This is a genomic window from Pseudomonas sp. o96-267, from assembly GCF_003935465.1.
GTDB classification, from domain to species: Bacteria; Pseudomonadota; Gammaproteobacteria; order Pseudomonadales; family Pseudomonadaceae; genus Aquipseudomonas; species Aquipseudomonas sediminis.
In genome coordinates, this window is the sequence record NZ_RHQP01000036.1 from 1 (window position 1) to 53105 (window position 53105).

General features: G+C 62.7%; 39 protein-coding genes. 23 read left to right on the forward strand and 16 right to left on the reverse strand.

Annotated features, from left to right (window positions below; genetic code table 11):
* Positions 1–269 precede the first annotated feature (269 nt).
* Together EGJ86_RS20680 and EGJ86_RS20685 are read right to left on the reverse strand one after the other, a co-directional pair.
* On the reverse strand, positions 270–1355 hold the full coding sequence (locus EGJ86_RS20680; RefSeq protein ID WP_177432896.1) for an AraC family transcriptional regulator: 1086 nt from the start codon (positions 1353–1355) through the stop codon (positions 270–272).
* Complete coding sequence (locus EGJ86_RS20685; protein WP_125836491.1) at positions 1352–2377, reverse strand: carbon-nitrogen hydrolase family protein; 1026 nt, start codon at positions 2375–2377, stop codon at positions 1352–1354. The genes EGJ86_RS20680 and EGJ86_RS20685 overlap by 4 nt, the downstream gene beginning before the upstream one ends.
* A 202-nt stretch (positions 2378–2579) precedes the next feature.
* Between EGJ86_RS20685 and EGJ86_RS20690 the strand changes: the two genes are divergently transcribed.
* Together EGJ86_RS20690 and EGJ86_RS20700 are read left to right on the forward strand one after the other, a co-directional pair.
* Positions 2580–4613: an NADPH-dependent 2,4-dienoyl-CoA reductase gene (locus EGJ86_RS20690; protein ID WP_125836457.1), complete on the forward strand. Its 2034-nt coding sequence runs from the start codon at positions 2580–2582 to the stop codon at positions 4611–4613.
* Positions 4614–4816: 203 nt separating this feature from the next.
* Positions 4817–5248 carry a nuclear transport factor 2 family protein gene (locus EGJ86_RS20700; RefSeq protein WP_125836458.1) on the forward strand — a complete coding sequence of 144 codons (432 nt, stop codon included), beginning with the start codon at positions 4817–4819 and terminating at the stop codon, positions 5246–5248.
* An 8-nt stretch (positions 5249–5256) separates the two neighbouring features.
* Here the strand turns inward: EGJ86_RS20700 and EGJ86_RS20705 are convergent, their stop codons facing one another.
* On the reverse strand, positions 5257–6213 hold the full coding sequence (locus tag EGJ86_RS20705; protein WP_125836459.1) for a TAXI family TRAP transporter solute-binding subunit: 957 nt from the start codon (positions 6211–6213) through the stop codon (positions 5257–5259).
* A gap of 584 nt (positions 6214–6797) precedes the next feature.
* Here EGJ86_RS20705 and EGJ86_RS20710 point away from each other — a divergent pair.
* The 3 genes from EGJ86_RS20710 to EGJ86_RS20720 are packed head-to-tail and all read left to right on the forward strand — an operon-like array spanning position 6798 to position 10241.
* Complete coding sequence (locus tag EGJ86_RS20710) at positions 6798–8165, forward strand: chromosome partitioning protein ParA (protein ID WP_125836460.1); 1368 nt, start codon at positions 6798–6800, stop codon at positions 8163–8165.
* 2 nt (positions 8166–8167) lie between these two features.
* On the forward strand, positions 8168–9109 hold the full coding sequence (locus tag EGJ86_RS20715; protein WP_125836461.1) for a 1-aminocyclopropane-1-carboxylate deaminase/D-cysteine desulfhydrase: 942 nt from the start codon (positions 8168–8170) through the stop codon (positions 9107–9109).
* Positions 9110–9131: 22 nt separating this feature from the next.
* A complete protein-coding gene (locus EGJ86_RS20720) occupies positions 9132–10241 on the forward strand; it encodes a cyclic nucleotide-binding domain-containing protein (protein WP_125836462.1) in 1110 nt (369 codons plus the stop codon).
* A gap of 81 nt (positions 10242–10322) precedes the next feature.
* Here the strand turns inward: EGJ86_RS20720 and EGJ86_RS20725 are convergent, their stop codons facing one another.
* The gene (locus tag EGJ86_RS20725; protein WP_125836463.1) at positions 10323–11255 is read right to left on the reverse strand and encodes a DUF1853 family protein; all 933 of its coding nucleotides are present in this window, start codon (positions 11253–11255) and stop codon (positions 10323–10325) included.
* Positions 11256–11352: 97 nt separating this feature from the next.
* On the opposite strand from EGJ86_RS20725, the gene EGJ86_RS20730 reads away from it, so the two are divergent.
* From EGJ86_RS20730 to EGJ86_RS20775, 10 genes are all read left to right on the forward strand, one after another.
* Positions 11353–12240: an NAD(+) kinase gene (locus tag EGJ86_RS20730; protein ID WP_099523283.1), complete on the forward strand. Its 888-nt coding sequence runs from the start codon at positions 11353–11355 to the stop codon at positions 12238–12240.
* Positions 12241–13215: a metallophosphoesterase gene (locus tag EGJ86_RS20735; protein ID WP_125836464.1), complete on the forward strand. Its 975-nt coding sequence runs from the start codon at positions 12241–12243 to the stop codon at positions 13213–13215. It abuts the gene before it with no gap.
* Entirely contained in the window at positions 13212–14066 is an 855-nt protein-coding gene (locus EGJ86_RS20740; protein WP_125836465.1) for a rhomboid family intramembrane serine protease, read from the forward strand. Before EGJ86_RS20735 ends, EGJ86_RS20740 begins: the two co-directional genes overlap by 4 nt.
* 63 nt (positions 14067–14129) lie before the next feature.
* Positions 14130–14393: a YeaC family protein gene (locus tag EGJ86_RS20745; protein ID WP_125836466.1), complete on the forward strand. Its 264-nt coding sequence runs from the start codon at positions 14130–14132 to the stop codon at positions 14391–14393.
* The gene (locus tag EGJ86_RS20750) at positions 14393–15229 is read left to right on the forward strand and encodes a DUF2797 domain-containing protein (RefSeq protein WP_125836467.1); all 837 of its coding nucleotides are present in this window, start codon (positions 14393–14395) and stop codon (positions 15227–15229) included. Before EGJ86_RS20745 ends, EGJ86_RS20750 begins: the two co-directional genes overlap by 1 nt.
* A gap of 51 nt (positions 15230–15280) precedes the next feature.
* Positions 15281–17938, forward strand: coding sequence for an aminopeptidase N (gene pepN / locus EGJ86_RS20755; protein WP_125836468.1), 2658 nt, complete (start codon positions 15281–15283; stop codon positions 17936–17938).
* A 485-nt stretch (positions 17939–18423) separates the two neighbouring features.
* Positions 18424–20457, forward strand: coding sequence for a DUF1302 domain-containing protein (locus tag EGJ86_RS20760; protein ID WP_125836469.1), 2034 nt, complete (start codon positions 18424–18426; stop codon positions 20455–20457).
* Between the two features lie 67 nt (positions 20458–20524).
* Positions 20525–21895 carry a DUF1329 domain-containing protein gene (locus EGJ86_RS20765; protein ID WP_125836470.1) on the forward strand — a complete coding sequence of 457 codons (1371 nt, stop codon included), beginning with the start codon at positions 20525–20527 and terminating at the stop codon, positions 21893–21895.
* Between the two features lie 339 nt (positions 21896–22234).
* Positions 22235–23329 (forward strand): WD40/YVTN/BNR-like repeat-containing protein, encoded by a 1095-nt coding sequence (locus EGJ86_RS20770; RefSeq protein WP_372237983.1) that lies wholly within the window; start codon positions 22235–22237, stop codon positions 23327–23329.
* A gap of 18 nt (positions 23330–23347) precedes the next feature.
* Positions 23348–25702, forward strand: a complete 2355-nt coding sequence (locus EGJ86_RS20775) for an RND family transporter (protein ID WP_125836471.1) — start codon at positions 23348–23350, stop codon at positions 25700–25702.
* Positions 25703–25954: 252 nt separating this feature from the next.
* On the opposite strand, the gene EGJ86_RS20780 is transcribed toward EGJ86_RS20775, so the two are convergent.
* The 9 genes from EGJ86_RS20780 to EGJ86_RS20820 form a co-directional block, all read right to left on the reverse strand.
* Entirely contained in the window at positions 25955–27595 is a 1641-nt protein-coding gene (locus EGJ86_RS20780) for a BatD family protein (protein WP_125836472.1), read from the reverse strand.
* A complete protein-coding gene (locus EGJ86_RS20785; RefSeq protein ID WP_125836473.1) occupies positions 27592–29355 on the reverse strand; it encodes a VWA domain-containing protein in 1764 nt (587 codons plus the stop codon). Before EGJ86_RS20785 ends, EGJ86_RS20780 begins: the two co-directional genes overlap by 4 nt.
* Positions 29352–30356: a VWA domain-containing protein gene (locus EGJ86_RS20790; protein WP_125836474.1), complete on the reverse strand. Its 1005-nt coding sequence runs from the start codon at positions 30354–30356 to the stop codon at positions 29352–29354. Before EGJ86_RS20790 ends, EGJ86_RS20785 begins: the two co-directional genes overlap by 4 nt.
* Positions 30349–30843: a DUF4381 domain-containing protein gene (locus EGJ86_RS20795; protein WP_125836475.1), complete on the reverse strand. Its 495-nt coding sequence runs from the start codon at positions 30841–30843 to the stop codon at positions 30349–30351. Before EGJ86_RS20795 ends, EGJ86_RS20790 begins: the two co-directional genes overlap by 8 nt.
* Positions 30840–31787, reverse strand: coding sequence for a DUF58 domain-containing protein (locus EGJ86_RS20800; protein WP_125836476.1), 948 nt, complete (start codon positions 31785–31787; stop codon positions 30840–30842). Before EGJ86_RS20800 ends, EGJ86_RS20795 begins: the two co-directional genes overlap by 4 nt.
* Positions 31788–31926: 139 nt before the next feature.
* Entirely contained in the window at positions 31927–32886 is a 960-nt protein-coding gene (locus tag EGJ86_RS20805; RefSeq protein ID WP_125836477.1) for a MoxR family ATPase, read from the reverse strand.
* Between the two features lie 190 nt (positions 32887–33076).
* Positions 33077–34006 (reverse strand): biotin-dependent carboxyltransferase family protein, encoded by a 930-nt coding sequence (locus EGJ86_RS20810; protein ID WP_125836478.1) that lies wholly within the window; start codon positions 34004–34006, stop codon positions 33077–33079.
* A complete protein-coding gene (locus EGJ86_RS20815) occupies positions 34003–34716 on the reverse strand; it encodes an allophanate hydrolase subunit 1 (RefSeq protein ID WP_125836479.1) in 714 nt (237 codons plus the stop codon). Before EGJ86_RS20815 ends, EGJ86_RS20810 begins: the two co-directional genes overlap by 4 nt.
* Positions 34713–35465 carry a 5-oxoprolinase subunit PxpA gene (locus EGJ86_RS20820; RefSeq protein WP_125836480.1) on the reverse strand — a complete coding sequence of 251 codons (753 nt, stop codon included), beginning with the start codon at positions 35463–35465 and terminating at the stop codon, positions 34713–34715. The genes EGJ86_RS20815 and EGJ86_RS20820 overlap by 4 nt, the downstream gene beginning before the upstream one ends.
* Before the next feature lie 427 nt (positions 35466–35892).
* Between EGJ86_RS20820 and EGJ86_RS20825 the strand changes: the two genes are divergently transcribed.
* Positions 35893–36798 (forward strand): TRAP transporter substrate-binding protein, encoded by a 906-nt coding sequence (locus EGJ86_RS20825; protein ID WP_125836481.1) that lies wholly within the window; start codon positions 35893–35895, stop codon positions 36796–36798.
* A 53-nt stretch (positions 36799–36851) separates the two neighbouring features.
* Here EGJ86_RS20825 and EGJ86_RS20830 read toward each other — a convergent pair whose 3' ends face one another.
* Entirely contained in the window at positions 36852–38735 is a 1884-nt protein-coding gene (locus EGJ86_RS20830; protein WP_125836482.1) for a methyl-accepting chemotaxis protein, read from the reverse strand.
* Positions 38736–38873: 138 nt separating this feature from the next.
* Positions 38874–40097, reverse strand: a complete 1224-nt coding sequence (locus EGJ86_RS20835; RefSeq protein ID WP_125836483.1) for an OprD family porin — start codon at positions 40095–40097, stop codon at positions 38874–38876.
* 271 nt (positions 40098–40368) lie between these two features.
* Between EGJ86_RS20835 and EGJ86_RS20840 the strand changes: the two genes are divergently transcribed.
* The 5 genes from EGJ86_RS20840 to EGJ86_RS20860 all read left to right on the forward strand — a co-directional run bounded on the left by EGJ86_RS20840 (position 40369) and on the right by EGJ86_RS20860 (position 49564).
* Positions 40369–41313: a LysR family transcriptional regulator gene (locus EGJ86_RS20840; RefSeq protein WP_099523243.1), complete on the forward strand. Its 945-nt coding sequence runs from the start codon at positions 40369–40371 to the stop codon at positions 41311–41313.
* Positions 41314–41524: 211 nt separating this feature from the next.
* Positions 41525–42502 carry a TRAP transporter substrate-binding protein gene (locus EGJ86_RS20845; RefSeq protein WP_125836484.1) on the forward strand — a complete coding sequence of 326 codons (978 nt, stop codon included), beginning with the start codon at positions 41525–41527 and terminating at the stop codon, positions 42500–42502.
* A 66-nt stretch (positions 42503–42568) separates the two neighbouring features.
* Positions 42569–43075 carry a TRAP transporter small permease gene (locus EGJ86_RS20850; protein WP_125836485.1) on the forward strand — a complete coding sequence of 169 codons (507 nt, stop codon included), beginning with the start codon at positions 42569–42571 and terminating at the stop codon, positions 43073–43075.
* A gap of 58 nt (positions 43076–43133) precedes the next feature.
* Positions 43134–44438: a TRAP transporter large permease gene (locus tag EGJ86_RS20855; protein ID WP_125836486.1), complete on the forward strand. Its 1305-nt coding sequence runs from the start codon at positions 43134–43136 to the stop codon at positions 44436–44438.
* 284 nt (positions 44439–44722) lie between these two features.
* Entirely contained in the window at positions 44723–49564 is a 4842-nt protein-coding gene (locus EGJ86_RS20860; protein WP_125836487.1) for an NAD-glutamate dehydrogenase, read from the forward strand.
* A gap of 222 nt (positions 49565–49786) precedes the next feature.
* Here EGJ86_RS20860 and EGJ86_RS20865 read toward each other — a convergent pair whose 3' ends face one another.
* Positions 49787–51220: a M48 family metalloprotease gene (locus tag EGJ86_RS20865; RefSeq protein ID WP_125836488.1), complete on the reverse strand. Its 1434-nt coding sequence runs from the start codon at positions 51218–51220 to the stop codon at positions 49787–49789.
* A gap of 108 nt (positions 51221–51328) precedes the next feature.
* Here EGJ86_RS20865 and EGJ86_RS20870 point away from each other — a divergent pair, with 108 nt between their 5' ends.
* Positions 51329–51568, forward strand: coding sequence for a sulfurtransferase TusA family protein (locus tag EGJ86_RS20870; protein WP_125836489.1), 240 nt, complete (start codon positions 51329–51331; stop codon positions 51566–51568).
* A gap of 114 nt (positions 51569–51682) precedes the next feature.
* The gene (locus EGJ86_RS20875; protein ID WP_125836490.1) at positions 51683–52747 is read left to right on the forward strand and encodes an AI-2E family transporter; all 1065 of its coding nucleotides are present in this window, start codon (positions 51683–51685) and stop codon (positions 52745–52747) included.
* The last annotated feature ends 358 nt before the right edge of the window (positions 52748–53105 follow it).

Here is a 53105-nt window from a genome sequence, read left to right on the forward strand (position 1 = left end):
CAGCGGTAGTTCAGTCGGTTAGAATACCGGCCTGTCACGCCGGGGGTCGCGGGTTCGAGTCCCGTCCGCTGCGCCATATACGAAACCCGTCGATCGCAAGATCGACGGGTTTTTTATTGCCTGTGATCCGGGGTAATCAATCGCCCTGCGGTTTTTCGTCATCTTGTCTTCACACTGGCAACGTAGCTTGCTAACGAAAGATGAAATGCCCTAGGAGAATGTCCGATGGATGACTATCAGGAAGAACTGCTCGAGCGCGACGTCCTCAGTCAGGACATGCCCGATGTGGACGACGACGCCACCGAACTCTGAGCTGCGCCGCTGGCCCTGCGCTGTGTGCGGCGGTAATCGCCTGGCGTCTGCCCGAGCCAGCGCTTGAACGCGCGCTGGAAGGCTTCGGCCGAGGCGAAGCCGAGCAGGTAGGCGATCTCGCCAAAGGCCAGCTCGGTATCACGGATATAGGCCGTGGCCAGGTCGCGGCGGGTGTCGTTGAGGATGGCGCGAAATTGCGTGCCTTCCTCGGCCAGCTTGCGCCGCAACGTCCAGCTCGGCAGGTGCAGGCTACGCGCCACTTCCTGCAGGTCCGGCTCATGGCCGTGCAGCAAGGGCCCCAGCAGCTGGATGACCTGTTCGCGCAGGCTGCGCGTGCGGGTCAGTTGATCGAGCTCTCGTTCACACAGCTCCAGCAGGTGCCGCCAGGTGCCCGGGCAATGCTGTGGATTGTGCAGGGCCAGGGTTTCGCTGCTCAGGCGCAGGCGGTTGGCGCCGCTGGCGAATTCCACCGGGCAGCCGAACAGGGGCTCGTAACGCTCGCTGTAGTCGGGTGGCGGAAATTCGATTTCCACCTTGTCTGAGATGATGGGGCGGTCGACCACCTGGCTCAGGTTGTTCTGCCAGCCGGCCAGCACCGAATCCACCACGAAGCGGTTGTAGGCGTTGTAGGGGCTGATCGAATAGAAATGCAGCCAGGCGCCGCGGGCATCCTCGCTGAAGCCCGAACGGCCGCGATAGTTGGCGGCATACAGCGGTTCGAAGCGGGTCAGGGTGCGTGCCGCTTCGCGCAGATCAGGCGCTTGCGCGGCGCAGATACCAGCCAGGCCAACCTGGCTCAGGCGGCTGTGACGGCCCATGTCCAGGCCCAGGGCGGGGTTGTTGCACAGGGCAATGGCGCTATGGCCAAGGCGCATGAAACGCGGGATCGACAGGCGCGCGCGCGGCTCGCCCAGGCGTGCTGAATCCAGACCGAACTGTTCGAGCAGCGGTTCGGGGCGCTGGCCCTGTTCGCGCAGTGCGTCGGCCAATGCCTGGGTGAAGCCGACGGAGAGATCGCCAAGGCGAACGCGTGATGCCTTCATAACCATAGATTGATCAGTTGCGCGCCACGCTCGCTGGCGCCTCGTTCGCTGCGTCCGGCATCGAAGGCGAGCGCCTGGGACTGACCGCTACGCTCCCACAATCGGCCGCGCAGATGGACTTTCAGCCCGGCGCGAATGCCATGGGTCTGCAGTTGTTCACCAAACTCGGCGTCGTCCGCCTGGCTGTCCAGATCGCTGGGCATTGCCAAGAGCTCGATGGTCTCGTCGCCAGCCGTCGTTGCCTGGCGCAACTGCTGCATGTCACCGCCGAGTAGCACGCCGAGGCGACCTGCCGGGGTCTCCAGCACCTGCACGGCGCCGTTTGTTTCGGTCGTCAGTGCGCCTGCACTGAAAGCGTGGCGTTGTGGCTGGCCGAGCGGGTTGCCGGCCCGGTCGAAGACCAGGCTGACGTTGTACAGCGGCCCGCGGCCGATCTCGAGACGCCCCTGTTCTATATGAGGCTCGGGCAGAACGATGGAACCCGCCACCAGGGTGATCTGGTAATCGCGAGCCAGAGCGCCAAACAGTTGCTGATAGTCACGCGCCATGCTCTTGGCCTTGGTTCGCAGCATGGCATCGTCCAGGCGCGCGTCGTCTGCGGCGCCCAGTAGCGCGCCGAGAAAATCCAGCGGGTTGGTTACCGCCAGCCAATGCATGGCCTGGCGGCGCTCGGTGGCGCGGTAGAGCTCTGCCTTCTCGCCAACGGCGAGCAGCCAGGTGCCGATATGTTCCGGCAGCACGACGACGGTGCGCGCGTTGAGCATGCCCCGCTCGCGGGCGTGATCGAGGTAGGCCGCCAGTTTCAGGCGCAGGCGGGCGAGGCTCTGGTAGTCCGCTGGGAACAGCTCCGGCTGGATGCCCAGCAGATTACCGCGCGGGCCGGGCTCGCCGATATCCAGCGCGACCTGGCTGCGCAGGTCGGACAGGTAGTGGCTGCTGGGACGCTGCTCGATCCACTGGGCGTAGCTGCCGAGGCCGGCCAGCAGGGCGAGTGAGAGCAGTAGGGTGATCAGTAGGCGCATTTCGGGATGTTCGGCTTCGTTGCGGTGCAGGTTAGGTCGGTCGAGCCGTGCTGCCAAGGTGAATTGCTACTTTTGATCATTATCTTGTTAGTTTTGATCATTGAGCATGGCTGGCAGCCTCTTTATCGTCTGGCTCCATAACCGACCGCGTGCCCATGAGACCGCGGCAATCCGTGAACTGCACCGCGATGTGGAGAATTCCATGACTGCTCGTTACCCGCACCTGCTGGCCCCGCTCGCCCTCGGCTTCACCACGCTGAGCAACCGCACGCTGATGGGCTCCATGCACACTGGTCTGGAAGAGAAGCCGGGCGGCTTCGAGCGCATGGCGGCCTATTTCGCCGAGCGTGCCCGTGGCGGCGTTGGCCTGATGGTCACCGGCGGCATCGGCCCGAACGAGGAGGGCGGCGTGTATTCCGGCGCAGCCAAGCTGAGCACAGTGGAAGAGGCCGAGAAGCACAAGGTCGTCACCCAGGCCGTGCATGAGGCTGGCGGCAAGATCTGCATGCAGATTCTGCATGCCGGGCGTTATGCCTACAGCCCCAAATCCGTGGCGCCGAGCGCCATCCAGGCACCGATCAACCCGTTCAAGCCGCGCGAACTGGACGAAGAGGGCATCGAGAAGCAGATCGCCGATTTCGTCAATTGCGCCGCGTTGGCCCGGCAGGCCGGTTATGACGGCGTCGAGGTGATGGGCTCGGAAGGTTATTTCATCAACCAGTTCCTGGTTGCCCACACCAACCACCGTACCGACCGCTGGGGCGGCAGCTACGAAAACCGCATGCGCCTGCCGGTGGAAATCGTCCGTCGCGTGCGCGAGGCGGTTGGGCCGAACTTCATAATCATCTATCGCCTGTCGATGCTCGATCTGGTCGAGGGCGGCAGCACCTGGGACGAGATCGTGCTGTTGGCCAAGGCCATCGAGCAGGCTGGTGCCACTATCATCAACACCGGTATCGGCTGGCACGAAGCGCGTATCCCGACCATCGCCACCAAGGTGCCGCGCGCGGCCTTCACCAAGGTCACCGCCAAGCTCAGGGGCGAGGTGTCGATCCCGCTGATCACCACCAACCGCATCAATACCCCGGAAGTGGCCGAGCAAGTGCTGGCCGAGGGCGATGCCGACATGGTGTCGATGGCGCGCCCGTTCCTCGCCGACCCGGACTTCGTCAACAAGGCCGCCGAAGGCCGCGCGGACGAGATCAACACCTGCATCGGCTGCAACCAGGCCTGCCTGGACCACACCTTTGGCGGCAAGCTGACCAGCTGCCTGGTCAACCCGCGTGCTTGCCATGAGACCGAACTGAACTACATCCCCACCACCATGGTGAAGAAGATCGCCGTGGTCGGTGCCGGCCCGGCTGGCCTGGCCGCTTCCACCGTCGCCGCCGAACGTGGCCACAGCGTGACTCTGTTCGATTCGGCCAGCGAGATCGGCGGCCAGTTCAACGTGGCCAAGCGCGTGCCGGGCAAGGAAGAGTTCTTCGAGACCCTGCGTTACTTCAAGCGCAAGCTGGAAACCACTGGCGTCGACGTGCGCCTGAATACCCGTGTGTCGGTGGACGACCTGGTGGCGGGCGGCTTCGACGAAATCATCCTGGCCACCGGCATTGCCCCGCGTACCCCGGAGATTCCAGGTATCGAGCATGCCAAGGTGATCAGCTACCTGGACGCGATTCTCGAGCGCAAGCCGGTCGGGCAGAAGGTCGCGGTGATCGGCGCCGGCGGTATCGGTTTCGACGTGTCCGAATTCATCACCCATCAGGGCAAGGCCACCAGCCTCGATCGCGTCGAGTTCTGGAAGGAATGGGGTATTGATACCGCGCTCGAAGCCCGTGGTGGCGTGGCGGGTGTCGAGGCGCATCCGCACCCGGCGGCGCGTCAGGTATTCCTGCTGCAGCGCAAGAAATCCAAGGTCGGCGACGGCCTGGGCAAGACTACCGGCTGGATTCATCGCACCGGCCTGAAGAACAAGAACGTGCAGATGCTCAACAGCGTCGAATACGTGCAGATCGACGATGCCGGTCTGCATATCCGCATCGCTGGTGGCGAGGAGCAGGTGTTGCCGGTCGATACCGTGATCGTCTGCGCCGGCCAGGACCCGCTGCGTGAGCTGCAGGAAGGTCTGGAGAGCGCTGGCCAGCGCGTGCACCTGGTCGGTGGCGCGGATGTTGCCGCCGAGCTCGACGCCAAGCGGGCGATCAACCAGGGCTCGCGTCTGGCTGCTGAGCTGTAATGATGACGCCCCGCCTACAGACCGTTTGAAAACGTAGCGAGCGAAGGTCAGGCAAGGCAAAAAATGGCGAGAAAGCGCAGTTTACGAGTTGTAAATGAGCATTTTGAGCCGTTTTTTAACGCAGCATGGCCGAGCGCAGTAGTTTTCATACGGTCTGCTGCGAGGTGTTGGCTGTCTGGCCTGACAACAACAAGGAGAAGCCGATGTCTCTCAATGCCCAGCTGCAACCTGCCGCTGCAGCCAGCCTCGAGCGCTGGCACCAATTCGTCGCCGCCAAGGATCTGAGCGCCTTGCCTGAGTTGCTGCACCCACAGGCGGTGTTCCGCTCACCCATGGCACACACCCCGTATCCGGGGGCGCAGGTGGTCAATATGATCCTCAATACTGTGCTCAAGGTATTCGAGGACTTCGCCTATCACCGTGAACTGGCCACCGCCGATGGCCTTAATGTGGTGCTGGAGTTTTCCGCGAAGGTTGGCGGGCGCGAGTTGAAAGGAATCGACATGATTCGTTTCGACGATTCGGGACGAATCGTCGAGTTCGAGGTGATGGTGCGTCCGATGAGTGGCTTGCAGGCGCTCGGTGCCGAGATGGCGCAGCGCCTGGCGCCTTTTCTCGCTGCAGCCAAAGGCTGAACGGCGCTCTACTTGAGAACGCCCACTTCTCGGTAAAAGCGCTCGGCGCCTGGGTGCAGCGGAATCGGCAGACCACTGGTGGCTCGCTCCAGTCTGATGTCCTTGGCTGCCGGATGCGCTTCGGCCAAGCGGTCGAGGTTCTCGAAGAGCAACTTGGTCATCTGATAGGCCACGGCGTCGGAAACGCTGGTCTGGCTCACCAGAACGTTGGTGATGGTCGCCGTCGTCACGTCGCTGCCCTGGCCTTTGTAGGTGCCGGCAGGAATGGTGCCCGACTGATAGGCGCTGCTGCCGATACGTGACACCACCTGCTCTGGAATGGCAACGAAGGTGATTGGCACGCGTTCGGCCAGGTCGCGAATCGCCGCCATGCCCAGGCCTGCCGACTGCAGGGTGGCGTCCAGTTGGCCTCTCTCGATCAGTTCGACCGATTCGGCGTAGGGTTTGAATTCGACATGACCCATGTCGCTGTAGCTGAGACCTGCGGCCTTGAAGATGGCTCTGGCGTTAAGCTCGGTACCCGAGCGCGGCGCCCCGACGGAGATACGCTTGCCGCGCAGGTCTTCCAAGCTGGTGATCCCCGATGCCTTGCTGGCGACGATCTGGATGTAGTTCGGGTAAATCCCGGCGATAGCGCGCAGACGATCACGCGGCGCTCTGAAGCCGGCTTCTTCGTCGCCTTTCCAGGCATCGGCCACCGAGTCACCTAGCGCGAAGGCCAACTGGCCGCGGGCGATCTGCAGCAGGTTGAGGTTCTCCACCGAGGCTTTGGTGGCCCGCACGCTGGTGGTCGAGTCTGCGATGCGCTCGCTATAAAGGTCGGACAGGCTCATGCCCAGCGGGTAATAAACGCCACTGGTGCCGCCGGTGAGGATATTGATCGAGGTTGGATTGGCGTGAGCGTTGGGGCTATTGGCCAAAATCGCGGCAGCGGCGAACAGGCCAAGGCGCTTGGCTAAGTGCATGGAAATTCTCCGTTATTGTTATTTTTAGCTAAGCACGCGGCAGTGCTGTGCAGGCAGCCTTCTGGCGCCGGGATAGACGCTCGCGAAGCGGATTGAACGATGAGGGGTTGGCAGTGAAGTGATAGCGGAACATCGCTGACCTCTTGTCTTTTTTATCAGTCCGGCCGCGCGACAGGCGCGCGGGCTTGTAGGTGCCAGAGCAGGTGACGTGCCAGGTTGTCGGACCACCGCTCTAGAGCGGATGAGCCTGATGGTACTGGCTGAAATAGGCGAAATTCCGCTTGTGAGGCAGGTGTGAAAAGCAAGAATCCGCCGATCGAGTTGTGTTGGGCAGGCTGAGACTCATCCCGGCGGACCGGGTCGCTGGCAGCTTTCGTACTTTCCGGTCTTGTCACATTTTTGCGCTAAGCGGTGGTCTATTCGGCCTGGCTCGCAGAGTGAGTGCCAACCCAGTCACATTGCTGTGGTCGGGTTTTCCCCTAGACTTGCCTCAGATATCAAGGACGATATCAGTGCCGGAGTATGCGCTGCTCCGGCACGCGACTATGCGCGCGCGCATTCCCGGTTGGTCCAGAGGGTCCTCAATGAGCATGCAGAACAAGCCGCAGATGGTGGAAGCCGTGATGTTCTTCAGTGAACGCGGTATCTGCAAACAGATGATGTTCCCTGAGTTCGAGGCTTTGCTCGACGGCGTGGTGAACATGCCCGAATTCGCCGACGAGCAGATGCGTGCGGTGTTCGTGGTGATCAATCCGCGCCTGCTGGTCAGGGCTGCGGTGTTCTTCTTTCTGGATTTCGACGAGGACGGTCGCCCCGACAAGGGCTGGAACATTCCTCTGCAACACCTGGCCGAGCGCGCCGGCCGTGGTCCGGATCTTGGCGCTGGGCCGATTCGCCTGGCCTGTCGCAGCCAGTGTCCGGTTTCCTGGCATCAGATGCACCTTTGGGACCCGAGTCTGGCACCTGCTCAAAATGACCTGGTGTTGCTGCGCGATGCAGTCAAACGCAATCAGCTTGGGTTGCTGATCGAGGACGACAGTGCTCAGGCGGTGGTTGCCGAGCGTTTGCAGGTGGCCTCCGAAGATAAATGGTATGCGCCCGATCCGGCCAAGGAAGTGGCCGAGCAATTGGCGCAGAAAATGGATCAGGAACATCGAGCCAAGACCGCGCAGCTGATTCAGCAGCAGCGTCTGCGCATCACCAGCCTGACCCAACAGCATGAAGACGAACTGGCCAAGTTCAAACTGGCCAGCGAGGAGCAGAGCAAGAATCTGCAGGGGCAGATTCATGGGCTGCATCAGGCGCTGCGCCAGCAGGAGGAGCTCAACGCTAACCTCAAGGCGCAACTGGCCGCCCAGGCTGAAAGTTTCCAGAGCAGCCGTGAAGACATGACTCAACAGCTGCGTGCCCTTGAGCGTCATGGTCGTACCGAGGGCGACATCCTGCGTGCGCAGTTCGACGGCGAAATGCGCGCCAAGGTGGTTGCGGCCGTGGCGGAGTACAAGGAGCAGATCGCTATTCGTGACGTTGAACTGGCCTATCGCAACGAGCTGGATGCCCAGTTGCAAGCGGAAATCGAGCGCCTCAAGCGTGAGCGCGATGCATTTGCCAGTCAGGGCGGTGACCAGGTGCTGGATCGTCTGGCCAAGCTTGGCGTGGTGTTCGTGGTGTACCACCCTGGCGCCGGACACCTGACCATTCCTCTACAGGACGTCGCCCGCTACCAGGACAACCCGATGGCCTACGCTGCGGGTAAATGCTTCGTTTCCGAAGAGCAGTATCGCCACTGGTTGGCGCATTATCAGCAGCCCAGCTGCGACGCAGCTTTGCCTAGTGGAGAGCGCTGCGCCATTCCCATCGACCGCGTTGATACGCCCAGCCGTTTCGCTCTGGGTGATTCGAACTGCTGTGCGCGGCACAAGGCGAGCAGTCGTCTGCGTACCGTCAGCTGATCTTGCCAGTACGGATTCCCACCTGGCGTCCGCGGGCGCCGCTACAACGTCTGCAACTGGACTGGCTCGAGGCTGCCGGCGTCGAGCTTGCCTGTCTGCGCCTGGATCTTGTCGACCCCCTGTTGTCCGGCAACAAGTGGTTCAAGCTCGCGCCCTATCTTGAGCGGGCTGCTGCGGACGGCGCTCAGGGCGTGATCAGTCTGGGGGGATCGCACTCCAATCATTTACATGCGCTGGCTGCAGCGGGCCGGCGTTTCGGCTTCACCAGCGTCGGTCTGTTACGTGGTGAGCAGCAGCAGACCCCGACCGTCGATGATCTGCAGCGCATGGGCATGACCCTGCACTGGCTGGGTTACGGTGGCTACCGTGCGCGGCATCAACCGGATTTCTGGGTGCCCTGGCTCGCTCGATACCCGAATTTTCAGGTGATTGGTGAGGGCGGTCTGGGACTTCAGGGCGCCAATGGCTGTAGCTGTCTGGTGGAGATGGCCGAAGCGCAGTTGGCCGATATCGGCTGGTCTGATTTCGATGCCTGGTGGCTGGCTGCGGGGACCGGCACCACCCTGGCTGGTTTGCTGCTGGGTGATGGTCAGCGCAGCGTATTCGGCGCGCAGGCGGTACCCAATGATCACGGCGTCGCCACTCAGGTCGCCACGTTGCTGGACGAGGCCGGGGCGTCGGCGCGGCGTCACCAACTGATCGAGGCAGCACGCGGCGGTTTTGCCCGTATCGATGAGCCGCTACGCCAGTTCATCCTGGAAACCGAGCAAGCCTGCGGTGTGCCATTGGAGCCTGTGTATACCGGCAAGGCGCTGATGGCGCTACGCGATTTCTGCGAGCAAGGTCAACTCGCACGCGGCACTCGGCTGATCTTCATTCATACTGGCGGCTTGCAAGGTCGACGGGTGTTGATGGGCGCCAGTGCCGACTACACTCAGGTCTGACCAGCGGAGCCTGGAAATCCTCATGAGCGAACCCCTTACCCCCGAACAACTGCGCAGCCTGACGCCGCTCAACGCGCTTTCCGCGCAGCAGTGGCGCGAGTTGCGTAGCCAGTTGGTGCCGCAGCCGCTGCTGGCCGGGCAACTGCTGTTTCGTCAGGGGGATCAGGCGCGCCTGACCTGCTATCTGCTGGCTGGCGAGTTGCAGTTACAGGATGCCGCGGGTAGGACGCAGACGTTGCAGGCCGGCAGCGAGATCAGCTGTCACCCGGTGTCACCCGGCCTGCCACGGTTGCATGACGCTCGCGCCTTGACCGATATCAGCGTGCTGATGATCGACAGTGCCACGCTCGATCGCCTGTTGACCTGGCGTCTGGCGCATCAGGATCTGTTATTGGCATTGCAACACAGTGGCGCCGATATCGAATGGTTGGAGCGACTGCTGGAAAACCCGCTATTTGCCAAGATACCGCCAGCCAACGTGCAGAACATGCTGGCGCGGCTGCAGAGGGTCGAGCTGGCTGCTGGTAGCCAGGTGCTTGAAGAAGGCGCTACCGGCGATTGTTGCTATTTCCTGGAAAGTGGCCGCGCCGAGGTGATTCGCGGTGCTGGCAGTGATCATCAGGTGCTGGCGGAGCTGGAGGTGGGCGCCTGTTTCGGTGAAGAAGCGCTGCTTGCTGATCGGCCACGCAATGCCACGGTGACTATGGTCGAGGCGGGCAGTGTGCTGCGCCTGGATCGTCAGGATTTCTTTGCTTTGCTCAAGGCTCCAGTAGTGGCCGAGGTGTCGCTGGGCGAGGGCGCCAGGTTGCTGACACAGGGCGCGCAGTGGCTGGATGTGCGGCTGCAGGAAGAGTACGAGAAGGCGCACGCGCCGCAAGCGCTGCATATGCCGCTGCAGCTGTTGCGCCTCAAGGCGCGCCTGCTGGATCGCTCACGCACCTACCTGTGCTACTGCGACAGCGGCAAGCGCAGCAGCAGTGCGGTGTTTCTGCTCTCGCAACTGGGTTACAGCGTTTATGCCCTGCGTGGCGGCCTGGATGCCCTGCCGGCGGTGCAGCGCGACGCACTGCTATGTGAGAGCGGGGCAGGGTATCTGGCGCGTTCCGGTGGGCGTACCGAACGTAGCCGTTGATTGGCGCTGGCCCTGCGGCCTATCAACGAGGTGGGTGAAGCCCGCGGATTGCCGGTAGCAGCGTCCCGGATTGCATCCGGGCTACGACTGCGCTGGCCACTGATCGTTGACCAGAAAAATTCGTTCGACCTCTCGCCAATCCCCGGCGTGATCTTCCTCCAGGCGCACCAGCAGTTGCGCTTGGGCGTCGGGCGGTAGCAGCTTCAGCCATTGCTGGAAGGTGTCTGCGGGCCAGGCCTCGTCAGTCTTTACCAACGCCGGTGCCAGCCAGGCCAATCGCGGCAAGGGTTGCCAGCGAGCGTCCGGTTTGGTCGCGGCGAACGTATCCCAGTCGCGCTGGCGTAGCCAACGGCCTTGGCAGTGCTCGGGCGCCGCACCGCGAGGTGATGAGCAATCACCAGGCCAGGGGTAGAACAGGTAGCCGCCGAGCCAGAAGGCGGACCGAGTATCGCCCAACTGCAGCTCGTTCAAGGTCGCGCGTGCCTCGCGGCGCGACGACAGGGGCAACTGGTGCTGCGCGAGGTGACCGAGCTTCAGGTCAAGCCGATCATGGCTGCCGGGGCCGAGCCAGTCCGCCGCGTCGCTACCGCGCGTGCCCAGGTAGAACTTCACCGCCAGCTCCAGGTGATGCTCGCCTTCCGCGTCGCGCAATAGCAGGTCCAACTCGCCGAGTGTCTGGCCGTTCTGACGGATCGGCAGGTTGGCGGCGACCACCTCTATATCCGGCGCCGCGTGCAGGGCGAACTGCCATAGGCGTTCGTAATAGAGGCCGAGGCGACGCACCGGTTTTGCCGCCAGCCAAGTGTGCAGTGGGCTGGGGTCCTTGTCCTGCTGCGCAAGCCAGTCTTTCAGTTGTTGCGGTTGTCGCGTCCAGCAGCTGGCTTGCAGGGGATGACGCTGGGCTTTCGTGGTATCACCGAGCATGGGTGGCGAGAGCAGTGTCCACGCCAAGTCGCGCACGGCAGGGGTGTGCAGGCTTTGTAGCAGGTCATGCATCAGGTCAGGGTCGCTCATGATCCCGAGCATAGCGCAGCAACAGCAGTGGTTTGCTGCGGCCCCGGCGTTTGGCCGATAATCTCTCTTCGTTTCTTATCTGTCTGGCGGGAGTCCCATGGAGCAATTTCGCAATGTCGGCATCATCGGGCGCCTGGGCAGCACGCGGGTTCTGGAAACCGTACGCCGCCTCAAGCGCTTTCTGATCGACCGCCACCTGCATGTGATCCTCGAGGACACCATCGCTGACGTGCTGCCTGGGCATGGCTTGCAGACGTCCTCGCGCAAGATGCTGGGCGAGGTCTGCGACCTGGTGATCGTCGTCGGCGGCGACGGCAGCATGCTCGGCGCGGCGCGCGCCCTGGCGCGGCACAAGGTACCGGTGCTGGGGATCAACCGCGGCAGCCTGGGCTTTCTCACCGACATTCGCCCCGATGAGCTGGAGCTCAAGGTGGCGCAGGTGCTTGAAGGCCACTACCTCACCGAGAACCGTTTTCTGCTGGAGGCCGAGGTGCGCCGCCAGGGCGAGGCCATCGGCCAGGGCGATGCACTCAACGACGTGGTACTGCACCCCGGCAAGTCGACGCGGATGATCGAGTTCGAGCTGTATATCGACGGCCAGTTCGTCTGCAGTCAGAAGGCCGACGGCTTGATCGTCGCTACACCCACCGGCTCGACCGCCTACGCGCTCTCCGCAGGCGGGCCGATCATGCATCCCAAGCTCGATGCCATCGTGGTGGTGCCGATGTACCCGCACACCCTGTCCAGCCGGCCTATCGTGGTCGACGGCAACAGCGAGCTGAAGGTGGTGGTATCACCGGACATGACCATTTACCCGCAGGTGTCCTGCGACGGCCAGAACCACTTCACCTGCGCGCCGGGCGACACCCTGCACGTGGCGAAGAAAGCGCAGAAGCTGCGCCTGATCCATCCGCTGGATCACAACTACTACGAGGTCTGCCGCACCAAGCTGGGTTGGGGCAGCCGCCTGGGAGGGCAGGACTGAATGTCCCTCGACCCCCATCGTGGCTATGACCTGATCGGTGATATCCACGGTTGTGCGCGCACCCTCGAACGTCTGCTCGATCGCCTGGGTTATAGCCAGCAGGGCGGCGTGTGGCGCCATGCGACGCGCATGGTGATCTTCCTCGGTGACTTGGTCGACCGTGGCCCTGGCATTCGTGAAGCCCTGCACCTGGTGCACGATATGGTTCGCGCAGGCCAGGCACTGTGCATCATGGGCAACCACGAGTTCAACGCGCTGGGCTGGAGTACACCGGCTCCACCAGGCAGCGGGCGTCACTACGTGCGCGAACACAGCCCGCGTCATCAGCGCCTGATGCGCGAGACATTGGCGCAGTTCGAAGACCATCCACAGGAGTGGCGCGAATTCCTCCGCTGGTTCTATGAGATGCCACTGTTCATCGACGCCGGGCGCTTCCGCGTCGTGCACGCCTGCTGGGATGCCGAGCTGATCGCACCGCTGCAGGCGCAATTTCCCGATGGCTGCATCGACGAGCATTTCCTGCAGGCCTCGGCCGTGCCCGGCAGCTTCGCCAACATGGCGCTTGATCGCCTGCTGCGCGGCACCGACATGCGCCTGCCGCACGGCCTGACCCTGACCAGCGGTGATGGCTTCACGCGTTCCTACTTCCGCACCAAGTTCTGGGAAGAGGACCCGAAGACCTACGGCGATATCGTCTTCCAACCCGATGCCTTGCCGGAGCTGGCGGCGCAGACGCCGCTGACCGAACTGCAGAAAGACGAATTGCTCAGGTATGGCGCGCACGAGCCGCTGTTGTTCGTCGGGCACTACTGGCGACGCGGCAAGCCGGCGCCGATCCGGCCCAATCTGGCCTGCCTGGACTACAGCGCAGTGGTCGGCGGCCGTTTGGTCGCTTATCGCCTGGATCAGGAAACACGTCTTGATGCGGGCAAATTCGTCTGGGTCGATGTCGACCCGCAGGAGGCGCCGCGATGACGGCAGTAGAAGTGCTGCGCTTGCCGCTGGATACCGACTTGAGCGGCTTCGTTGGCCTGTTGCAGCGTTTGAACGTGCCGCACCGGGTGGCGGAAGAGGGCGGTGAGCAGGTGCTCTGGGTGCCAGGTGAACAGCTTGCCGGGCAGGTGCGCGAGCTTTATGCGCGTCACCCGCAGGGCGACGCCGGTGGAGAGTTGCCGGTAGGCGCTGCGCCTGTGCGGGACAGCTTCTTCACGCAGCTGCGGCGCAGTCCGGTTACGGCACTGGTGCTGCTGGCGACCTTCATCGTCTTTGCCGTGACCCTGGCGGGCGAGAATTTTTCCACCATCCGCTGGCTGAGCTTCGTCGATTTTCGTATCGACGGTGAGCGCATCTATCTGACCTATCTGGATGCCACTTTGAGCAGCGGTCAGTGGTGGCGCCTGATCACGCCGATGCTGATTCACTTCGGCTGGCTGCACCTGGCGATGAACAGCCTGTGGTACTGGGAGCTGGGGCGGCGCATCGAGTTTCGTCAGGGGGCCATTGGTCTGCTCGGGCTGACCTTGCTGTTCGGCCTGGCGTCGAACTTCGCCCAATACTGGTGGGCTGGGCCTTCGTTGTTCGGCGGGTTGTCTGGCGTGCTTTATGGCCTGCTCGGGCATTGCTGGATCTACCAGCGCCTGGCGCCGAATCCGGTCTACCAGCTACCGCCCGGCGTGCTGGTAATGATGCTGATCTGGCTGGTTGTCTGTATGACCGGCATCTTCGAAACCCTGGGGGTTGGCGCTATTGCCAACGGCGCGCACGTCGGTGGCCTGCTCATCGGCTGCCTGACTGGGCTGCTTGGAGGTATGCTGGCAAGACGCTGATTTATTTGGTGGGCTGAAGCGGAACGCCGCCCGGCCCACCCTACGATTTATTTGGAGACCTGTATGTCGTCCTTTCTCGATGCGATTGAAAACATCACCCCGGAAATCTACGAGAGCCTCAAGCTGGCCGTGGAAATCGGCAAATGGCCGGACGGCCGCAAGCTGACTCAGGAGCAGAAAGAGCTGAGCCTGCAGGCGATGATCGCCTGGGAAGTGCAGAACCTGCCGGAGGACGAGCGCACCGGCTACATGGGCCCGCAGGAATGCAGCAGCAAGTCCGAGCCGGTGCCGAACCTGTTGTTCAAGTCCTCGGATACCCTGCACTGATGAGCGAATTGGGGCGTGGCTCGCTAAGCAAGATGAAGGCGCACCTGGATGCACCAGTGCAATACGCCTTTCGCCTGGGCGAGGAAGAAGTACCGGTCAACCCGCTGGTGGGCAAGCACTTGCGCCTGGAATTCCTCGGCGCTATCCATTGCACGCACTGCGGGCGCAAGACCAAGACCAGTTTCAGCCAGGGCTACTGCTACCCCTGCATGCAGAAGCTGGCGCAATGCGATATCTGCATCATGAGTCCGGAGAAGTGCCATTACGATCAAGGCACCTGCCGCGAGCCGAGCTGGGGCGAGCAGTTCTGCATGACCGACCATATTGTCTACCTGGCCAATTCCAGTGGCGTGAAGGTCGGCATCACCCGCGCTACTCAGGTGCCGACGCGCTGGATCGACCAGGGCGCGACTCAAGCGCTGCCGATTCTACGCGTGGCCACCCGGCAGCAGTCCGGCTTCGTCGAGGATCTGCTACGCAGTCAGGTGGCGGACAAGACCAACTGGCGTGCGTTGCTAAAAGGCGACGCTGAGCCGGTCGATCTGCTGGCCATTCGCGAGCAGTTGTTCGACAGCTGTGGCGCGGGCATTGCCGAGCTGCAGCAGCGCTTCGGCCTGCTGGCCATTCAGCCGCTGTCCGCGGCCGAGGTGCAGGCGATTCGTTATCCCATCGAGGCCTATCCGGCCAAGATCACCAGCTTCAACCTGGACAAGCAGCCGCTGGCCGAGGGTACCCTGCTCGGTATCAAGGGCCAGTACCTGATGTTCGATACCGGCGTGATCAATATCCGCAAGTACACCGCCTACCAGTTGGCCGTCCACGAGATCGCCGCCTGACACCCGATTGCCACCGGCGCCCGAGGCGCCGCAGACGAGAGGCCAAGAGCCATGCGCACCGAACAATCCAAGACCATCTACCTGAAGGACTATCAGGTTCCCGATTACCTGATCGACGAGACCCACCTGACCTTCGAGCTGTTCGAGGATCACAGTCTGGTGCACGCGCAACTGGTCATGCGTCGCAACCCTGAAGCCGGTGCAGGTCTGCCGAAGCTGGTGTTGGATGGCCAGCAACTGGAGCTGCTGGAGCTCAAGCTCGATGATCGTGAGCTGGACGGGGGCGATTACAGCCTGACCGACAGCCACCTGACCCTGCAGCCGACCCAGGAGCGCTTCGTGGTCGACAGCAGTGTGCGCATTCACCCGGAGAGCAACACCGCGCTGGAGGGGCTGTACAAATCCAGCGGCATGTTCTGCACCCAGTGCGAGGCCGAAGGCTTCCGCAAGATCACCTTCTACCTCGACCGCCCGGATGTGATGAGCAAGTTCACCACCACGGTCAGCGCCGAGCAGCATGCCTACCCGGTGCTCTTGTCCAACGGCAACCCGATTGCCAGCGGCTCGGAAGAGGGTGGTCGTCATTGGGCGACCTGGGAAGACCCGTTCAAGAAGCCGGCCTACCTGTTCGCCCTGGTCGCCGGTGACCTCTGGTGCGTGGAAGACAACTTCACCACCATGAGCAAGCGTGAAGTGGCGCTGCGCATCTACGTCGAGCCGGAGAACATCGACAAGGTGCAGCACGCCATGGACAGCCTCAAGCGCTCGATGAAGTGGGACGAGGAGGTCTACGGCCGGGAGTACGACCTGGACATCTTCATGATCGTAGCAGTCAACGATTTCAACATGGGCGCCATGGAGAACAAGGGGCTCAATATCTTCAACTCCAGCTGCGTCCTGGCTAAGGCCGAGACCGCCACCGACGCCGCGCACCAGCGTGTCGAGGCAGTGGTGGCGCACGAGTACTTCCACAACTGGTCGGGCAACCGCGTGACCTGTCGCGATTGGTTCCAGCTGTCGCTCAAGGAAGGCTTCACCGTGTTCCGCGACAGCGAGTTCTCCGCCGACACCCATTCGCGTACGGTCAAACGCATCGAGGACGTGGCCTACCTGCGCACCCATCAGTTCGCCGAGGACGCTGGCCCCATGGCTCATCCGGTGCGCCCGGACGCGTACATGGAGATCTCCAACTTCTACACCCTGACCATCTACGAGAAGGGTTCGGAAGTGCTGCGCATGATCCACACCCTGCTTGGGCCGGAGCTGTTCCGCAAAGGCTCGGACCTGTACTTCGAGCGCCACGACGGCCAGGCCGTGACCTGCGACGACTTCGTCAAGGCCATGGAAGATGCCAGTGGCATCGATCTGACCCAGTTCAAACGCTGGTACACCCAAGCGGGCACGCCGCGCCTGGCGGTCAGCGAGGCGTATGACTCCGACGCACAGACCTACAGCCTGACCTTCCGCCAGAGCTGCCCGGCCACGCCAGGGCAGAGCGAGAAGCAGCCGTTCGTGATTCCGGTGGCGCTCGGTCTGCTCGATGCGCAGGGTAATGAACTGCCGCTGCGCCTGCAGGGTGAGGCAGCAGCACAGGGCAGCAGTCGCGTGCTGTCGGTGACCAAGGCCGAGCAGACCTTCACCTTCGAAGGCGTCGCCGAGAAACCGTTGCCCTCCTTGCTGCGCGGCTTCAGCGCCCCGGTCAAGCTGCACTTCCCCTATGACCGCGATCAGCTGATGTTCCTGATGCAGCACGACAGCGACGGCTTCAACCGCTGGGAGGCTGGCCAGCAGTTGTCCGTGCAGGTGCTGCAGGAGCTGATCGGCCAGCATCAGCGCGGCGAAGCTCTGGTGTTGGATCAGCGCCTGGTCGCCGCGCTGCGCACATTGCTCGAAGACGAGTCGCTGGATCAGGCCATGGTCGCGGAGATGCTCTCGCTGCCGGGCGAGGCCTACCTGACCGAGATCAGCGAGGTCGCAGATGTCGAGGCCATCCACGCCGCGCGCGAATTCGCCCGCAAGGAGCTGGCTTCCGCGCTGTTCGCCCCGCTGTGGGCGCGCTACCAAGCCAATCGTGAAGTCTCCAAGGCCACCCCTTACGTGGCCGAGGCGGCGCACTTCGCTCGCCGCAGTCTGCAGAACATCGCGTTGTCCTACCTCATGCTCAGCGAGAAACCCGAGGTGCTGGCGGCTTGCGTCGATCAGTTCGACAACGCCGACAACATGACCGAGCGCCTGACGGCCCTGGCCGTACTGGTCAATTCGCCATTCCAGGAAGAGCAGGGCAAGGCACTGGCCATGTTCGCCGACTTCTTCAAGGACAATCCGCTGGTCATGGATCAGTGGTTCAGCGTGCAGGCTGGTTGCCCGCTGCCGGGTGGTCTGGAGCGCGTGCATGCGTTGATGCAGCACGATGCCTTCACCCTGAAGAACCCGAACAAGGTGCGCGCGCTGATCGGTGCCTTCGCCAACCAGAACCTGATCAACTTCCATCAGGCCGATGGTTCCGGCTATCGCTTCCTCGCCGACCAGGTGATCACCCTCAACGCCCTCAACCCGCAGATCGCTTCGCGTCTGCTGGCTCCTCTGACCCGCTGGCGTAAATACGGCGCGGCTCGTCAGGCGCTGATGAAGGGCGAGCTGGAGCGCATACTCGCTTCCGGTGAACTGTCCAGCGATGTCTACGAGGTGGTGAGCAAAAGCCTGGCCTAAGACGTTTTTTGCTCTACAAAAAAAGTGTTACCGGCCTCTGGCTGGTAACACTTTTTCGTTACCCAATGAAATATGCATACTGTCCGTTATGCCTTTGCACACTTAAGTTCGGGCTTCGTCGCTTGACAGCGAGGTGATATTCGTTGCCCAGCTGTGCTGCGAGGCGCGTGGTGAGTGGCATAAAGCGTCGGATCGTAGGACAAAGTGCGTCAGTTTTTCGGGGAATAGCTGACGTGTTGGTCAATGGCTGATCAGTCACGGTTCAGGTGGCTTCCGGTCGTCTAGCTTGCGTCTTTGCGCTGATACATTCGTTTGAATTGGCATCATGGTTGCAGTAACGAACAGGATTTGGCCGCGTGCGAGAGCATGCTGGCCGTTGAAAACATGTCGCTGCAAATAAAAACACAAGCCGTCGCCAGTACGGCATATCGCGACCCGGATTCGGGATCGCTCAAAAGAATGATCTGTCCACGGAGTGAGTCTCGATGGAAATTAAGTCCCGCAAGCCCGTTCTACGTTTTGCCCCGGCCAAGGCCGGCTTTGCGTTCGCTGGTGTTCTGCCGTTGCTGGTCGCCGCCCAGGCTCAAGCGGTGGAGTTCAGCTTCGCCGATAACGAAATCACCGGCTCCCTCGATACCACCATCTCCTACGGTCAATTGTGGCGCGTCCAGGGCCAGGACAAGACCAACGACGACATCAACACCAACGACGGCAACCGCAACTTCGATACCGGCCTGGTTTCCGAAGTGTTCAAGATCACCAGTGACCTGGAAGCGTCCTATCAGAATTACGGTGTCTTTATCCGTGGTACGGCTTTCTATGACACCCAGATCATGGACAAGCGCAATGACTATTACGATGCCAACTCGCCCGCTCAGCCGAGCCAGAGCGCTCCTCGTGACAACAGTTTCACTCGCGAAACCCGTCACAAGGCTGGCCGTGATGCGCAGATCCTAGACGCCTACGTCTATGGCAACTGGGATGTCGGCAACATGCCGGTTTCCGGTCGTCTGGGTAAGCAGGTTTTCAACTGGGGTGAAGGTCTGTTCTACCGCAACGGCGTAAACACCACCAACCCGGTCGACGCCGCCAAATTCCGTCTGCCAGGTTCTGAAGTGAAGGAAGTGCTGGTGCCTGTCGAGGCGCTGAGCTTCAACGTCGGCCTGACTGACAATCTTTCCATGGAAGCCTTCTACCAGTGGAACTGGAAAGAAACCGCCATCGACCCGGTGGGTACCTATTTCTCCGAGACCGATCTGTTCGCGGACGGCGGTAATACTGCCTATTCGACTCAAACTGCGCTTATTCCCCTGGGTGGCCTGTATTCCGGCTTAAGCGCTGCGGGTATCGGTGGTCTGCAAGGCGGTCGTACCGTTGACGGCAGCGGCAACATCAAGGTGGCCAGCGTTGGTCCGGATATCAATGCCAAGAACGACGGTCAGTTTGGTGTCGCGTTCCGTTATATCGCTGAAGAGTTGAACTCGACCGAGTTTGGTTTCTATTTCGTCAATTACCACGCCAAAGAGCCGACTATTTATGCTGACCTGGGTGCATACCAGGGCCTTGATCTCGGTGCGATTGCCGCTCAGGCGCAAGGGGCGTTGAGCCCTCAAGTGCAACGGGCGGTCGCAGCTCAGGCAGGTGTATCCGTTGCTGCCCTGCAAACTGTACTGGCCAACCCGGCACTGAACCCTGCGCTGGCTACTGCTTACTCGAATGCTCTGACCAGCGCTGTGACTAACGCCACTGGTGGCTTGGCTACCATCGACGTAGCCAACCAGGTCAATGCGCGTCGCGAGTATGCCGAAGACATCCGCATGTACGGTTTCAGCTTCAACACAACCGTAGGTAACGCTTCCGTTTTTGGTGAGCTGTCCTACCGCCCGAACCTGCCGATCGGCATTGCTGCAACCAACGATCTGCTCGGCGATTTGCTGACCCAGGCTCCTCAACTGGCTGGCGGTGGTCGTGTGAATATCGGTGGCCAGCAAGTGCAACTGGGCGATCAAATTCACAACTACACCCGCGTTGAAGCATTCAACACTTCCCTGGGTACCATTTATAACTTCGGCCCGAGTCTGGGCTTTGACTCGTTGTTCGGTATCGCTGAGCTGGCCTCAGAGCACCTGCGTGGTGACAGCCTGCAGTACGACTCGCGCAATGGCACTCGCTACTACTCGGGGCGTGGTAATGGCTCCTACATCTCCGGCTACGACCGTGACGACCAAGTCAACAAGAACGCCTACGGTTACACCCTGGTCCTCTCTGGCACCTGGAACGACGTCTACGCCGGCGTAAACCTGTCGCCATTCGCGGTGTTCAAGCACGATTTCGAAGGTAACTCGCACCAGACCGGCAACTTCATCGAAGGTCGCAAGGCCTACACCGTCGGTATGCGCGCCAGCTACCTGAACAGCCTGGAAGCCGAGCTCCAGTACACCGAGTTCTATGGCGCAGGCCAGAACAACGGTGCGCGTGACCGCGACAACATCGGTTTGAACGTCAAGTACTCCTTCTAATACCTATAACCAGAAATACGCCGGGCGCTCTCGGGCACCCGGCAATACTCTTCACGGAGAATTACCCATGCTGAACAAGCACAGGCTGATGGCCGTAGCCGTTGCGCTGGCATTTTCCGCCGGCTCCGCGCTGGCTGCCGTTTCCTCGCAGGAAGCCGCAAAACTTGGCGATACCCTGACCCCCTTCGGCGCCGAAAAAGCCGGCAATGCCGCAGGCACCATTCCGGCCTGGACCGGTGGCATCACCCAGGCCCCGGCTGGATACAGCCGCTCGGGCCAGCACCACGTCAATCCGTTCCCCGACGACAAGCCGCTGTTCACCATCACCGCGGCCAACCTGAGCCAGTACGAGGCCAACCTGACCCCGGGTCAGATCGCCATGTTCAAGGCTTATCCGGAAACCTATCAGATGCCGGTGTATCAGAGCCGTCGCTCCGGCTCCGCGCCGCAGTGGGTCTATGACAACACCGTCAAGAACGCCACCAGCGCCAAGCTGGTCGATGGCGGCAACGGCTTCTCCGATGCCTACGGCGGTATCCCGTTCCCGATCCCGCAGAACGGTGTCGAGGCGCTGTGGAACCACATCGCCCGCTACCGCGGCACCTACATTGTACGTCGCGCCTCGGAAGTGGCAGTGCAGCGCAATGGCGCTTACTCGCTGGTCACTTCCCAGCAGGAAGCGCTGTTCAAGTACTACCTGCAGAACGGCTCCTTCGCCGACCTGAACAACATCATGTTCTACTACCTGTCCTTCACCACCAGCCCGGCGCGTCTGGCCGGTGGTGCGGTACTGGTTCACGAGACTCTGGATCAGGTCAAGGAACCCCGTCAGGCCTGGGGTTACAACGCCGGTCAGCGCCGCGTGCGTCGTGCGCCGAACCTGGCCTACGACACCCCGATCGCCGCTGCTGACGGTCTGCGTACCGCCGACGACACCGACATGTTCAACGGTGCCCCGGATCGATATGACTGGAAACTGGTGGGCAAGAAGGAAATCTACATCCCGTACAACAACTACAAGGTCACCAGCCCCGAGGTTAAGTACAAGGATCTGCTGCAGGTTGGTCACCTCAACCCGGCGCTGACCCGTAACGAGCTGCACCGCGTATGGGTGGTCGAGGGCACGCTGAAGTCCGGCGCCCGCCACATCTACTCCAAGCGTACCCTGTTCCTCGACGAGGACAGCTGGCAGGCTGCGGTGGTGGATCAGTACGACGGTCGTGGCGAGCTGTGGCGCGTATCCATCGCCTACCTAAAGAACTACTACGACCTGCCGACCACCTGGTCCGCGCTCGATGTGTTCCATGATCTGCAGGCGCGTCGTTATCACGTGCAGAACCTGGACAACGAAGAGAGCAATACCATCGACTTCACCCAGGCCACTCCGGACGACGGCTACTTCAAGCCAGCAGCCCTGCGTCGCCGCGGTACGCGATAATAGTCGTGTAGTCTCACGCGAAGGCCGCTACAGTAGTAGCGGCCTTTTCGTATCAGCTTGATGGATAGGCTTCTATCACGCGGTTTTTGCCTTAACAAAACATAACGTCGCGCCAATTGTCAGGGCTTTCCGAAGCTCGCTAGGATGAGCGGCCTGCTAAGAGTCTATTCACGGTTTCGCGAGCTAGAGCAATGCAAGGCAAAAACAAGCGAGGAAGCGCAGTGTACTTTTGTACATGAGCATTCCGAGCTGGTTTTTAAGGTAGCAGAGCCGACGCGCAGCAAATCGTGAGTAGGCTCTGAAGGCATTACCGCCTATAACAAGAAAGGGGGAAGGTATATGAGTGAGCCCGTCATGCGGCGCACCCAGTCCGGTCTGGCGCACATCCTGGCGCGCAAATCGGCGCTCCGTGTCCATTCGCCGCTGGCTAAAGCGCTCTCGCTGTGCAGTGTGCTTTCCATTCTGGCTTTCGCTGCCGCACCCTTGCAGGCCGAGACCTCGGCTGCGGCTGATGCCGGCTTCGCCATCGAGTCGCCCAAGGCCGTGCACAGCCTGTTGCTCGATGTGGTCAACACCGGCGAGCGCCTGGTTGCCGTTGGCGACCGTGGCCACATTCTCTATTCCAACGACCAGGGGCAAAGCTGGCAGCAGGCCAAGGTGCCGACTCGCCAGATGCTGACCTCCCTGTTTTTCGTCGATGCCCAGCATGGTTGGGTGGTCGGTCATGATGCGCAGATTCTCGCGACCACCGATGGTGGCCTGACCTGGACCAAGCAGTACGAAGACCTCGAACGCGAGGCGCCGCTGCTGGATATCTGGTTCAAGGATCTTGAGACCGGCTACGCCGTGGGCGCTTATGGCGCGCTGCTGGAAACCACCGATGGTGGCCAGAGCTGGGAAGACGTCAGCGATCGTCTCGACAACGAAGACGCCTATCACCTCAATGCCATTGCCGCTGTGAAGGACTCGGGCCTGTTTATCGTCGGTGAGCTGGGCCAGATGTTCCGCTCCGCTGACTGGGGCCAGACCTGGGAACGCATCGAGGATCTGCCCTACGAGGGTTCGCTGTTCGGCGTGCTCGGCACCGACCAGTCGGCCACCTTGCTGGCCTACGGCCTGCGCGGCCACCTGTTCCGTTCCACCGACTTCGGTGATAGCTGGCAGCAGGTCAAACTCAATACGCCGAACAATGGTCCGCTGGAGTTCGGTCTGGCCGATGGCGCGCTGCTCAATGATGGCAACGTCGCTGTGGTAGGGCACGGTGGCACCGTGTTGCGCAGCAAGGATCACGGTCAGACTTTCAGCCTGATCAACCGTCCCGACCGCCTTTCGCTGGCCGGGGTAGCTGCACTGGATAACGGCAACCTGATCCTGGTGGGGCAGGGCGGCGTTCACCTCGCCGCCTCGACTGGCGCCGATCTGGGCCAACAATAACAAGCCGGGAGCCTTTGCATGACCAAGCATCAACAACAGCCTGCTTCCTTCCTCGAGCGGCTGATTTTCAACAATCGCCCGGCGGTGATCCTGATCTGCCTGCTGATCAGCATCTTCCTGTTCTATCAGGCTGCCCAGGTACGCCCGCAGACCAGCTTCGAGAAGATGATTCCGCTGGGGCACCCCTATATTCAGAAGATGCTCGAACACCGTAATGACCTGGCCAACCTGGGTAACACGGTGCGCATCTCGGTGGAAGCCACCGATGGTGACATCTTCAGCAAGGAATACATGGAAACGCTGCGGCAGATCAATGACGAGGCGTTCTACATTCCTGGCGTCGACCGCTCCGGTCTGAAGTCGCTGTGGAGTCCGAGCGTGCGCTGGACCGAAGTGACCGAAGAGGGCTTTGCTGGCGGCGAAGTGATCCCGCAGACCTACGACGGTTCTGCAGATAGCCTTGAGGATCTGCGTAGCAACATTCTCAAGTCCGGTCAGATCGGTCGCCTGGTGGCGAACAACTTCAAGTCCAGCATCGTCGATATTCCGCTGCTCGAGTCCTACCCGGACCCGAATGATCAGAGCAAGCTGATCAAGCTGGACTACCAGAAGTTCTCTCACGAGCTTGAAGACAAGATTCGCCAGAAGTACGAGGCGCAGAATCCCAACGTCAAGGTGCATATCATCGGCTTCGCCAAGAAGGTCGGTGATCTCATCGATGGCCTGATCGGTGTGGCGCTGTTCTTTGCCGTGGCCATCGGCATCACCTTCGTGCTGCTGCTGTGGTTCACCCACTGCGTCAAGAGCACCTTGGCGGTGCTGATCACCACGCTGGTCGCGGTGATCTGGCAGCTGGGCTTGCTGCACACCCTGGGCTTCGGTCTCGATCCCTACTCGATGCTGGTGCCATTCCTGGTATTTGCCATCGGCATCTCCCATGGTGTGCAGAAGATCAACGGCATCGCCATGGCATCGGGTGAGGCGACCGATGCACTCTCCGCCGCGCGTATGGCGTTCCGCCAACTGTTCATCCCGGGGCTGGTGGCGCTGCTGTCCGACGCAGTTGGCTTCGTTACCCTGCTGCTGATCGATATCGGCGTGATCCGCGAGCTGGCCATCGGCGCATCGATGGGTGTGGCGGTGATCATCCTCACCAACCTGATCCTGCTGCCGGTCGTGATTTCCTATATCGGTATCGGCAACCGTGCGGTGAAGAAGAGCCGCGAGGAGGCTGCCAAGGATCATCCGATCTGGCGCGCCATTTCCAACTTCGCCCATCCGATGGTGGCACCGATCTCCGTTGTCGTTGCCGTGGTGGCGCTGGCTGGTGGTGTCTGGTACGGGCAGAACCTGAAGATCGGCGACCTCGATCAGGGCGCGCCGGAACTGCATCCGGACTCGCGCTACAACCTGGACAATGACTTCGTCATCCGCAACTACTCGACCAGTTCCGACGTGCTGGTAGTCATGATCAAGACCGGCCCCGAAGGCTGCTCTACCTATGACAGCCTGGCCGCCATGGACGAGCTGATGTGGAAGATGGAGAACACCGAGGGCGTGCAGTCGGCCATCTCCATGGTCACCGTGTCCAAGCAGGTGATCAAGGGCATGAACGAGGGCAACCTGAAATGGGAAACCCTGTCGCGTAACCAGGACGTACTGAACAACTCCATTGCCCGTGCCGAAGGCCTGTACAACGCCGACTGCTCGGTGGCGCCGGTGCTGGTGTTCCTCGAGGACCACAAGGCCGAGACCCTGTCGCGCGCCGTGGCTGCGGCTGAAGAGTTCTCTGCGCAGCACACCACTGACGACCTTCAGGTGGTACTGGCTGCCGGTAACGCCGGTATCGAAGCCGCGACCAACGAGGTAATCGCCGAGTCCGAGACCACCATGCTGATCGCCGTCTACGCGGCGGTAAGCATCATGTGTCTGCTGACCTTCCGCTCGCTGGCAGCGACCCTCTGCGTGATCCTGCCACTGGTGTTGACCTCGGTGCTGGGTAACGCGCTGATGGCCTTCATGGGTATCGGTGTGAAGGTCGCCACGCTGCCGGTGATCGCATTGGGTGTGGGTATCGGTGTCGACTATGGCATCTACATCTACAGCCGTCTGGAGACCTACCTGCGTCAGGGCATGCCGCTGCAGGAAGCCTACTACGAGACGCTGAAGTCCACGGGTAAGGCGGTACTGTTCACCGGCGTCTGCCTGGCCATCGGTGTGGCGACCTGGATCTTCTCGGCGATCAAGTTCCAGGCAGACATGGGCCTGATGCTCACCTTCATGTTCCTGTGGAACATGATCGGTGCGATCTGGCTGCTGCCGGCTCTGGCTCGCTTCCTGATCAATACCGAGAAAATGCGCGCCAAGGCTTGATGCCTATCGCGTAGAACGAAAACCGCGGCCCGTGGGCCGCGGTTTTTTTATGGGCTATCGGTATGTTTCCGATGTGCGCTCTGTAGGAGCCAGCTTGCTGGCGATCATCGCTGCTATAGGGTGTATCGCCGGCAAGCCGGCTCCTACAGTTCTGTTGGGCCACTGCAATCCGTAGGCGCCTGACACGTGGCGTTGTCGCCGTGATCCGGACGTGCTGCGTGGGGGTTCGCTTCGATGCCCGCGAGGGCAGCGCTAGCGTGGATACAGCGGCGGTAGCGCGTTGCTTTCCTGCGGCGCTGCGCTTGGCTCCTGTGCGGCGGGCAAGTTGCGAATCGCCTTCCACAGCTCCTCGCCTTGCCACTGTTGGCCAACTTCGCTGTACAGCGCGCCGTTGAGACCGTCCAGGGCGTCCGACAGCGGTACGTAGCGTGCTGCCATATCGGCGAGGGTTTCCGGTTGCTGACGGGCCCAGGCGTCGAGTGCATGACGCGTGGCCTGGGCATCGCCGGCCTGGCAGGCGCGCTTGATGTCGTCGAGCAGCGTGCGCGGGCTGGGGCCGCTCTGTGCCACGCGCTGGATCGCCGGTTGCCGACGGGCATGCCACCACAAGCCGAAGCCGAGCAGCGTGGTTACGCTCAATAGCGCGCAGGCCAACTGCCAGGGCCACAGGTCCGGCCCCTCGATCACCTGGGTCGTCACCATCGGTGTATTGGGTTGTTCATCGTTCTGCAGTTGCGGGTTTGCCGCGACCTGCAACGTGCGGGCGGAGAGGGTGGTGCGCTCCAGTGTGTCGGTCTGGGTGTTCCACCACAGCACTTCCAGAGGCGGCAGGTCGAAACTGCCGCTGCGATTAGGCACCAGCGCCTCGCGTTCCTCGCGGGTGCCGATGATGCCGGTTTCGCTCTTCTGGTCGCTCATCTGCGGCTGATCCGGGTAGCGACGCAGGCCGTCGACCTGGGTCGCCGGTAATGGCGGCAGCTGAGCACTGGAAAGTCCGTCGACCTTGAGAATCAGGCGGCGGGTCAGGGAGTCACCGACCTGGCTCTGCTCCGGTTGCGGGTTCCAGGTTTCCGCCAGGCCCAGTGCACGTGCAGGCAGCCAGGGCGCGTCAGGCGGGTAGTCAGCCGGCTTCGGTTTGACCAGCAGCGGAATGTCGGGGGACTTGACCCGTGAGACCTTGCCGGTGCGCGGCCCGAATGGCAGGAAGTCGGTATTGCGCGAGCGGTCGACCAGGGTGGCACTGAAAGTCTGTCCGGGAATCACCAGCTCGCCGCTGCGTTGCGGATAGATGGCGTACTGCAGTTCGATCACGCCGTGCAGCACGCCGCCGATGCTCTTTTCGTAAGTGCGCGGTTCGCCCAGTTGTTCGACGCGGGCATCGGGCAACCGCAGCGGCGTCAGGCTGCTGTCGTCGTACATGGACACCGAGTGGTAGATGCGCAGGGTCAGCACCGCCTGGGCCTGGACGTAGACGTTGTCCTGATCGAGGCTGGCATCGATGAATACCGGTGCGAGTTGTTCGCCATCGCCTGCGCTGACGGCTGCCTCGACATTCAGCGTGATCGGCAGGGTTTCGGCGTCTTCCAGGCGGATTGCCGGGATTGTCACCTCGCCGTTGCGGCGCGGCTGCAGGGTGAGGATCCAGCGAGTGCTGGCGCGCGGTGCATCGCCGATGCTGCTCAGACGGTTGACCTGGCGACTGCCAAGTACCTCGAAGTCTTTCTCCAGCGGGCTCAAGTCGGGCCGACCGAAGCGGGTCGGGTCAGTCGACTCCAGCGTCAGCACCACGGTTTCGCCTTCGCTCAGGCGAGTGCGGTCGACGCTGGCGAAAAAGGCTTCGGCATGGGCCTGCCCCGCGAGCACTAGAAGAAGCAGGAAGACCAGACGCTTCATCGGTTCGAGTCCTGACGCTGTTGCTGTTCATACCAGAATTTGCGCCGCAGCAGCTCCGCCGGATCGTCCGGGATCTGCCGCAGCCATTGTTCCAGCGCTTGCCGACGTTCTGCCGCGGTGCCCAGATCGGCTTCCGTGCGCGGTTGCTCAACGGGCTCGGCATCGTCCGGGGAGGCACTGTCGGTGTGGCTGTCGGGTTGGCTGTAGTCCCCGGTGCCATTCGCGCTGCCCTGTATTGCGCTGCTTTCACTGTTCTCACCGCTACTGCTCGGCTGGGTAGGCTGTGCAGCGGTGCTGTCGGCGGGCTGGCCGGCCGTGGATTCCGTCGGCTCGGCCTGATCGTCGTCTGGTGCCTGCTGCTCGGCCGAGTCACCCTCGCCGGATTGCTGCTGATTCTCGCGCTGGCGCAGCGCTTCTTCCACCAGGGCCTTGTTGTGCTGCGCGGCCGCCAGCTCCGGCTGGCGTTCCAGGGCCTGCTCATAGGCATCCAGCGCCGCTTCCAGTTCACCGGCCTTGGCCAGGGCATTACCGCGATTGTAGTGATCGATGGCGCTGTCGCCCTTGGCGAAACGCTCTGCGGCGGCAGAGTAATCCTCGGCCTCATAGAGAGCCTTGCCTTGCCACTGCGGATCGACGAAGCGTTGGGCGGCCTCGTCAGGGCGTTGTGCTTCCAGCAGGCGCTGGCCCTGCTGATCGGGGCGCAGCCAGAGGTCGTCGAATTCGAAGGCCTGGCTGCTTTGTGGCGGCAGCATCAGCAGCAGTGGTAGGCAGAACAGCCAGCCGCGGCGCCCGGCACAGGCGGCCAGCAACAGCAGTGGCAGCAGCAGCCAGTAGCCCTGGTCGATATGGCTGTCGAGCAAGGTCGGCTCACCTGCCGCGCGCATGGCCTGCGGGCCATCGAGCAGGCCCAGGCGGCGCAGGTCGTCGTCGTCCAGGCGGATCGGCGCATAGCGGCCGCCATGGGCTTCGGCGGTTTCCCGCAGGCCGCGTGCATCCAGACGTGGGATCAGGATGGCGCCGCGCGAGTCCTTGAGAAAGCTACCGTCCTCTTGCACCACTGGCGCGCCTTCGCGACTACCCACGCCCAGCACCAGCAGTGGTACCGAGCGTTTCTCCAGTGCCTGCTGGATGCCGTTGCGCTCCTCATCATCGAGGGCGCTGGTGATCAGTAGCAGGCGGCCCTGGCCCAGCGGTGCCTGGTCGAGCAGTTGCAGCGCGCGCGCGACGGCCAGATCGGCGCGTCGGCCCGGCTCCGGCATCAGCGACGGTTTAAGCGCTTCCAGCAGGTTGCGGCTGGTGGCCAGGTCATCGGACAGCGGCACCAGGCTGTGTGCGCTGCCGGCGTAAACGATGATCGCCGTCTGCGCGTCGCGACGGGCTTCGAGCAGGTCGAGCAACTTGCGCCGGGTCTGTTCCAGGCGATTGGGCCGGCCGTCGGTTGCGAGCATCTGCGGCGTCAGTTCGAGCAGGATCAACAGTGGGTCGGCAGGCTTCTGGTTACTCTGCTCGACGCGCTGCCAACTGGGGCCGAGTAGCGCCAGTACGGCGAGCAGCCAGGCCAGGCCGAGTGCCAGCCAGGGCAGCTTGCTGGAGCGGCCGCTGCCGCCTTTGAGCAGCGCCTGATGGAATACAGGGGGCAGCAACAGTTGCCAGCGCCCGCTCTGGCGCTCGCGATGCCATAGGCGCCAGAGCAGCCAGGCCAGCAAGGGCGCGGCCAGCAGCCACAATGGGCGCAGCCATTCCGGCCAGAGCATGCTCATGTGCGCCTCCTGAGCCGCTGTAGCAGGTCAGGCCAGAGCACCTGGCTAACCAGCAGCAGCGAGCCCAGCAGCGCCAGCGCCAGTGGCCAGGCATAGAGCGCCTGAGCCGGGCGGGCGAGCGTGGTTTGCTGGGCGACGGGTTCGAGGCGATCGAGCGTCCGTTCGATCTGGGTCAGCTCGGCCTGATTGCGTGCGCGGAAATACTCACCGCCCGTGACGTCGGTGATCGCGCGCAGGCTGGTTTCGTCCAGATCCAACGCGCTGAAACCGAAGCTGCCGAATGCACCGCTTTGCTGTGGGTCGGCGCCGATGCCGATGGCATAGATACGCACACCTTCATCGGCGGCCAGTTGTGCAGCCACCATCGGATCGATTTCGCCGCCGTTGTTGGCTCCGTCGGTGATAAGCACCAGCACGCGACTTTGCGCCGGGCGCTGGCGCAGGCGTTTGACCGCCAGGCCGATGGCGTCGCCGATGGCGGTGTTCTTGCCGGCGATGCCGATCAACGCCTCGTCCAGCCAGGTGCGCACGGTGTGGCGGTCGAAGGTCAACGGCGCCTGCAGATAGGCCTGGCTGCCGAACAGGATCAGGCCAACGCGATCGCCACGGCGACCTTCGATGAAATCGCCGAGCAGGCGTTTGACCAGTTCCAGGCGGCTGATCGGCTCGTCATCCCACTGCATGTCGGCGTAATCCATGGAACCGGAGACATCCACCGCCAGCAGCAAATCGCGGCCGCTGGCGGGCAGCGGCAGCGGTTCGCCGACCCACTGTGGCCGGGCGGCAGCGCACAGCAGCAGGCACCAGAGCAGCACCAGCGGCGCTTGCTGGCGCCAGCTGGGCAGCGCAGCACGGGCACGACGCCCGCTCAGGGCCTGCAATTCGTCGAGAAAGCCGACGCGCAGCGCCGCATCACCGCTGTCGGCCGGCGGCAGCAGCACGCGCAGTAGCCAGGGCAGCGGCGCGAGCAGAAAGACCCAGGGCCAGGCGAACTCAAACATGCTTGCGAATCCAGGTGGCGATGGCCTGATCGAGCTCCACGATGGCCTTGTCGCTCAGCGTGCACTGCGGTCTGTAGCTGCCGTCGACGAGTATCATCCAGCGGGTCAGACCCGCCGCCGGACAGCGGTTATCGAGAAACGCCAGCCAGGCGCGGCTGCTCAGGGTGTGACTGGCACTCTCGGGATAGCGTTCGCGGCACAGGCGCTTGAGCAGGGCGTTGAGCTGCTGCAGCCAGGGGCCGGCCGGGGCGCCGTCGAAGGGCTTGCTCAGACGCGACAGTTCGTCGAGCGCAGCTTGGCGCAGTGGGTCGAGTGTTTGCTGCGTGACCACCTTTGGCGGACGGCGTCGCCAGTTGCGCAGCAAGCGCCACAGGCCCCAAGCCAGCAGTGGCAAGAGCACAGCCAGCAACCACCAGCCGGGTGCTGGTGGCCACCAGGGCACGGGCGCTGGATCGATCAGCGGCTGCAACTGGTCGATGGGATTCATAGGGATTTTCTCGCGTGCAGGCTGCTGAGCTGCTCCTGCAATTGCTCGACCAGTTCGAACTGTGTGCTCAGCGGCAGCAACGGCACGCCCAGCTTCTGTGCCAGGCGCTGCCAGCGTGCCTCACGGGCCTGGGCCTGGGTGCGATAAGCCTGGCGCAGGTCGCCGTTGTGGCTGTCGAGCTCCAGCTGCGCACCGTTCTGGGTGAAACGCAGCAGGCCGGCGGCCGGCAAGGCGTGGTCGAGCGGATCGGACAGCGGCAGCAGCAACAGGTCCGTGTGGCGTGCGAGCAAGGTGAGTTGCTGTTCGGCGTTGTCGCTGAGGGCACGTTCGTCGCAGAGCACGATCACCAGGCTGCCCGGGCGCAGCACCTCGCGGGCGCGACGCAGGGCCAGGCCAAAATTGTCGCGGTTCGTGTTGGCCTGGCTTTCCGGACCGAGCGCCTGGTTGGCGCGGGCCAGCAGGTTGAGCAGTTGCAGCAGGCTCTGCTTGCTGCGCCGTGGCTTGACCTCGTGATGCTCGTTGTCGGCGAACACCAGGCCACCGATACGATCGTTGTGACCCAGCGCGGCCCAGCCGATCAGCGCAGCGGCGCGAGCGGCCAGCACCGACTTGAAGCATTGGCCGGAGCCGAAGAACAGGCGCTGGCTCTGCTCGCTGATGATGAAGATGGGGCGCTCGCGTTCCTCATGGAACAGCTTGGTGTGCGGCTCCTGGGTGCGTGCGGTGACGCGCCAGTCGATGGTGCGCACGTCGTCGCCCGGCTGGTAGACGCGTACCTGGTCGAAGTCCACGCCACGGCCGCGCAGCTTGGAGTGATGCAGGCCTATCAGCGGGCTGCGCCGGGCCGGGGTGGAGAACAGGGGCACCTCATGCACCTTGTGGCGCATGTCGATCAGCTCGCCGAGGGTGATATGGATGCCGGGTGCCGGGGTTGGGCTGGACATATCGATCTCACGCCATCCTGCCGTGCTCCCTCGCCCATTTATGGGAGAGGGCTGGGGAGAGGGTGGAGCGTTTCGCTGCCCTCTCCCCCGCCCCCTCTCCCGCAAGCGGGAGAGGGGAGACAAGCGCGCAATATGGCATTCAGGCCACCGCCACCACGTCGAGGATGCGCTGGATCACGCGATCCTGATCGACCCCCGAGGCTTCCGCCTCGAAAGACAGGATGATGCGGTGGCGCAGCACGTCGAACAGCACCGCCTGGATATCTTCCGGGCTGACGAAGTCGCGCCCGGCCAGCCAGGCATGAGCGCGCGCGCAACGGTCGAGGGCGATGGAGCCGCGCGGGCTGGCGCCGTAAGCGATCCAGTCGGCCAGCTCGGCGGCGAACTTGGCCGGGGTGCGGCTGGCCATGACCAGTTGCACCAGGTATTCCTCCACGGCATCGGCCATGTACAGGCCAAGAATTTCCTTGCGTGCGGCGAACACCGCCTGCTGGCTGACCCGATGCTCGGGCTTGGCCTCACCGTTGAGCGCATCGCCACGGGCCTGGGCGAGAATCTTGCGCTCCACGGCCGCGTCGGGAAAACCGATCTTCACATGCATCAGGAAGCGGTCGAGTTGCGCTTCGGGCAGCGGGTAGGTGCCTTCCTGCTCGATGGGGTTCTGCGTGGCCATGACCAGAAACAGCGGCGACAGATCGTAGGTCGAGCGTCCGACCGAGACCTGGCGCTCTGCCATGGCTTCGAGCAGCGCCGACTGCACCTTGGCCGGGGCGCGGTTGATCTCGTCGGCCAGCACCAGGTTGTGGAAGATCGGCCCCTGCTGGAACACGAAGCTGCCAGTTTCCGGGCGGTAGATCTCGGTGCCGGTGATGTCTGCTGGCAGCAGGTCCGGGGTGAACTGGATGCGATGAAACTCGCCCTCGATACCTTCGGCCAGCTCCTTGATCGCCTTGGTCTTGGCCAGACCAGGGGCACCTTCGACCAACAGGTGGCCATCGGCGAGCAGGGCGATCAGCAAACGCTCGATGAGCTTTTCCTGGCCGAGGATCTGAGTGGAGAGAAATTGGCGTAACGCGACCAGCGCTTCACGGTGTTCCATCGTAGGGCTCTTCTGGCGGATGGGCGGGGCTTTGATTGCCGCGCGTGCAGACCGCCGACTTTAATGCATTTGCGGCTTCAGCCGCTATCTGCGGCGCTGTTCATGAACAGTCTGGCAACAGAAATGAGAGGCTGATCGCCAGCGCCGCAATGACCCGCCATTGACGCTGGTGGGCCATTGCTACGCGGCGCTATTGCCACTGCGCCAGGAGTTGACGCTGGGTTAGCAGGGCGCTGTCCTGCGTGGTGGGGACAAGGTGTACGGTCTGCCCTGGCAGGCATTGCGCCAGCCGAGCCACGGCCTGTGGCGTCAGCGCACCCAGGCGCGGGTAGCCACCGATGGTCTGGCGATCATTGAGCAGGATGATCGGCTGGCCGTCCGGCGGCACCTGTACGGCGCCCAAGGGGATGCCTTCGGAGATCATCGAGCCCCGCTGGCATTGCAGTTGCGGACCATTCAGGCGAATGCCCATGCGGTCGGCGCGTTGGTCGATCAGCCATTCACTGTTGAAGGCGTCGAACAGGCTCTGCCCGCGAAAGTCGCCAATTTGCGCGCCCAGTACCAGTTGCAGGCGAGGCGCGGCCTGATATTCGGGAATGAATTCGGCGGGCATCTGCCGCGTTGCGCCAGTGGCAGCGGTCCAGCCCAGCGAGTCGCCGACAGCAATGGCACGGCCATCGCCCAGCAGGCCGCCAAGCCCCTCGCGCAGCATACTGGCGCAACTGCCGAGCACCAAGGGTGCCTGGAATCCACCCGGTGCTGCCAGGTAGGCACGCGCGCCTTGGCGCGGCTGGGCGAAGCTCAGGCGCTGGCCTTTGCGCACTGCGAAGTTGCGCCACGGTGTTAGCGGCTGGTCGTCCAGCCGTGCACCGAGGTCGGCACCGGTCAGCGCCAGGGTAGCGTCGCGGCTGCATTCGAACTCGGCATTACCCAGAGTGATCTCCACCACGGCGGCAGTCAGCGGATTGCCCAGCAACCAGTTGGCCCAGTGATGGGCGATCCAGTCCAGGGCCCCGCATTGGGTCACACCAAGGTGGCGTACGCCGAAACGTCCACCATCTTGCAAATGAACGAAAGGGCTGCTGCGCAATGCACGCAAGCCGCCATCAAGAGCGTTCATTGGCCGGCCTCCAGCGGACTGTCGTCGCCGCCCAGACGGATGAACTCGGCGCGGTCGATGGCTACGAAGCGCACGCGATCACCGGGTTGCAGCAGGCTGTAGCCTTCGATATCGCTGCCGAACAGGCGGCTTGGCGTGCGCCCGATCAGGTTCCAGCCTCCGGGAGAAACCACCGGGTAGGCGGCTGTCTGCCGTTCGGCGATACCGACGCTACCGGCGGCGATGCGCTTGCGCGGTGTGCTCAGGCGTGGCGCAGCGAGGATTTCCTCGACCAGGCCCATGAAGGCGACACCGGGGGCGAAACCCAGGGCGAACACCTGGTAGGCATGGCCGCTGTGCCGGGTGATCACTTCGGCCTCGCTCAGCCCGCTACGGCGTGCCAGCAGTTGCAGCTCCGGGCCGACGCTGCGGTCGTACCAGGTGGGCAACTGGTGTTCGCGGCCGCCCTGCAGGTCGGCAGGCTGCAAACCGTCGAATGCTTCAGCGACCTTTGCCCGCGCCTGCTTGCTGTCGAGTTGGCACAGGTCGTAGTGCAACAACAGGGTGGTGTAGGAGGGCACCAGGTCGATCAGCGCGCCGCCGAACACTTCCTGAAGGCGCGTGCGCGCTGCCAGCATCCACGGCATGTTGGCTTCATCGATAAAGTCGAACAGGCGCAGGATCAGACTGTCTATGCCGGCGACTTCCAGCCGGACGTTGGGCGCCTTCATGCCTGTCCCAGGCCGTCGAAGGCCTGCCGGATACGTTGCACGGCAGCCACCGAGCTGGCGTTGTCGCCATGTACGCACAGGGTCTGCGCGTTCAACTGCAGAGCGCTGCCGTCGCTGGCCTGCAGCGCCTCGCCACGCGCCAGGGTAATCGCCTGGCTGACGATCACTTCGCTGTCATGGTGCATGGCACCCGGCAGGCTGCGGCTGACCAGGAAACCGGCGGCGTCGTAGGCGCGGTCGGCGAAAGCCTCGAACCACAGGGTCAGGCCGAACTCATCGCCCAGCGCCTGGAACTGGCTGTTGTCGCGGGTGCACATCAGCATCAGCGGCAGATGGCGGTTGTACTTGGCCACGGCACTCATCACCGCACGCAGGGTGGCGGGCTTGCGCATCATGTCCTGATACAGCGCGCCGTGCGGTTTGACGTAGCTGACGTGGGTACCCTGGCTGCGGCAGATGCCTTCCAGCGCACCGATCTGATAGAGCATCAGGTCTTCGACTTCCTGCGGCGTGCAGTCCATCGAACGACGGCCGAAACCGACCAGATCCTGATAGGCAGTGTGCGCACCGATACGTACGTCGTGAGCCATGGCCAGGGCCACGGTCTTGCGCATCACGCTGGGGTCGGAGGCGTGGAAGCCGCAGGCGATGTTGGCGCAGTCGATGTAGGGCATGACCTCGGCGTCCAGGCCCATGGTCCAGGCGCCGAAGCTTTCGCCGATGTCGCAATTCAAAAGCAGGCTGTTCAAGTGAGCATCCTAATCATGGCGTGCATGGATGTGGTCCGACAGCTTTGGGCTGTTCTGGGCGTTGGCTTCATTTTTCCGGTGCCGCCGAGAAGCGTCCAACTAATTAAAACATCCGCCGGAGATAGGAAAAGCTGATGGTGCACGCATCGGATTTTCTGATCGCCAGGCGCCGGTTTTTCCCGTTGGACAGCATTGTCTCGGCCCTCGACAGTGACTGGGTGAGACGCTCCTTGGCGCCGTTCTGGCGCAACCCCCGGTGTCTCCCGTACCCGGGGGCTTTTGCGTTTCTTTCCAGTCGACTCATGTACCTGGTCTACCAGTCTACGGGGGCAACCCAATGAAGACCGTACCTTGCATGTCCGTGTTTTGCGCATTACTTGTCACTCTACCTCTGGCGTTACCCCTGTACGGCGCTGAACGTTGGTCCATGTCCGTGGAACAGCCTGCCGGCAATTTCATCAGCCGCGTGGCGGTGGACTTCGCCAGGAATGTTCGTCAGGCCACCCAAGGCCAGCTGGATATTCGCGTTCATCCGAACTCCACTCTGTATCGTCGTCCCGAAGTCAAGCCGGCGGTAAGCCGTGGCGATATTCAGATCGGCGATGTGTTCATGTCTGCGCTGGGCAATGAAGATCCGATCTACGAACTGGACAGTCTGCCGTTTCTCGCCACCGACTACGAGCAGGCGCGCAAGCTCTGGGCGGTAAGCCGTGAGGCGGTGGAGCGCCGCCTGCTGGCCGATGGCGTACGCCTGGTTTATGCGGTGCCGTGGCCGGCGCAGAGCCTGTTCAGCAATCGCCCGCTGCAGACTGCGGAGGACGTTCGCGATCTGCGTTTTCGCAGTTACAACCCGACCATCTCGCGTCTGGCCCATTTGCTCCACGCTCAGCCGACGACCATCAATACCGAGGACGTGCCGCAGGCCTTCCGTGCAGGGCAGGTGGACATCATGCTCACCTCCAACGCCACCGGCATGGACCTGCGCGCCTGGGATTTCGCCTCGCACTTCTACGACGTGCGCGCTTTCATCCCGAAGAACATCGTTATCGTCAACGAGCGCGCTTTCCAGCGTCTGCCAGAGGCACAGCGTCGCGCATTGCTGAATGCCGGTGAGCGCGCCGAGCGGGCAGGGTGGGCATTGTCCTGGGCCTTGACTGGCTATCAGACGCGGATGCTCGCCAGGCGCGGCATGACCGTAGTGCAGGACATCGACCCGCAACTGCACCGTGGTCTGGCCGAGGTGGGTCAGCAGCTCACCGGAGAATGGCTGGCGCGTGCAGGTGAGGAGTACGCGCAGATCATCGAGGCGTATCTCGATGGGCTGCCACGCTAGTCCGTCAACATGAATGCCCGGCCGGCGGTATACCGGCCGGGCGCTCGTCTCACTCAAGCCAGGCGGAACTGACTGGCGCTGCGCCCCAAAGCATCGACCTGCGATGACAGCCCCTCGGTGTGGTCACCCAGGGTATGACGCAGGTCCTTGCTTTGCCCGGTATGCACGTTGATGGTTTCCATCTTGTCGGCGATGTCTTCGGTGGTGGTGGACACTTCCTCGATGGCCACCACGACCTGGTTCATCTCGCCGGTCAAGCGCTCCATCGCCGAGGTGATGGAGCTGATGGCGTCGGCTACCTGAGCAGCATGTCGCTCGCTGTCGGCGGCCAGGTTCAGGCCATTGCTCATCAACTGGTGCATGTGACGGGTCTGCTGCTGGAACTCGCTGACGATGGCGCTGATGTCGGTGGTTGCCGAGACCGTCTTCTGCGCCAGCGAGCGCACCTCATCGGCCACCACCGAGAAGCCGCGGCCGGCGGCACCCGCTCGTGCCGCCTCGATGGCCGCATTGAGGGCGAGCAAGTTGGTCTGGTCGGCGAGGCTATTGATCACATCGACGATGCCGTTGACCCGTGCGCTGCTTTGGCCGAGAGCATCGACCTGGCTGTGGGTGTCCTGAATCAGCTGCGCCAGGCGACTCATGCTGTCGACGCTGGCAGCGATTACCTTGCCGCCATCGCGCGCGGCATCATAAGCGCTGGTGGTGGCAGTGCCGACTTCGGCGGTGCGTTGCGCCATGTCGTTGAGGGTGGCGCTGATCTGGTGCGAGGCCGAGGCAGCCTGCTCGGTCTGCATCTCCACCTGGGTACTGTTATCACCCAATTGGCGCATGGCATCGCCCAGGTGATGATGCAGGCGGCTCAGCTCGCCGTTGGCGCGCACCACTTCGGCAACGATGCCGCCGATGCCCTGGATCATGCGGTTGGCGGATTCGGCCAACTGGTTGAATTCGTCACGCGGGTTGCTGCCTACCGGCAGCTTGCCGGTGAGATCGCCAGAAGCGACCTGAGTGAGCAACTGGGTGGCATTGCGCAGGCGGGTGACCAGCGTGCGTGACGCCTGCAGCAGGGTGAAGCAGAGCAGGGCGGCAACGGCAAGGAAGCTCAGCCCCATCATCCACAGTGCCGACAGGCGCGCCTGTTCGGCTTCCTGCGTGCGACGCTGCAGCAGGCCGCTTTGCAGGGCTTGCGCCTGCTCTTCGATGCGCGTTTGCAACTGTTCGCCCAATTGGCGCAGGCGCTGATTGGTCGCGTTGATGCGCTCGATATTGCCATGGATATCGCCGAACGCCTGGGCATAACCCTGCACGTTCTTGCCGATCGGCGTGTCCTGCCATTCGAGCTCCGTGATCTGCTCCTGCAGTTTGCCGATCGCCGTCAGGGCAATCTGGGCGAAGGCTGGATCGAAGGTGGAAAGGTAGTCACGTTGGCTGCTCAGGGCGCCGCTGATGAACGGTTTGATCAGATCGAAGCTGATCGCCTCCAAGGCCTTGCCTCTCTCGGTCAGCGTTTTGCGCTGGCCCTCGAAGGGGGTCAGGCCCAGGGTCTGATTGAGGCTGAGCCATTGGCGTTGTTGGGCCAGTTCTTCCAGCAGCACGGTCTGAATCTGCTGGGCGTATTGCAAGGTGGCGTCGTCTTCCAGTGCCTGTGCCTGCGTCAACAGTTGTCCGACGAGTTCTTGCAGCTGATTGAGACCGCTGTCGAATTCTGCCTGCAGATCGGGAGTGATCTGTTGGCGCAGTGCGTTCTGTTGCCACCAGTTGTTCATCAGCTGGGTACTGGCGCTGGCATAGGCTGCCGCCTGTTCCCTCGCCTGTAATGCGCTACTGACGCGATGGTTGGCCCATAACGAAGCGGCCGCCATCAAGATCAGGCTGATCAGGGTGAGCGCGATAAGGGCTCGGAATTTTTGTTGCCAGGACAGTAAAAAGCTCACGATAACGCCTCGCCATCTTCTTCAGGATGATTCTCAGGAGTCGGCAAGTTGTCATACAACTTGATTAAAAGTCTATGACTATCCTGTTTCCCGAGAAACGCGAACGGGGCCGCAAGGGCCCCGTCATGAGTTGAGTACTTACCAAAGTGGCAGGGTGTAGCTGAGAATCAGGCGGTTCTCGTCGAGATCGTTGCCGAAATTGGAGCGAACCGTGGCGTTACGCCATTTCAGCCCGAGATTCTTCAGCGGGCCGTTCTGCACCACGTAAGCGATATCGGTATTACGTTCCCATTCCTTGCCTTCACTGCTGCGGCCGGCGACTTCGACGTTGTCACCAGAGATATAGCGGGTCATGAAGGTCAGCCCCGGTATACCGATGCTGGCGAAGTTGTAGTCATAACGCACTTGCCAGGAGCGTTCCTCGACGTTGGCGAAGTCGTTGATCTGCACGAAGTTGACCAGAAACGGGTCGCTGCTGGCGATGTACGGGAACGGGTCGTCACCGCTCATGCGCTGGTAGCCGGCACCGAAGGCGTGGCCGCCCATGTTGTAGGTGAACATGGCGCCGAAAGCCTTGTTGTCGAGGTCGCGGAAGTTGCCGTCCTCGCGGCTTTGCGAGTAGCGCAGATCGGTCTTGAACGATTGGCCATCGCCCAGCGGCAGTACGTGCACCAGCGTGCCGTAGTACTGCTGGTAGACGTCCTCGAGGGTGCCGTAATGCAGGCCTGCGGTGAGCTGCGGGGTGATCTTGTATTCGCCGCCGCCGAACACGAAGGAGTCGCTTTTGCCGCCGATGCGGTTGCCGGTCATCTCGGTGTAGTCGGTGGAGCTGTTGGCCTTGATGCGGTTGATCTTGCCGCCCTGCAGGGTCAGGTTGTCGATTTCCTGAACATTCAGCAGTGCACCCTGGAAGGTCTGCGGCAGCAGGCGTGAGTCGTTGGCCGAGACGATCGGGCTGCGAAAGTGCAGCGCGCCAGCTTTCAATGTGCTGTTGGAAACCTTCACTTTGGCGGTCAGGCCGAGCTTGGAATACTCATCCTGCGAGCCGCCGGAGCGGTCGGCCGGGAGCAGGCCGCTGCCGGCTGTGCCGTCACCGGAATCGAGCTTCAGACCGAGCATCCCCAATGCATCGATACCGAAACCGACGGTGCCCTCGGTGTAGCCCGACTCCATGCGCAGCAGAAAGCCCTGCGCCCATTCCTCCGCCTTTTCACGGGCGCCGCTCTGGCGGAAATCACGGTTGAAATAGAAGTTGCGCATCTCGACGCTGGCTTTGCTGTCAGCGATGAAATCGGCATGCGCGAGGGTTGGCAGGCCGCCGCCGAGCAGCAGCGCGGATGCCAATGGGTAATGAGGTTTCATGGTGCAGTGTCTCCTGTTGGGAGCGCGCAGCCGACGTGGGCGGCTGCTTGGCAGAGCGCGTTTTGAATGATGTTGTTTTGGTCTGCGCAGAGCGCGGCGCCATTCTTCAAAGCGTTGTTCGGCGGCGTCCAACGAGAAAAAACAGGGGGCCAGCGATAGGAAAATTCATCGGCTGAGCGAAAAACCTCTGGCATACAACCTGCTACGCCTGAGGCAGCGTGGGCGCTGCCAATCAGCCCCTGAGAAGAACATTGCGAAGAGGCGTTGCGGCATGAACCTGAGATTTCTCGAGACCTTCGTTTGGGTGGCACGGCTCAAGAGTTTCCGCCTGACAGCCGAGAAGCTGTTCAGCACCCAGGCGTCCATTTCCAGCCGTATCGCTGCGCTCGAGGATGAACTTGGCACGCGTCTTTTTCTGCGTGATTCCAAGGGCGTATCGCTGACCCCGGAAGGGCAGAAGGTGCTCGAATACGCCGAGCGCATGATCGACACCATGCAGGCCTTGAAACAGTCGATCAGCGATACCGGAAAGATTCAGGGGCGCATTCGTGTCGGTGCGATGGATACCGTCATTCACACCTGGTTGAGTCCGTTCGTAACACGGGTGATGGAGCGCTACCCGGCAGTGGAGATCGAACTGACCGCCGACACTGCACGCAACCTCAACGAGCAATTGCTCAAGGGCTATCTGGATATCGTGTTCCAGACCGATATGGTCAACGGCGACAGCGTACGCAACTTGGAACTGGCCGCATTTCCGGTGCGCTGGATCGTTCCGACCGGTTCGCTGTACCACCGCTGCTATGCCTCGATGGAGGAATTGGCACGCGAGCGCATCATCACCTTCTCGAAGAATTCTCGACCGCATCAGGACATTCTCAACCTGCTGCATGCCGGCAGCGTCAGCGCGCCGCGCATCAACTGCGTCAACTCCATCGCCGCGATGACGCGCCTGGTGCGTGACGGTTTTGGTATCGGCGCGCTGCCGCCAGCGCTGGTGCATGACGAACTCAAGCAAGGCCTGCTGACCATTCTCGATGATGTACCCGAGCCGCCGCCCTTGCCGGTGGTCGCTACCTGGCGCACGGGCGTGGGGCTGGAACTCAGCGAAGACATCATCGCCCTGGCCTGTGAGGCGTTGGACGTTTACGCCGAGGAAATGGGCGAATCCTGCATGGCGCGAGTCGCGCCAGCGCCGGAACAGCAGAGCGCCTGATCGTCTTCATTTCACCCACTTGCGGGGGCCTTCAAAGGCTGCCCGCTGCTGGTGCATTCGCTGCAGAAATGCCCCCTTTCATCCCATAACGATTTCCGATCATGCGCCTCCGGTTTTTCTAGTTGGACAGGGTAGGGCGATGCGCTGAGACTCGAAATCGTCTTCCAGCCGCGCCTTGCGGCGCACAAAAAACAATGAACAGGAGAGCACCATGAAAAGCATCGCATCGCGTTTCGCTATCACCGCTTTGGCTTGTGCACTGGGCTTCGGTGCCCAGGCCGCCGAGCGCTGGAACATGACCGCCGAGAACCCTGATGGCAACTTCATCACCACCGTGGCCAAAGAGTTTGCCCAGGATGTGGAAAAAGCCAGTAACGGCGAGCTGCAGATCCGTGTGCACGCCAACTCGGTGCTGTTCAAGCGTCCTGAGGTCAAACGCGCCGTGCAGACCGGCCAGGTGCAGGTCGGGGACGTACTGATGTCGGTGCTGGGCAACGAAGATCCGATCTTCGAAATCGACAGCGTGCCCTTCCTGGTGCGCAACTACGAGCAGGCCCAGGCCCTGTGGGCGGCGAGCCGTCCGGCCGTGGAAGAGCGCTTGAACAAGCAGGGCATCAAGCTGTTGTACGCCATGCCCTGGTCGCCGCAGAGCATCTTCACCAAAACCCCGGTGACGAACATGGACGACTTCAAGGGCATGAAATTCCGTGCCTATAACCCGGCCACTTCGCGCATGACCGAATTGATGGGCGCAGTGCCGACCGTGATCCAGACCGGCGAAATCCCGCAAGCCTTCAGCACCGGCATGATCAACGGCATGCTCACCTCGCCGACCACCGGTGTGGACTCCCAGGCCTGGGACTTCTCCTCCTACTACTATGACGTCAAGGCGTTCATTCCGAAGAACTTCGTCATCGTCAACGCGCGTGCCTTCGCCCGCCTGCCGGAAGCGACTCAGAATGCAGTGCTGGAGGCGGCCAAGCGTGCCGAAGAGCGTGGTTGGACGATTGCTCAGGAGAAGACCGGCGAGTTGGTCAAGACCCTGGCCGACAACGGCATGCAGGTATCCGAGCAAGCCCCGGCAGCGGTGGAGAGCGGCTTCGAGCAGATCGGCCAGACCATGACCGAAGAGTGGCTCAAGCGCGCCGGAGCCGATGGTAAGGCGATTCTCGACACTTACCAGCAGTGACTTTACTGCCCGCCGCGCTGATGGCGGCGGGCTTTTCTTGTGGCTTGCCCAGGGAGCCCGTAGTTCATGACCCCACTGCACAAGCTCTACACCCTGTCGGGATGGTTGTCCGGCGTGTTTCTCGTCCTGATCTGCCTGCTGGTCGTGGCGCAGATCGTCGCCCGCCAGCTGGGCACCATGGTGCCCGCCGCCGATGAGTTCGCCGCCTACGCGATGGCCGCATCGGGTTTTCTCGCCTTGCCCTACGCGCTGCAGCGTGGCGCACACATCCGTGTGGAACTGATGTTGCGGCTGCTGCCTGCTGGCGGCCGCCGTGTAGTCGATGTACTGGCCACGCTGGTCGGTTTGGGCATCGCTACCTATATGGCCTGGTATTGCGCGTTGTTCGTGCTGGAGTCCTACGAGTTCAAGGAAGTGTCGTCCGGCCTGTTGCCGATTCCCATGTGGCTGCCACAACTGCCGATGATGCTGGGCACGCTGATTCTGGTGGTGGCGATGGCCGAGCGCCTGGTGCTGACCTGCCAGGGCAAGCGCTTCGAAGCTGTCGAAGCCGGCACGGCGATGAGCGAGTGAGCCTGCGGGCTCGACCTTTAATTGCGGCCATCACCGCACTGCATTCGTGAGTGAACCCGTGGACTACACAATCATTACAATCACCCTGCTGCTGGCGCTGTTCGTGCTGCTTGGCGGCGGCGTCTGGGTTGCCCTGTCGTTGCTCGGCGTCGGCATCATTGGCATGGAGCTGTTCGGCGGTGTGCCGGCTGGCTCGATTCTCGCCTCCACCAGCTGGGCTTCCAGCGCCAGCTGGACATTGACGGCACTGCCGCTGTTCATCTGGATGGGTGAGATTCTCTATCGCACCCGTCTTTCCGAAGACATGTTCAACGGCCTGGCGCCCTGGATGCGTGGCCTGCCGGGGCGGCTGTTGCACGTCAACGTGTTCGGCTGCGGCATGTTCGCGGCGGTCAGCGGCTCTTCTGCGGCCACCGCTGCCACCATCGGGCGTATCTCTCTGCCGGAGCTGAAGTCGCGTGGTTATCCGGAATCCATCGCCATGGGCTCGCTGGCCGGTGCCGGTACGCTCGGTCTGCTGATTCCGCCGTCGATCATGATGATCGTCTACGGCGTGGCGGCGCAGGTGTCGATCTCGCGCCTGTTCATTGCCGGCATCCTGCCGGGCCTGTTGCTGCTGGCGATCTTCAGCGGCTACCTGATGCTCTGGGCCGCCTGCAATCGCAGCAAGTTGCCGGAGGAGGGCGAGCGCCTGCCGTTCATGGACAAACTGCGTCGGGCCAAACTGCTGATTCCGGTATTGGGCCTGATCGTCGCAGTGATCGGCTCGATCTACGGCGGTATCGCCACAGCCACCGAGGCTGCGGCTGTGGGTGTGGTCGGTGCGCTGCTGATCGCGTTGATCTCGGGGGCGCTGACCCGCGAAACCTTCATGGCCAGCCTGATGGGCGCGGTGTCCACCTCGTGCATGATCTTCTTCATTCTGCTCGGTGCGGCGTACCTGACCTCAGCCATGAGTTTCACGGGTTTGCCGGCGGCGCTGGCCGACTGGATCATCGCCAAACAGCTGTCGCCGTACTTCTTGCTGCTGGCGTTGACGTTGTTCTTCATCGCCCTGGGCTGCTTCCTCGACGGCATCTCGATCATCCTGCTCACCACTGCGGTGATTCTGCCGGCGGTGCAGGCTGCCGGGATCGATCTGCTGTGGTTCGGCATCTTCGTCATCCTGGTGGTGGAAATGGCGCAGATCACCCCGCCAGTGGGTTTCAACCTGTTCGTCATCCAGAACCTCACCGGGCGTAATCTCGGCGCGGTCGCGCGCGCCAGCTTTCCGTTCTTCCTTCTGCTGGTGCTGGCGGCGATCCTCATCACCTTGTTCCCGCAGATCGTGCTGGCGCTGCCCGAGGCGATGCGCGGCGCCTGACCTCCTGCCATGGCCCGTTCATTCTCCGGTGGCGGGCCGTGGCTTTTTCTCCCTTTGCACCGTGTCGGTGCAGCCTTGAAAGAAAATGTCGCAGCGCCGCAAGCGGTTGCAGGCCATCCCTCGTTAAGCTCGCTGGTTATGTGTGACCCGTCGGTCGCGCTCTTCACGCCGGTCCGCATGCGACTCGCAAGTGTCATTGTCGCTTCATGGACTAACGTTGAACTAACACCTCACGGCAGCGATCCAGACCTCCTGTCGAACCACTAGCCCAATGGAGCAAAACCATGGCGTTCTTTACGGCGGCCAGCAAAGCCGACTTCCAGCACCAACTGCAAGCGGCCCTGGCACAGCACGTGAGTGAGCAGGCGCTGCCACAAGTAGCCCTGTTCGCCGAACAGTTCTTCGGCATCATCGCCCTCGAGGAGTTGACCCAGCGGCGCCTGTCCGACCTGGTCGGCTGCACCCTGTCGGCCTGGCACATGCTGGAGCAGTTCGATCACGCCAAACCGCAGGTGCGTACTTTCAACCCCGATTATGAGAAGCACGGCTGGCAGTCCACCCACACCGCGGTGGAAATCCTCCATGGCGACATCCCGTTCCTGGTCGACTCGGTGCGCATGGAACTGAACCGCCATGGCTACAGCATCCACACGCTGCAGAACAGCGTGTTCAGCGTGCGCCGCGACAAGAATGGCCAGCTGCTGGAAATCCTCCCGCGTGGTACTCAGGGCGAGGGCGTGCTGCAGGAAGCGCTGATGTTCCTGGAGATCGACCGCTGCTCCAGCTCCGCCGAACTGAAAACCCTGGAGAGGGCCATTCACGAAGTCTTCAGTGACGTACGCATGAGCGTCGCCGACTTCCAGCCGATGAAGGCCAAGGCGCGCGAGCTGCTGGCCTGGCTGGATCGCGCCAAGCTCAAGGTGGACAAGGCCGAGCTGGATGAGATCAAGGTCTACCTGAACTGGTTGCTGGACAACCACTTCACCTTCCTCGGCTACGAGGAGTTCACCGTCGCCCCGACCGCCGATGGCGGCAGCATGGTCTACGACGAGAAATCCCTGCTCGGTCTATCCAAGCGCCTGCGCACTGGGCTGAGCGCCGAGGAGCTGCATATCGAACCGGAGGCGGTGGACTACCTGCGCGAGCCGCAGCTGCTGTCCTTCGCCAAGGCCGCGGTACCCAGCCGGGTGCACCGTCCGGCCTACCCGGATTTCGTCTCCATCCGCGAGCTCGATGCCAAGGGCAACGTGGTCAAGGAATGCCGCTTCATGGGCCTGTACACCTCGGCGGTGTATGCCGAGAGCGTGTGGAACATCCCCTACATCCGCCGCAAGGTGGACGTGATCAAGCAGCGTTCCGGCTTCGACAGCAGCGCCCACCTCGGCAAGGAACTGGCCCAGGTGCTGGAGGTGCTGCCGCGTGACGACCTGTTCCAGACCCCGGTGGACGACCTGTTCAGCACGGCGCTGTCCATCGTGCAGATTCAGGAGCGCAACAAGATTCGCGTGTTCCTGCGTCGCGATCCCTACGGCCGCTTCTGCTACTGCCTGGCCTACGTGCCGCGCGACGTGTACTCCACCGAAACCCGGATGAAGATCCAGCAGGTGCTGATGGAGCGCCTGCAGGCTACTGACTGCGAGTTCTGGACCTTCTTCTCCGAGTCGGTGCTGGCGCGTGTGCAATTCATCCTGCGCGTCGATCCGAAGAACAAGACCCAGATCGACCCCGTGCGTCTGGAGAAGGAAGTCATCCAGGCCTGCCGTTCGTGGAAGGATGACTATGCCAGCCTGATGGTGGAAAGCCTCGGCGAAGCCCAGGGCACCAGCGTACTGGCCGAATTCCCCGGTGGCTTCCCGGCCGGTTACCGCGAGCGTTTCGCCCCGCACTCGGCGGTGGTGGACATGCAGCACCTGCTCAGCCTGAGCAACGACAAGCCGCTGGTGATGAGCTTCTACCAGCCGCTGGCGCAGGGCGACCAGCAACTGCACTGCAAGCTGTATCACGCCGATACGCCGTTGCCGTTGTCCGATGTCATGCCGATTCTGGAGAGCCTCGGGCTGCGTGTGCTCGGTGAGTTCCCCTACAAGCTGCGCCGTGCCGATGGCCGCGAGTTCTGGATTCACGACTTCGCCTTCACCTACGCCGAAGGTCTGGACGTCGACATCCAGCAGCTCAACGACACCCTGCAGGATGCCTTCATCAATATCGTCGGTGGTTTTGCTGAGAACGATGCCTTCAACCGCCTGGTGCTGACCGCTGCCATGCCCTGGCGCGACGTGGCGCTGCTGCGTGCCTATGCGCGTTACCTCAAACAGATCCGCCTGGGCTTCTCGCTGAGCTACATCGCCGCGACCCTGGTCAACCACGCCGATATCGCCAAGGAGCTGGTGCGCCTGTTCCGCACCCGGTTCTACCTGGCGCGCAAGCTCACCGCCGACGATCTGGAAGACAAGCAGCAGAAGCTCGAGCATGCCATCCTGGCTGCGCTGGACAACGTCGCCGTGCTCAACGAAGACCGCATCCTGCGTCGCTACCTGGACCTGATCAAAGCCACCCTGCGCACCAACTTCTTCCAGGCCGATGCCAGCGGCGCGGCCAAGTCCTATTTCAGCTTCAAACTCAGCCCCCGGCTGATTCCGGATATTCCGCGTCCGGTGCCGAAGTTCGAAATCTTCGTCTACAGCCCGCGCGTCGAGGGTGTGCACCTGCGCTTCGGCGACGTCGCCCGTGGCGGCCTGCGCTGGTCGGATCGCGAAGAGGACTTCCGTACCGAAGTGCTCGGCCTGGTCAAGGCGCAGCAGGTGAAGAACGCTGTGATCGTGCCGATGGGCGCCAAGGGTGGCTTCGTGCCGCGCAGGATGCCGGTCGGCGGCTCGCGTGACGAGGTGATGGCCGAGGGCATCGCCTGCTACCGCATCTTCATCAGCGGCCTGCTGGATATCACCGACAACCTCAAGGAAGGCGAGGTGGTGCCGCCGCAGAACGTCGTACGCCACGACGCCGACGACCCCTATCTGGTAGTGGCGGCGGACAAGGGCACCGCGACCTTCTCCGACATCGCCAACGGTATCGCCGCCGAATACGACTTCTGGCTCGGTGACGCCTTCGCCTCTGGCGGCTCGGCCGGCTACGACCACAAGGGCATGGGCATCACCGCCAAGGGCGGCTGGGTTTCGGTACAGCGTCACTTCCGCGAGCGCGGCATCGACGTGCAGAAGGACGATGTCACCGTCATCGGTATCGGTGACATGGCCGGCGACGTGTTCGGCAATGGCCTGTTGTTGTCGGAAAGCCTGCAGCTGGTCGCGGCCTTCAACCACATGCACATCTTCATCGACCCGAACCCGAATGCGGCCAAGAGCTTCGTCGAGCGCAAGCGCCTGTTCGAGTTGCCGCGTTCGAGCTGGGCCGATTACGACACCAAGCTGATTTCCGATGGCGGTGGTATCTTCCTGCGCAGCGCCAAGAGCATCGCCATCACCCCGCAGATGAAGGCGCGTTTCGACATCGCCGCCGACAAGCTGGCGCCCACCGAGCTGCTCAATGCGCTGCTCAAGGCACCGGTCGATCTGCTGTGGAACGGCGGCATCGGCACCTACGTGAAATCCAGCAAGGAAAGCCACGGCGACGTCGGCGACAAGGCCAACGACGCCCTGCGTGTAGACGGCCGTGAACTGCGTGCCAAGGTGGTGGGCGAGGGCGGCAACCTGGGCATGACCCAACTCGGTCGCGTCGAGTTCGGTCTGCACGGCGGCGCCAGCAACACCGACTTCATCGACAACGCCGGTGGCGTGGACTGCTCCGACCACGAAGTGAACATCAAGATTCTGCTCGGCGAGATCGTCTCGGGCGGCGACATGACCGAGAAGCAGCGCAACAAGCTGCTGGTCGAGATGACCGACGATGTGTCCGAGCTGGTGCTCGGCAACAACTACAAGCAGACCCAGGCGCTGTCGCTGGCCGAGCGCCGTGCTCGCGAGCGTGTTGGCGAGTACAAGCGCCTGATGAATGCGCTGGAGAGTGCAGGTAAGCTCGACCGCGCCCTGGAGTTCCTGCCGTCGGACGAGGAGCTGAACGAACGCGCCACCAATGGCCAGGGCCTGACCCGGCCGGAGCTGTCGGTGCTGATCTCCTACAGCAAGATCGACCTCAAGGAGTCGCTGCTCAAGTCCCTGGTGCCGGACGATGAGTACCTGGCGCGCGAGATGGAAACCGCCTTCCCGGCAATCCTCACCGAGAAGTTCGGCGACGCCATGCGCCGTCATCGCCTCAAGCGCGAAATCGTCAGCACGCAGATCGCCAACGACCTGGTCAACCACATGGGCATCACCTTCGTGCAGCGCCTGAAGGAGTCCACCGGCATGAGCGCGGCCAACGTCGCTGGCGCCTACGTCATCGTGCGTGATCTGTTCCGCCTGCCGCACTGGTGGGCGCAGATCGAGGCGCTGGACTACAAGGTATCGGCCGATCTGCAACTGCAGTTGATGGACGAGCTGATGCGCCTGGGCCGCCGCGCTACCCGCTGGTTCCTGCGCAGCCGCCGCAACGAGCTGGATGCCGCGCGCGACGTGGCGCATTTCGCGCCGCGCATCGAAGCGCTGGTTGGTCGTCTGGACGAACTGCTCGAAGGCCCGGCCCGCGAGCAGTGGCTGGCGCGTTACCAGAGCTTCGTCGAAGCCGGCACGCCAGAAGAGTTGGCGCGCGTGGTCGCTGGCACCAGCCATCTGTACACGCTGCTGCCGATCATTGAAGCGGCGGACGTCACCGGCAAGGACACCAGTGAGGTGGCGACGGCCTACTTCGCCGTCGGCGGTTCGCTGGAGCTGTCCTGGTACCTGCAACAGATCACCAACCTGCCGGTAGAGAACAACTGGCAAGCGTTGGCTCGCGAAGCCTTCCGTGACGACCTGGACTGGCAGCAGCGTGCGATCACCGTGTCGGTGCTGCAGATGGCCGATGGTCCGCAGGAGATCGAAGCGCGCGTGGCCTTGTGGCTCGACCAGCACCAACGCCTGGTTGACCGCTGGAAGGCGATGCTGGCAGAGCTGCGTTCGGCGACCGGCACCGACTACGCCATGTACGCGGTGGCCAACCGTGAGCTGATGGACCTGGCACAAAGCGCCTGAGCCGTCCGCTGAAATAAAAGAGCCCCGCCAAGTGCGGGGCTCTTTCTTTGCGTGGCGCTGTATTCACAGGCTGACGTAGCCCGGATGAAATCCGGGGAATTTTGCCGCTGTTGTCCCGGATTGCATCCGGGCTACCTCACCGATATTGGTGCGCGCAGCGCACCCTACGGTGCTGTCATGGGCGACGGGTAGGGTGCGCCGTGCGCACCACTATGCTCCGGATCAGCGCAGCATCTGTTCGACCAGGCGTTTTTCTTCGGAAAGCTCGCGTTGACGGGCATCGATGCGCGAAGCCAGCTGGAAGTTGTTGCTGGCGCGGCGCTTGGCGAAATCCAGCTGTTCGATGGCCTGGTTGTAATCGCCGACCAGGGCGAAGAACTCCGCGCGTGCCTGGTGCAGGCCGATGGTGTTGCCGCTCAGGCCACGCACCTCGGCGACCTGGTACCAGATGTCCGGGTCCTTGGCGCGAGTCTTGAGCAGATTGTCCAGCGCACGCTCGGCATCGGGAATGCGTCGCTGCTTGAGCAGCAGGTCGACACGGGCCTGCTGCAACGGGTAATTGCTTGGGTAGAGGGTGAACATGCGCTCCTGACGACGCTCGGCAGCGTCCAGCCGGTTGGCCGCCATATCCAGCTCGATCTGCGCCAGGTTGTAGGTGATGTCGTCCGGGCTCTTGCTTAGCAGCGGCGCCAGGGTCTCAACGGCTTCAGCGAGCTGACCGGTTTTCATCTGCGCCAGTACCAGGCCGTAGCGCGCGGCATCGATGCGCGGGTTCTCGTCGAGCATCGCGCGAAAGCGCTTGGCTGCGACACCCGGCGTCTCTTCATAGGTCAGTTGTACGCGGGCGCGCATCAATTGATAGCGCAGGCTGTCTTCGCGGCCCGTGGCGGGGTACTGCTCGGCGCGGTTGCGGGTATCGGCGATACGCGATTCCGACACCGGGTGAGTCAGCAGGAATTCCGGCGGCTTGGCGTCGTAACGGTACTGACGCATCAGCCGTTCGAACATCAGCGGCATGGCGCGTGGGTCATAGCCGGCCTTTTCCAGGTTGACCAGGCCAATGCGGTCGGCCTCCTGTTCGTTCTGCCGGGAGAAACGCCGTTGTTCCTGAATGGCGGCGGCCTGGGTCGACATGATGGTGGCGATACCCGCATCACCGGCACCTGCCGCAGCGGCGACGATACCGGCAAGCATGGCGGCCATCAGTGGCAACTGCATGCGTTGCTGCGCTTCGACGCCACGAGCGAAGTGGCGCTGCGACAAGTGCGCCAATTCGTGGGCCATGACCGAGGCGTACTCGGCTTCGGTCTGGGCATAGAGGAACAGGCCACCGTTGACCCCGACGATCCCACCGGGGGCGGCGAAGGCGTTGAGCTGCGGGCTGTTGAGCAATACGAACTCCAGGCGGCGGTCCTGCAGCTGGCTGGTTTCCGACAGGCGATAGACGCTGGACTCGACGAAATCCTTGAGTTGCGGGTCGTCCAGTTGCGAAACCTGACCACGCAGCAGGCCGAGCCAGGCACGGCCGAGCTGGTGTTCTTGCTGGGGCGAGACGATCGAGGAGCTGGCGTCGCCTAGCGACGGCAGATCACTGGCACCCGTATGGGCGGCGAACAGGCAGGCCAGCGTCAGCAGGGTGGGGCGCAGAAAAGTCATGCACTCAGGGCTCTCGGGAGGCAAAGGCGTTACTGTAGCCGGCCAGCTACCGCGCTGGCCAGGGTTGTGGCGGCTTGGGTATCCTAGCCGACCTATCAGGAGTAGATGATGACAGACGTACCGGCTTTCGATGCTGAACTCGATGCCTGCGGGCTGAACTGCCCGCTGCCTTTACTCAAGGCCAAGCTCGAGCTCAATCGCCTGGCCAGTGGCGCGGTGCTCAAGGTCAGCGCCACTGACGCCGGCTCGCAGCGCGACTTTCGTGCCTTCGCCAGCCTGGCCGGGCATGCTCTGCTGCATGAAGAACTCGATGAAGGCATTTACCGCTATTGGCTGCGCAAGGCCTGAACAGCTGTTGCAGCTTGAAACATATCCCAGTCGCCATTCATGCGCGGCGTGCGCCATTTTTCATATGGCGGGCGTAGTGAAAGAACCGGCATTTCTCTGCGTTAAGGAATTCTGATGGTCAAGGTTATTCGCGACTGGTTGCATCGCTATTTCTCCGATGAGCAGGCGGTGGTGCTTGCGGTACTGCTGGTGCTGGGTTTTGCACTGGTACTGACCCTGGGTGGCATGCTCGCGCCGGTGCTGACTGGCCTGGTGCTGGCCTTTCTCATGCAGGGGCTGGTCAACGGCCTGGAGCGCCTGAAGATGCCGCAGGTGCTGGCCGTCTGGCTGGTGTTCACGCTGTTCATGGGCGGCCTCACGGTGTTCCTGCTGGTGCTGATGCCGCTGCTCTGGCAACAGTTGAGCACGCTGTTCAATGAGTTGCCGCGTATGGCGGCCGAATGGCAATCGGTATTCCTGCTGCTGCCGGAGCGTTATCCGAACCTGATTACTGACGCGCAGGTCGTGCAACTGATCGACAGCATGCGCGGCGAAGCTGGCAAATTCGGCCAGTGGGCGCTGTCATTCTCCCTGTCCAGCCTGCCGATGCTGGTCAGCGTGATGATCTACCTAGTGCTGGTGCCGATCCTGGTGTTCTTCTTCCTCAAGGACCGCGAGCAGATCGGCCAGTGGTTCCGCAGCTACCTGCCGCGTGAGCGCGCCCTGATCACGCAGGTGGCGCAGGAGATGAATCAGCAGATCGCCAACTACATCCGTGGCAAGTTCATCGAGATCATCATCTGCGGCGTGGCCACCTACATCGCCTTCGCTTACATGGGCCTCAACTATGCGGCTCTGCTGGCTTTGCTGGTTGGCCTGTCGGTGGTGGTGCCTTATATCGGCGCGGTGGTGGTGACCGTGCCAGTGGCGCTGATCGGTCTGTTCCAGTGGGGCTGGAGCGATCAGTTCCTCTATCTGATGGTGGTATACGGCATCATCCAGGCGCTCGACGGCAACGTCTTGGTGCCGCTGCTGTTCTCCGAGGCGGTCAATCTGCATCCGGTGGCGATCATCTGCGCGGTGCTGCTGTTTGGCGGGCTGTGGGGCTTCTGGGGTGTGTTCTTCGCCATTCCGCTGGCCACCCTGTTCAAGGCCGTGATCAACGCCTGGCCGCGTACCGAGCCGGTGTCCGCCGAATAAGGCATCGATGGCAAAGGCCGTGCCTGGGTTCCGACGCGGCTTTTCGTAGGAGCCCCGCCCCGGGGCGAAGTTTTCAATGGCGAGCCGCCCATGTTCGCGGCGGGGCGCCGCTCCTACAAATGTGACGTGTAGGTGCCTGGCTGAGCGCCGGGTTATGCACCGCTCAAACCAGGCTACCTCCCAATAAAAACGCCGCGGGGGCCGGGTGGGGGGGGGGGGGGGGGGTTGGGGGGGGGGGGGGGGGGGGGGGTGGGGGGGGGGGGGGGGGGGGCGGGGGGGGGGCGGCGGCGGCGGGGGGGGGGGGGGCGGGGGGGGGTGGGCGGAGGGGGGGGGGGGCGCGGGCAGCGCGGGGGGGGGC

Coding starts and splice junctions, on each gene's coding strand:
- EGJ86_RS20680 (WP_177432896.1), bottom strand. CDS start 1,355: ATGAAGGCATCACGCGTTCGCCTTGGCGATCTCTCCGTCGGCTTCACC.
- EGJ86_RS20685 (WP_125836491.1), bottom strand. CDS start 2,377: ATGCGCCTACTGATCACCCTACTGCTCTCACTCGCCCTGCTGGCCGGC.
- EGJ86_RS20690 (WP_125836457.1), top strand. CDS start 2,580: ATGACTGCTCGTTACCCGCACCTGCTGGCCCCGCTCGCCCTCGGCTTC.
- EGJ86_RS20700 (WP_125836458.1), top strand. CDS start 4,817: ATGTCTCTCAATGCCCAGCTGCAACCTGCCGCTGCAGCCAGCCTCGAG.
- EGJ86_RS20705 (WP_125836459.1), bottom strand. CDS start 6,213: ATGCACTTAGCCAAGCGCCTTGGCCTGTTCGCCGCTGCCGCGATTTTG.
- EGJ86_RS20710 (WP_125836460.1), top strand. CDS start 6,798: ATGAGCATGCAGAACAAGCCGCAGATGGTGGAAGCCGTGATGTTCTTC.
- EGJ86_RS20720 (WP_125836462.1), top strand. CDS start 9,132: ATGAGCGAACCCCTTACCCCCGAACAACTGCGCAGCCTGACGCCGCTC.
- EGJ86_RS20725 (WP_125836463.1), bottom strand. CDS start 11,255: ATGAGCGACCCTGACCTGATGCATGACCTGCTACAAAGCCTGCACACC.
- EGJ86_RS20730 (WP_099523283.1), top strand. CDS start 11,353: ATGGAGCAATTTCGCAATGTCGGCATCATCGGGCGCCTGGGCAGCACG.
- EGJ86_RS20735 (WP_125836464.1), top strand. CDS start 12,241: ATGTCCCTCGACCCCCATCGTGGCTATGACCTGATCGGTGATATCCAC.
- EGJ86_RS20740 (WP_125836465.1), top strand. CDS start 13,212: ATGACGGCAGTAGAAGTGCTGCGCTTGCCGCTGGATACCGACTTGAGC.
- EGJ86_RS20745 (WP_125836466.1), top strand. CDS start 14,130: ATGTCGTCCTTTCTCGATGCGATTGAAAACATCACCCCGGAAATCTAC.
- EGJ86_RS20750 (WP_125836467.1), top strand. CDS start 14,393: ATGAGCGAATTGGGGCGTGGCTCGCTAAGCAAGATGAAGGCGCACCTG.
- pepN (WP_125836468.1), top strand. CDS start 15,281: ATGCGCACCGAACAATCCAAGACCATCTACCTGAAGGACTATCAGGTT.
- EGJ86_RS20760 (WP_125836469.1), top strand. CDS start 18,424: ATGGAAATTAAGTCCCGCAAGCCCGTTCTACGTTTTGCCCCGGCCAAG.
- EGJ86_RS20765 (WP_125836470.1), top strand. CDS start 20,525: ATGCTGAACAAGCACAGGCTGATGGCCGTAGCCGTTGCGCTGGCATTT.
- EGJ86_RS20770 (WP_372237983.1), top strand. CDS start 22,235: ATGAGTGAGCCCGTCATGCGGCGCACCCAGTCCGGTCTGGCGCACATC.
- EGJ86_RS20775 (WP_125836471.1), top strand. CDS start 23,348: ATGACCAAGCATCAACAACAGCCTGCTTCCTTCCTCGAGCGGCTGATT.
- EGJ86_RS20780 (WP_125836472.1), bottom strand. CDS start 27,595: ATGAAGCGTCTGGTCTTCCTGCTTCTTCTAGTGCTCGCGGGGCAGGCC.
- EGJ86_RS20785 (WP_125836473.1), bottom strand. CDS start 29,355: ATGAGCATGCTCTGGCCGGAATGGCTGCGCCCATTGTGGCTGCTGGCC.
- EGJ86_RS20790 (WP_125836474.1), bottom strand. CDS start 30,356: ATGTTTGAGTTCGCCTGGCCCTGGGTCTTTCTGCTCGCGCCGCTGCCC.
- EGJ86_RS20795 (WP_125836475.1), bottom strand. CDS start 30,843: ATGAATCCCATCGACCAGTTGCAGCCGCTGATCGATCCAGCGCCCGTG.
- EGJ86_RS20800 (WP_125836476.1), bottom strand. CDS start 31,787: ATGTCCAGCCCAACCCCGGCACCCGGCATCCATATCACCCTCGGCGAG.
- EGJ86_RS20805 (WP_125836477.1), bottom strand. CDS start 32,886: ATGGAACACCGTGAAGCGCTGGTCGCGTTACGCCAATTTCTCTCCACT.
- EGJ86_RS20810 (WP_125836478.1), bottom strand. CDS start 34,006: ATGAACGCTCTTGATGGCGGCTTGCGTGCATTGCGCAGCAGCCCTTTC.
- EGJ86_RS20815 (WP_125836479.1), bottom strand. CDS start 34,716: ATGAAGGCGCCCAACGTCCGGCTGGAAGTCGCCGGCATAGACAGTCTG.
- EGJ86_RS20825 (WP_125836481.1), top strand. CDS start 35,893: ATGTCCGTGGAACAGCCTGCCGGCAATTTCATCAGCCGCGTGGCGGTG.
- EGJ86_RS20835 (WP_125836483.1), bottom strand. CDS start 40,097: ATGAAACCTCATTACCCATTGGCATCCGCGCTGCTGCTCGGCGGCGGC.
- EGJ86_RS20840 (WP_099523243.1), top strand. CDS start 40,369: ATGAACCTGAGATTTCTCGAGACCTTCGTTTGGGTGGCACGGCTCAAG.
- EGJ86_RS20845 (WP_125836484.1), top strand. CDS start 41,525: ATGAAAAGCATCGCATCGCGTTTCGCTATCACCGCTTTGGCTTGTGCA.
- EGJ86_RS20850 (WP_125836485.1), top strand. CDS start 42,569: ATGACCCCACTGCACAAGCTCTACACCCTGTCGGGATGGTTGTCCGGC.
- EGJ86_RS20860 (WP_125836487.1), top strand. CDS start 44,723: ATGGCGTTCTTTACGGCGGCCAGCAAAGCCGACTTCCAGCACCAACTG.
- EGJ86_RS20865 (WP_125836488.1), bottom strand. CDS start 51,220: ATGACTTTTCTGCGCCCCACCCTGCTGACGCTGGCCTGCCTGTTCGCC.
- EGJ86_RS20870 (WP_125836489.1), top strand. CDS start 51,329: ATGACAGACGTACCGGCTTTCGATGCTGAACTCGATGCCTGCGGGCTG.
- EGJ86_RS20875 (WP_125836490.1), top strand. CDS start 51,683: ATGGTCAAGGTTATTCGCGACTGGTTGCATCGCTATTTCTCCGATGAG.